General features: G+C 59.6%; 44 protein-coding genes and 2 tRNA genes (2 of these 46 only partly in view). 23 read left to right on the top strand and 23 right to left on the bottom strand.

Going from position 1 to position 57,671, the window contains the following annotated elements:
* Positions 1-1,030 carry the 3' portion of a thiamine pyrophosphate-binding protein gene (locus QM647_RS12730; RefSeq protein WP_414995899.1) on the top strand. Its footprint begins 626 nt before the window's first position, so only the last 1,030 of its 1,656 coding nucleotides appear in the window; the start codon falls outside the window, past its left edge; it ends in the stop codon at positions 1,028-1,030.
* Positions 1,031-1,125: 95 nt separating this feature from the next.
* On the opposite strand, the gene QM647_RS12725 is transcribed toward QM647_RS12730, so the two are convergent.
* Both QM647_RS12725 and QM647_RS12720 read right to left on the bottom strand, forming a co-directional pair.
* A complete protein-coding gene (locus tag QM647_RS12725) occupies positions 1,126-2,061 on the bottom strand; it encodes a UDP-glucuronic acid decarboxylase family protein (RefSeq protein WP_414995898.1) in 936 nt (311 codons plus the stop codon).
* 131 nt (positions 2,062-2,192) lie between these two features.
* Positions 2,193-5,135 (bottom strand): TonB-dependent receptor domain-containing protein, encoded by a 2,943-nt coding sequence (locus tag QM647_RS12720; protein ID WP_414995897.1) that lies wholly within the window; start codon positions 5,133-5,135, stop codon positions 2,193-2,195.
* A 333-nt stretch (positions 5,136-5,468) separates the two neighbouring features.
* Here QM647_RS12720 and QM647_RS12715 point away from each other — a divergent pair, with 333 nt between their 5' ends.
* Positions 5,469-7,487, top strand: coding sequence for a glycosyl transferase (locus QM647_RS12715; RefSeq protein ID WP_414995896.1), 2,019 nt, complete (start codon positions 5,469-5,471; stop codon positions 7,485-7,487).
* Positions 7,488-7,511: 24 nt separating this feature from the next.
* Here QM647_RS12715 and QM647_RS12710 read toward each other — a convergent pair whose 3' ends face one another.
* The 15 genes from QM647_RS12710 to QM647_RS12640 all read right to left on the bottom strand — a co-directional run bounded on the left by QM647_RS12710 (position 7,512) and on the right by QM647_RS12640 (position 29,065).
* A complete protein-coding gene (locus QM647_RS12710) occupies positions 7,512-9,056 on the bottom strand; it encodes a family 43 glycosylhydrolase (protein ID WP_414995895.1) in 1,545 nt (514 codons plus the stop codon).
* A 91-nt stretch (positions 9,057-9,147) separates the two neighbouring features.
* Positions 9,148-9,924, bottom strand: a complete 777-nt coding sequence (locus tag QM647_RS12705; RefSeq protein ID WP_414995894.1) for a FadR/GntR family transcriptional regulator — start codon at positions 9,922-9,924, stop codon at positions 9,148-9,150.
* A 2-nt stretch (positions 9,925-9,926) separates the two neighbouring features.
* Complete coding sequence (locus QM647_RS12700; protein ID WP_414995893.1) at positions 9,927-10,916, bottom strand: arabinan endo-1,5-alpha-L-arabinosidase; 990 nt, start codon at positions 10,914-10,916, stop codon at positions 9,927-9,929.
* Between the two features lie 86 nt (positions 10,917-11,002).
* A complete protein-coding gene (locus QM647_RS12695; RefSeq protein WP_414995892.1) occupies positions 11,003-13,846 on the bottom strand; it encodes a TonB-dependent receptor in 2,844 nt (947 codons plus the stop codon).
* Positions 13,847-14,198: 352 nt separating this feature from the next.
* Positions 14,199-15,713, bottom strand: a complete 1,515-nt coding sequence (locus tag QM647_RS12690; RefSeq protein WP_414995891.1) for an alpha-N-arabinofuranosidase — start codon at positions 15,711-15,713, stop codon at positions 14,199-14,201.
* An 8-nt stretch (positions 15,714-15,721) separates the two neighbouring features.
* On the bottom strand, positions 15,722-17,005 hold the full coding sequence (locus QM647_RS12685) for an extracellular solute-binding protein (protein ID WP_414995890.1): 1,284 nt from the start codon (positions 17,003-17,005) through the stop codon (positions 15,722-15,724).
* Positions 17,006-17,028: 23 nt separating this feature from the next.
* A complete protein-coding gene (locus QM647_RS12680; RefSeq protein ID WP_414995889.1) occupies positions 17,029-17,865 on the bottom strand; it encodes a carbohydrate ABC transporter permease in 837 nt (278 codons plus the stop codon).
* Positions 17,862-18,737, bottom strand: a complete 876-nt coding sequence (locus QM647_RS12675; RefSeq protein WP_414995888.1) for a carbohydrate ABC transporter permease — start codon at positions 18,735-18,737, stop codon at positions 17,862-17,864. The genes QM647_RS12680 and QM647_RS12675 overlap by 4 nt, the downstream gene beginning before the upstream one ends.
* A complete protein-coding gene (locus tag QM647_RS12670; protein ID WP_414995887.1) occupies positions 18,734-19,828 on the bottom strand; it encodes an ABC transporter ATP-binding protein in 1,095 nt (364 codons plus the stop codon). The genes QM647_RS12675 and QM647_RS12670 overlap by 4 nt, the downstream gene beginning before the upstream one ends.
* A 122-nt stretch (positions 19,829-19,950) precedes the next feature.
* The gene (locus QM647_RS12665; RefSeq protein WP_414995886.1) at positions 19,951-20,940 is read right to left on the bottom strand and encodes a family 43 glycosylhydrolase; all 990 of its coding nucleotides are present in this window, start codon (positions 20,938-20,940) and stop codon (positions 19,951-19,953) included.
* Between the two features lie 199 nt (positions 20,941-21,139).
* Complete coding sequence (locus QM647_RS12660) at positions 21,140-22,645, bottom strand: tryptophan halogenase family protein (RefSeq protein ID WP_414995885.1); 1,506 nt, start codon at positions 22,643-22,645, stop codon at positions 21,140-21,142.
* Positions 22,642-23,673 (bottom strand): cupin-like domain-containing protein, encoded by a 1,032-nt coding sequence (locus tag QM647_RS12655; RefSeq protein ID WP_414995884.1) that lies wholly within the window; start codon positions 23,671-23,673, stop codon positions 22,642-22,644. Before QM647_RS12655 ends, QM647_RS12660 begins: the two co-directional genes overlap by 4 nt.
* Positions 23,666-24,382, bottom strand: coding sequence for a SapC family protein (locus tag QM647_RS12650; RefSeq protein ID WP_414995883.1), 717 nt, complete (start codon positions 24,380-24,382; stop codon positions 23,666-23,668). The genes QM647_RS12655 and QM647_RS12650 overlap by 8 nt, the downstream gene beginning before the upstream one ends.
* 21 nt (positions 24,383-24,403) lie before the next feature.
* Positions 24,404-25,963, bottom strand: coding sequence for a tryptophan halogenase family protein (locus QM647_RS12645; protein ID WP_414995882.1), 1,560 nt, complete (start codon positions 25,961-25,963; stop codon positions 24,404-24,406).
* A 105-nt stretch (positions 25,964-26,068) separates the two neighbouring features.
* Entirely contained in the window at positions 26,069-29,065 is a 2,997-nt protein-coding gene (locus tag QM647_RS12640; RefSeq protein ID WP_414995881.1) for a TonB-dependent receptor, read from the bottom strand.
* A gap of 942 nt (positions 29,066-30,007) precedes the next feature.
* Between QM647_RS12640 and QM647_RS12635 the strand changes: the two genes are divergently transcribed.
* From QM647_RS12635 to QM647_RS12625, 3 genes are all read left to right on the top strand, one after another.
* Complete coding sequence (locus QM647_RS12635) at positions 30,008-32,905, top strand: TonB-dependent receptor domain-containing protein (RefSeq protein ID WP_414995880.1); 2,898 nt, start codon at positions 30,008-30,010, stop codon at positions 32,903-32,905.
* 149 nt (positions 32,906-33,054) lie between these two features.
* Positions 33,055-34,254 (top strand): aspartyl/asparaginyl beta-hydroxylase domain-containing protein, encoded by a 1,200-nt coding sequence (locus tag QM647_RS12630; protein ID WP_414995879.1) that lies wholly within the window; start codon positions 33,055-33,057, stop codon positions 34,252-34,254.
* Complete coding sequence (locus tag QM647_RS12625) at positions 34,251-35,726, top strand: hypothetical protein (RefSeq protein WP_414995878.1); 1,476 nt, start codon at positions 34,251-34,253, stop codon at positions 35,724-35,726. The genes QM647_RS12630 and QM647_RS12625 overlap by 4 nt, the downstream gene beginning before the upstream one ends.
* A 474-nt stretch (positions 35,727-36,200) precedes the next feature.
* Here the strand turns inward: QM647_RS12625 and QM647_RS12620 are convergent.
* Positions 36,201-36,277: transfer RNA gene (locus QM647_RS12620), tRNA-Arg, on the bottom strand.
* A gap of 186 nt (positions 36,278-36,463) precedes the next feature.
* Here QM647_RS12620 and QM647_RS12615 point away from each other — a divergent pair.
* Positions 36,464-38,206: a gamma-glutamyltransferase family protein gene (locus QM647_RS12615; RefSeq protein WP_414995877.1), complete on the top strand. Its 1,743-nt coding sequence runs from the start codon at positions 36,464-36,466 to the stop codon at positions 38,204-38,206.
* Positions 38,203-38,877, top strand: a complete 675-nt coding sequence (locus QM647_RS12610) for an NAD-dependent deacylase (protein ID WP_414995876.1) — start codon at positions 38,203-38,205, stop codon at positions 38,875-38,877. The genes QM647_RS12615 and QM647_RS12610 overlap by 4 nt, the downstream gene beginning before the upstream one ends.
* On the opposite strand, the gene QM647_RS12605 is transcribed toward QM647_RS12610, so the two are convergent.
* Both QM647_RS12605 and QM647_RS12600 read right to left on the bottom strand, forming a co-directional pair.
* Positions 38,870-39,400, bottom strand: a complete 531-nt coding sequence (locus QM647_RS12605) for a hypothetical protein (protein ID WP_414995875.1) — start codon at positions 39,398-39,400, stop codon at positions 38,870-38,872. The two genes, QM647_RS12610 and QM647_RS12605, sit on opposite strands and share 8 nt — an antisense overlap.
* 28 nt (positions 39,401-39,428) lie before the next feature.
* The gene (locus QM647_RS12600; RefSeq protein ID WP_414995874.1) at positions 39,429-40,973 is read right to left on the bottom strand and encodes a sensor histidine kinase; all 1,545 of its coding nucleotides are present in this window, start codon (positions 40,971-40,973) and stop codon (positions 39,429-39,431) included.
* Positions 40,974-41,185: 212 nt separating this feature from the next.
* On the opposite strand from QM647_RS12600, the gene rpmH reads away from it, so the two are divergent.
* The 9 genes from rpmH to QM647_RS12555 all read left to right on the top strand — a co-directional run bounded on the left by rpmH (position 41,186) and on the right by QM647_RS12555 (position 47,877).
* The gene (rpmH, locus tag QM647_RS12595) at positions 41,186-41,326 is read left to right on the top strand and encodes a 50S ribosomal protein L34 (RefSeq protein WP_018080783.1); all 141 of its coding nucleotides are present in this window, start codon (positions 41,186-41,188) and stop codon (positions 41,324-41,326) included.
* A 131-nt stretch (positions 41,327-41,457) separates the two neighbouring features.
* The gene (gene rnpA / locus QM647_RS12590) at positions 41,458-41,832 is read left to right on the top strand and encodes a ribonuclease P protein component (RefSeq protein WP_414995873.1); all 375 of its coding nucleotides are present in this window, start codon (positions 41,458-41,460) and stop codon (positions 41,830-41,832) included.
* The gene (gene yidC, locus QM647_RS12585) at positions 41,829-43,691 is read left to right on the top strand and encodes a membrane protein insertase YidC (RefSeq protein ID WP_414995872.1); all 1,863 of its coding nucleotides are present in this window, start codon (positions 41,829-41,831) and stop codon (positions 43,689-43,691) included. The genes rnpA and yidC overlap by 4 nt, the downstream gene beginning before the upstream one ends.
* Positions 43,688-44,341, top strand: a complete 654-nt coding sequence (gene yihA / locus QM647_RS12580) for a ribosome biogenesis GTP-binding protein YihA/YsxC (protein ID WP_414995871.1) — start codon at positions 43,688-43,690, stop codon at positions 44,339-44,341. The genes yidC and yihA overlap by 4 nt, the downstream gene beginning before the upstream one ends.
* Before the next feature lie 61 nt (positions 44,342-44,402).
* Positions 44,403-45,005: a hypothetical protein gene (locus QM647_RS12575; protein ID WP_414995870.1), complete on the top strand. Its 603-nt coding sequence runs from the start codon at positions 44,403-44,405 to the stop codon at positions 45,003-45,005.
* Positions 45,006-45,053: 48 nt separating this feature from the next.
* Positions 45,054-45,989: an acetylglutamate kinase gene (argB, locus tag QM647_RS12570; RefSeq protein WP_414995869.1), complete on the top strand. Its 936-nt coding sequence runs from the start codon at positions 45,054-45,056 to the stop codon at positions 45,987-45,989.
* Between the two features lie 121 nt (positions 45,990-46,110).
* Positions 46,111-46,764, top strand: coding sequence for a pyrimidine 5'-nucleotidase (locus QM647_RS12565; RefSeq protein ID WP_414995868.1), 654 nt, complete (start codon positions 46,111-46,113; stop codon positions 46,762-46,764).
* 70 nt (positions 46,765-46,834) lie between these two features.
* Entirely contained in the window at positions 46,835-47,689 is an 855-nt protein-coding gene (gene dapD, locus QM647_RS12560; RefSeq protein ID WP_414995867.1) for a 2,3,4,5-tetrahydropyridine-2,6-dicarboxylate N-succinyltransferase, read from the top strand.
* Between the two features lie 113 nt (positions 47,690-47,802).
* A tRNA-Glu gene (locus tag QM647_RS12555) sits at positions 47,803-47,877 on the top strand.
* Between the two features lie 138 nt (positions 47,878-48,015).
* Here QM647_RS12555 and clpB read toward each other — a convergent pair.
* Complete coding sequence (gene clpB, locus QM647_RS12550) at positions 48,016-50,598, bottom strand: ATP-dependent chaperone ClpB (protein ID WP_414995866.1); 2,583 nt, start codon at positions 50,596-50,598, stop codon at positions 48,016-48,018.
* Between the two features lie 172 nt (positions 50,599-50,770).
* Between clpB and QM647_RS12545 the strand changes: the two genes are divergently transcribed.
* The 4 genes from QM647_RS12545 (at position 50,771) to QM647_RS12530 (ending at position 54,359) form a co-directional block, all read left to right on the top strand.
* Entirely contained in the window at positions 50,771-51,049 is a 279-nt protein-coding gene (locus QM647_RS12545) for a hypothetical protein (protein ID WP_414995865.1), read from the top strand.
* Positions 51,046-51,888, top strand: coding sequence for an SDR family oxidoreductase (locus tag QM647_RS12540; RefSeq protein ID WP_414995864.1), 843 nt, complete (start codon positions 51,046-51,048; stop codon positions 51,886-51,888). The genes QM647_RS12545 and QM647_RS12540 overlap by 4 nt, the downstream gene beginning before the upstream one ends.
* A 78-nt stretch (positions 51,889-51,966) precedes the next feature.
* Positions 51,967-52,764 (top strand): SDR family NAD(P)-dependent oxidoreductase, encoded by a 798-nt coding sequence (locus tag QM647_RS12535; RefSeq protein ID WP_414995863.1) that lies wholly within the window; start codon positions 51,967-51,969, stop codon positions 52,762-52,764.
* A gap of 14 nt (positions 52,765-52,778) precedes the next feature.
* A complete protein-coding gene (locus tag QM647_RS12530; protein WP_414995862.1) occupies positions 52,779-54,359 on the top strand; it encodes a GMC oxidoreductase in 1,581 nt (526 codons plus the stop codon).
* On the opposite strand, the gene QM647_RS12525 is transcribed toward QM647_RS12530, so the two are convergent.
* Entirely contained in the window at positions 54,356-55,120 is a 765-nt protein-coding gene (locus QM647_RS12525) for an alpha/beta hydrolase (protein WP_414995861.1), read from the bottom strand. The two genes, QM647_RS12530 and QM647_RS12525, sit on opposite strands and share 4 nt — an antisense overlap.
* Positions 55,121-55,162: 42 nt before the next feature.
* On the opposite strand from QM647_RS12525, the gene QM647_RS12520 reads away from it, so the two are divergent.
* The 3 genes from QM647_RS12520 to QM647_RS12510 all read left to right on the top strand — a co-directional run bounded on the left by QM647_RS12520 (position 55,163) and on the right by QM647_RS12510 (position 57,512).
* Positions 55,163-56,323 (top strand): glycosyltransferase family 4 protein, encoded by a 1,161-nt coding sequence (locus QM647_RS12520; RefSeq protein ID WP_414995860.1) that lies wholly within the window; start codon positions 55,163-55,165, stop codon positions 56,321-56,323.
* Between the two features lie 158 nt (positions 56,324-56,481).
* On the top strand, positions 56,482-57,003 hold the full coding sequence (gene infC, locus QM647_RS12515) for a translation initiation factor IF-3 (RefSeq protein WP_414995972.1): 522 nt from the start codon (positions 56,482-56,484) through the stop codon (positions 57,001-57,003).
* A gap of 158 nt (positions 57,004-57,161) precedes the next feature.
* On the top strand, positions 57,162-57,512 hold the full coding sequence (locus QM647_RS12510; protein ID WP_414995859.1) for a cupin domain-containing protein: 351 nt from the start codon (positions 57,162-57,164) through the stop codon (positions 57,510-57,512).
* Here QM647_RS12510 and QM647_RS12505 read toward each other — a convergent pair whose 3' ends face one another.
* Positions 57,513-57,671: the end of a Y-family DNA polymerase gene (locus QM647_RS12505; RefSeq protein WP_414995858.1), read on the bottom strand. It continues 1,116 nt past the right edge of the window; 159 of the gene's 1,275 nt are visible here — the last part of the coding sequence; the start codon falls outside the window, past its right edge — the gene reads right to left on this strand; the stop codon is at positions 57,513-57,515.

The following is a 57,671-nucleotide window of genomic DNA, read 5'->3' as shown; positions in this document are numbered from 1 at the left end:
CAACTGGAGTTATGAAGGCTGCACGGCCATTGCCGATTTCGCCATGCGTTTCCAGATTCCGGTGGCTACCGAATTCCGCCGCTCAGCGCTTTTTCCGGCCGATCATCTCTCCTATGCCGGCGATCTCGGCTTCGGCCAGAACCCCAAGCTCAGCGCCCGTGTCAAAGAGGCTGACCTGCTGATCCTGCTGGGCGCGCGCATGGCCGAGGTGCCGTCCTCCAGCTATACCCTGATCGATATTCCAACGCCAAAACAGAGCCTGATCCATATCTTCCCGGATGCCGGCGAGATCGGCAAGGTCTACCAGCCGAGCCTGGGCATCGTCTGCGCACCCGATGAGTTCGCCCGTTCGCTGTCGCATCTGAAAACGCCGGTCAGCAAGCCGTGGGCCGAAGAAACCCAGAACGCCCATATGGACTTCCTGATGTGGACCACCACACCAGCGCAGATCCCCGGCGACTTCCAGTATGGCGAGGTCATGGTCTGGTTGCGCGAAAACCTGCCGGCCGACACCATCACCTGCAATGGCGCCGGCAACTATGCCATCTGGCTGCACCGCTATTGGCGCCACACGCAACCGCGCACCCAGATCGCCCCGACCTCCGGCAGCGTCGGCTACAGCGTACCGGCCGGCGTTATGGCCAAGCGCCAGTGCCCGGACAGGACGGTGGTCGTCTTCGCCGGCGACGGCTGCTTCCTGATGCACGGCAACGAGTTCGCCACGGCTGTCCAGTACGATATCCCGGTCATAATTCTGGTTATCGACAACGGCATGTACGGCACCATCCGTATGCACCAGGAAAAGAACTATCCGCACCGCGTCGTCGGCACCGATCTGAAGAACCCTGACTTCGCCGCCTATGCGGCCGCCTTCGGTGGCCATGGCGAAACCGTGCGCACCACGGCCGAATTCGCCCCGGCCTTCCAGCGCGCGCAAGCCTCAGGCAAGCCGGCAATCATCCACTGTTTCATCGATCCGCAGGCTATTACACCGGCCAAGACGCTCGATCAGGTGGCCCGCGGCGAATAAGCGCAATCCAATAAAGTGTGCAGCACTTTTTGGATAAATTGCGCGCAAAACAAAAATTAGAGAGGTGTTTTGTTTCTATCAAAACGTCTCTCTAATCAACCGAGAAGCTCGCGAAAATAGTCTATGGTTTTGCTTAGGCCCTCTTCCAGAGCGATGGAGGGCTGCCAGCCCAGCGTGGTCTTCGCCAGAGAGATATCCGGCTGGCGCTGACGCGGATCGTCGGCCGGCAGGGGCAGGTTGATCAGTTCGCTGTTGGCACCGGTCAGTCTGATCACCTGTTCCGCCAGTTCGCGCATGGTGAACTCGACCGGATTGCCGATATTGATGGGCCCGGTCACCGTGTCCGGGCTATCCATCAGACGGATCATGCCGTCGATCAGGTCATCGACATAGCAGAAGCTGCGCGTCTGCTCACCGGAACCGTAAAGTGTTATCGGCTCGCCCTTCAGCGCCTGGACGATGAAATTCGACACGACCCGGCCGTCATTGGGGTGCATGCGCGGTCCATAGGTGTTGAAGATGCGCATGACCTTTATCTTCACTCGGTTCTGGCGATGATAGTCGAAGAACAGGGTCTCGGCGCAACGCTTGCCCTCATCATAACAGGCGCGCGGTCCCTGCACATTGACACGGCCCCAATACTCCTCGGTCTGCGGATGGACTTCCGGATCACCATAGATTTCACTGGTCGAGGCCTGCAGTATCTTGGCCTTGGTGCGCTTGGCCAGGCCCAGCATATTGATGGCGCCGATCACGCTGGTCTTGGTCGTCTGAACCGGATCGAACTGGTAATGCACCGGTGAGGCCGGGCAGGCGAGATTATAGATCTCATCGACCTCGACATAGAGCGGAAAGGTCACGTCGTGACGCAGCATCTCGAAATAGGGGTTGCTCATCAGATGCGCGATATTGCGGCGCTGGCCGGTGAAGAAATTATCGACGCATACCACGTCATTGCCGCGTTCCAGCAGGCGCTCGCACAGGTGCGAGCCCAGAAATCCCGCCCCGCCGGTGACCAGTATCTTCTTCACGCCATTCCTTTTAGGTCTGCGCCCGAATCGCAATCGAGCCTTAAACTTATGTCATGTGCTGCCCCTGCGCACAAAAAAACAGCAACCGCGCGGAACGCGGTTGCTGCCAGTTGCACACAAATTTACGAAATTTAGAAGTCGGCGGTGATGCCGAACATGATGGTGCGGCCCATCGGATCATAGGTGCCCGGATAGGTGTTGCCGTTGCCATAGCCGGTGAGGATTTCCTCGGAGATGGTGGGCGGATCCTTGTCGAACACGTTATTGGCCGAGGCGCGGAAGGTGTAACGGCCGCCAAAGCGATAGGTGGCCGACAGATCGAGATAGTCATAGGCCTTGATCTGGCGGTCGATTTCGCTGGTCGTGCCGGCCAGGTAGCTGTTGTCCGTGTTGCTGGACAGCTTGACCGGGTCGAGGTGGCGCCAGTTGGCCGACAGGGTAGCCGCAATCCACGGCATCGACCAGGTCGTGCGCAGGGTATGACGCCAGGTCGGGTTCGGATTACCGCATACCGGACCGAACAGGCCCTTGCAATCGTAGGTGCCAAGGCCTGGCAGGGGCTCGGTGACCTGTTCAGCCAGCAGGGTGCCGTTGAAATCGAACGCTACCTTGCCGAAGTGCTTGCCGGTGACCGCTTCCAGATCCATCGTGTAGCTGGCCAGGAAGTCATAACCGCTGGTCTGCAGATAGCCGGTGTTGACATTGGTCGAGATCACATAACCCAGATTGCTGCCATAGATGCTGCCCGTGGTCGGATCGCGGTGGATCAGATTGCAGAAGAAGCTGTTACCGGTGGTCAGGCATTGGTTGAGGATCAGGGTCGGGTCAACCGATGAAATGTAGTCGTCGACGTGGATGTGATAATAATCGACGCTCATGCGCAGGCTCGGCACAGCGGTCGGCGTATAGACGAAGCCAAGGGTATAGGTCTTGGCTTTTTCCGGATCGAGGTCCGGGTTGCCGCCGTATTTCTGCGTGCACTGGTCGGACGGACATTCCAGAATGCTGCCGTATTGGGCAGCCGAAACGCCTGACAGCTCGCACTGTTCGAGGGTCGCCGAAGGGTCCGAACCCGCGCAGGGGTCGCTCATAGAGACGTTGCCATAGTTCTGGGCGGTGAACAGTTCGGAGATGCTGGGCGCCCGTACGGCGAAGTTATAACTGGCACGGAAACGGATATCGCTGTTGGGCGCATATTCGCCGTCCACCTTCCAGGTCGAGGTATGCTTGAGCGGCGCTTCAGTCGTGGACGACGAGGCCTTGTAGGCCGAACCACGCAGACCGAAATCGAGGGTCAGGTCCTTGACCCACGGCTTGTCCTGGATAACCGGCACATTGAATTCGGCATAGACTTCGTTAGTCGACACCCGACCATCGGAATTGACTCCGCCATTGCTGAGCGCAACTTCGTTGACGACATAGTTCAGGCTGTCAACGCGGCTTTCCGCACCGAAGACTGAAGCCACGCCATCGCTGGCCCAAGGTGACTTCACGCCATAGGCGCCCATGTCGATATTGATGCTGCCGGCAAGCGAATGCTGGCGCAGGGTGTTGCGCGTTTCGCTGACATCCGACAGATAGGCCAGGGCTTCCGCCGAAGGACCGGCAGTCGAGAAGATATCCACCGGCACGCAGTCCGGATCGGTGCCGTCAATCACCGACTTACAGGTAGCAACGCCATCGACATCGACAACCTGGAGCGCATTGGCGACCTTGTTCTGGTTGATGTCGTTATAATAGGCTTCCCTGTAGAAGACGACCGACTGCAGGTAGCTGATGTCGTAGCTGATATTGTCATTGATCTGGCCGCGGGCGCCGATGGTGCCGCGATAATCCTCGTGACGCAGATCGTCACGACGCGGAAGGCCGGCAAAACGGTAACCGATCTGCGCTGTGGTATCGGCGGTCGAAGTCGTCGAACCGCACAGCGATTCCTTCTGCGAGTCGCTCAGCAGAGGATTGTCGCAGTTGATGGTGAAGTTTGTGCCCTGCCAGATAGCGGATGGCGCGACCTGCGAGAAGCTGCGGTCCTTCATGGCGATAAAGGTGCCATAGAGTTCAAAGGCTTCATTGAACTTGTAATGGGCGAACAAGCCGGCGCTCAGGCGCTTGTCGTCGCGCTGGATATAGTTGGTCGGCGAATAGTTGTAGGCCATGGTCGACGAATCGTACGGCACGAAGGTCTTCGAACCATCCGGGTTATTGGCCAGGCTGGTGAGATAGCTCGGGCTGGACGAATCCGTGGAGGTGATCTTGCCGTAGGCGCTGTTGGATGAACCGCCACAGGTATAGCTGCTTTCAGAGGCCATATCGAAAGCGCAAGCCGAATAGTCGCGCGAGGCCTGGGTTACCGGCTCTGACTTGCGATAGCCGACAAAACCGGAAATATTGCCACGGCCATCGCCGAAATTGGTACCGCCCGACAGGTTGATTGTATAGGTGCTGCCATCGGTGATGTTGGTCTTCGGCACATCATAGCCCTTGGACTCGATAACGCTGCGCGAATACTCATCGTCGTTGGTATGCTCGGCATAGCCATACTGGGCATCGAGATGGATACCCGTGAGGTTCTTCTTCAGAACGAAGTTGACCACGCCCGAAATAGCATCGGAGCCATAAACGGCGGACGCACCACCGGTCACCACATCGACACGATCAACCATAGCCGTCGGTATGAAATTCAGATCGCTGCCTTCGGCCGGCAGAGCACGCTGGCCGTCGATCAGAACGAGGTTACGGTTGGTGCCGAGATTGCGCAGGTTAACCTGCGACGTGCCGTCGGACCCATTCGAGGAATACTGGGTTGCGCTGGAAGTCACCTGCGGCAGGTTGTTCAGCACGCTTTCAACCGTAGTGGCTCCCTGAGACTTGATCTCGGCGGAGTCGACCGTGGTAATGGGGCTGTTGCTCTTGAGATTAGGGCGCTTGATGCGCGTACCGGTGACCACCACGGTGGTGGTTTCGGCGGGTGCAGCGGTATCGGAGGTGGCAGCGTCCTGGGCGAAAGCCGCAGGTGATGTCAGTAGCGCGGCGCAGGCGGCGCCGATCAATAGAGAGTTGCGTGTCTTACTCATACGATACCTTAACTGAAATAAAGGATTGGGGAGGAGCTGGGAGGCGGCAATCCTTGGACAACCGTGTCATCGATCGATACGTATGAGGTAAAAAACGTCAAATATAAATTATACGATTGTCACGAATATGATATACAATCTGGCGCACTGTCTCTTATTTGTCAGAAATTATTACAAAAACAGTCACAAACATTTCTGTTTGGAAACATCATTTCACCGTCGCTGCACCCGTTTTATCATTGAGCTTCCTGCCTGCCTTAACTGTGGTTGGGCTTTGACAAAAGGTTAACGCCCTCTACTCTCTGGCATAGTATCGAATCAGGAAATCTCGCCATGCCGGACACCGCCCAGACCCCACCACCGCCCAAGGGCATGAGCGTCATGGAACTGATCCAGTCGGCCGAGGCCCTGAAAGCGGCCGGGCATACAGCGGCGGCGGCGGCACTCTACGAAACCTTCGTGGCACAGAATCCGGACCACCCCCTGCTTTACGCACTGCTGTTCAATTTCGGCGTCATTCTGACCGACAATCGCGATCTGAACCGAGCGCGCGAAGTCATGGAGCGCTCCATCGCGGTCAATCCCGATTTCCATAGCGCCTACATCAATCTCGGTCGCATTTACGAAGGCCTGGGCGATAATGCCAAGGCCGTCCTGACCTGGAATGAGCTGGCCGGCCGGCTCGATCAGGTCACCGGCTCGGCGCTGAAGCACAAGACCATGGCGCTCAACCAAGCCGCCCGCGTGCTGGAAGGCGCGCATCAGGACGAACCCGCCGAAACCGCCCTGCGCATCAGCCTGGAACTCGATCCGCAGCAGCGTGAGGCCATGCAGCATTTCATTGCCCTGCGCCAGCGCCAGTGCGCCTGGCCGGTGATCATTTCATTCGAGAACATGACTCGCGAACAGCTGCTGACTGGCATTTCGCCCCTGTCGATCGACGCCTATACCGACGATCCCATTTTCCAGCTGGCCCTTAGCCATCACTATAATCTGAGGGATGTCGGTACGCCGGTCGGCGACATCATCACCAACCACTGGGCCGCCTACAGCGCGAAGACCAATGCCCAGGGCCACAAGCCCATCCGCATCGGCTATCTGTCGTCCGACCTGCGCGAACACGCCATCGGCCACCTGATGTATGAGGTGCTGGGCCTGCACGACCGCGAAAAGGTCGAGGTCTTTGCCTATTACTGCGGCATTCCGTCGAACGATACGATCCACAATCATTATAAGGAAACCTCGGATCATTTTATCGACATCAGCCGTATGGACGATGTCAGTGCCGCCCGGCGCATCGCCGACGACGGCATCCAGATCCTGATCGACGTCAACGGCTACACCCGCGACGGGCGCACCAAGCTGCTGCCATTGCGACCCGCGCCGGTGATCGTCAACTGGCTGGGCTTTCCCGGCTCACTCGGCAGCCCCTATCATCATTATATCATCGCCGACGACTGGATCATTCCGAAAGGTGACGAAATCTATTATTCCGAAGCCGTCACCCGCCTGCCCTGCTACCAGCCTAACAATCGCCTGCGCATCGTCGCCGAAGAGGTGCCGACCCGCGCCGACGCTGGCCTGCCGGAAAACGCCTTCGTCTATTGCTGCTTCAACGGCACGCACAAGATCACCAAGTTCACCTTCGACCGCTGGCTGGATATCCTGACGCGTGTGCCGGACAGCGTGCTTTGGCTGCTCTCCGGCGCCGAGGCCTCACACGGCCGCCTGAAGGCCTATGCCGAAGGCCGGGGCATCGATCCCGAACGCATCATTTTCGCCGACAAGAAGGCCAATCCGCATCACCTAGCGCGCTACCAGTTGGCCGACCTGTTCCTCGACACCACGCCCTATGGCGCCCACACCACCTGTTCCGACGCCCTGTGGATGGGCGTGCCGGTGCTCACCCTTTCCGGTCGCACCTTTGCCTCACGGGTCTGCGGCTCGCTGGTCAAGGCTTCCGGTCTGCCCGACGAACTGGTCTGCACGAAAGCAGAAGACTATGTCGACCGCGCCGTCGCCATCGGCCGCGGACACAGCGACCTGAAAGCCTGGCGCGAGCATCTGCTGGCCAATCGCCTCAGCAGCACCCTGTTCGACACCACCAAGCTGGTCCGGCATCTGGAAGACCTTTATGCCGGCATGTGGCAGACCTGTCTGGACGACAAGTTGCCCCAGCCTGACCTGGCCAATCTGGGCACCTATTTTGACCTCGCCCTGCAGCACGATCATGAGGCCATCGAGGTCCAGACCCTGGCCGACTACAAAGGCTTCTGGCGCGAAAAGCTGGCCAAGCGCCATGCCTATCGCCCCATTCCGCACGACCAGCGCCTGTGGCCCAGGCCGGAATAGGTCCGGCCTGCACCCAGGCCTCAGCTATTCGATATAGGGCCAGCCGCCGGCATCGAACTTCAGGTTATTGAGCCCAAGCTTGGGCGCGCCGTTCGCATTGCCATCATAGTAGTGATAGACCAGCACTGGCTGTGTGCCGACCTCCACCACGCTCTGCCCGCCCGGTCCATAGATGGCGCCATGTGAACTGAGCAGAAGAGTGCCGCCGCCATCCATCAGATCCAGGCCGCCTCGATCGAGGAACGGGCCGGTCGGGCTGGTCGAGCGGCCGACAATGATGCGGTAGGTGCTGGAAATGCCGCTGCAGCAGGGATTGATCGGCGCGAAGTAGTAGTAATAGTGCGTGCCATTGACCGTATAGGGGAAGATAAATGGCCCCTCTTCGCCCGCGCTGCGCTTGGCGATATTGTAGAGCGTCGAATTGGATGACAGGCGCAGGCCGGTCGATGGATCCAGTTGCAGGACGTGGATACCGTCCTCCCACGACCCGAAGGTCAGCCACCAGTTGCCGGCCGTATCGATATAGGGCGCCGGATCGATGGCATTGAAAGTGGTGGTGCAGCCGGCCGTGGTGCCGCACGAGGCGATGATCTGGCCGGCATCGGTCCACGGCCCATTGGGCGAGGTGCTGGTGGCCAGGGCAATGACCGCTTCCGCCCCCGAATTGGTGCTGGAATTGGACGGCGTGTCATAGATCGGGATCGAATAGTACTGATAGTATTTGCCATTGGCGAACATCACGCTCGGCGCCCAGATATCGGTGCGGCCGCCAGTACCCGTGGTGTTCTTGCTCGCCCACCAGGAAAAGTCCGGATTAATATCGCCAGCCGCCACGGTCGTGAAATTGACCATGTCGGTCGAGCTGGCCAGGGTATTGTGCGTGCCGTAAAGCCAGAAGGTGCCGCTGGCATCCTGCAGCATGTTTGGGTCATGCACCGACGTGCCAGCTCCGGAGACGGTCAGCGGCATCGGATAGGCCACGGTGGTTGTAACGGTAATCGTCCATTCCTGCGCTGAAGATTCGCTCGAGCGGGCGACCTGGGTCAACGCTCCCGCCGCATCGCTCTGCAGATACAGGGCGCTATTGACGTTCTTCAGGACATAATTGCCGTTAGACAGCTTATAGAACGACCACAGATGGTCACTGGTGCCGTTGTCGGCCCATTGTACAGCAAGGGCCCCGCTGGTGGTCGAGGCGCTCGCAATTCCCATGACCTGGTGGGTCAAAAGATTCTCGATATTGTACTGATTGGAGCCCATCGGCATGACATGCCAGCGCTGACTGGTTGAGCCGTCATCTGCCGCCGTGGTGATGGCAGTGCCGGCCACCTGGCTCTGACCGGCTATGGTCAGAGTCTGTCCGGTCGAGGCGTTGACGATCTTGAGCTGATAGCTGTCGTCCAGGCTGGCCAGGGTGGAACTGGAGGTCGATGAACTGGTGGTTCCGCCTCCGCTAGAGGAACTTCCGCCGCCCCCGCCGCCGCCACCACCACAAGCGGCCAGGCCAGAGGCCAGAAGGACAAGCGTAGCGGACAGCAGGATAAGCCCGCGGCTGCGAGACATCGACATGATTATTCTCCCTGGCCGACCTGGATTTGATTTATTTTTGTCGGACAATTACATGTATTAGCGATGCAATTGTCTGTCAATATACCGATGCTTATTTTACCTTCATGCTGCGCTGCGTATCGTGGAGCGCCAATCGCACCAGCGACTCCATGCACCAGCGTGCATCCGCCGCGTCGGCGCGAGCGATGGCTTCATAAACAGCCCGATGATCGGGCACCGGATCGCGCTCAAGGGCCTGCAAGCGTTGCTTGTAGCGCGTCGACCAGGCCACAGCGGCACTGATTGAGGAACTGAGCGATGCCAGGGCTTCGTTTTCAGTGGCCTGCATCAGCGCATCATGAAAATCGAGATCGGCCTGTCGCCCGGCTTCCGTCGCCAGGGTTTCCGCGGCCATGACTTTCAGCGCCTCATCCATGGCGCGCAGGTGGGTATCGCTGCGCCTTTGCGCGGCCAGGGCAGCGGCGGCCGGCTCGGTGATCAGGCGCAGTTCGAACAGGCCCAGGATGAAGGCTTCGGTCGGCTCGGTCTCGAACATCCAGCGCAGAACATCCGGGTCGAGAATATTCCAGCGCTCGCGTTCGGTAACTCGCGTACCAATCTTCGGGCGGCTTTCAACCATGCCCTTGGCTGCGAGGATACGTATGGCCTCGCGGTAGGCCGAGCGCGAAATCTCAAGGCTGGCGCTCGATTCGATCTCGTTCGGCAGGATATCGCCCGGTGGATAAAGGCCGCTCAGAATCTCAACACCCAACCGGTGTGCGAGGGCGCCATGCAAGCGGCCCTGCGGCACACGATGACGGAATTCAGCATCCAAAGGGCCCGTTTCCAGCTCGCGTCCGGCTTCCGGGAAATCGTCGAAATCGTCCATATCTATGCCGCTACCGGCCAGCCATCGGCCGTCCAGTCCAGTTTCTGAATCCGCAGGATCGCCTTGCCTTGCGCTTCGGCGTCATAGGCGTGATAGACAATGAAAAAGTCGCCGTTTTCCGCGAAAACAGACGCCCCGCCCGGCCCCTTGAAGCGATCAGTTTCACTGGCCCTGAGCAGCACTTTACCGCCGCCATCGGTCAGTTTTTTGCCGGTATCGTCAACATAGGGCCCCGTCGCCGATGCCGCACGGCCGACGCAGGTATAGTAGCTGCTGTTCACGCCGCGACAGCAAAAATCATAGGCCGCCAGGAGATAGTACCAGTCGCCTCGCCGGAAAATGAACGGTGCTTCGATGGCACCAGGCGCACTACGGCCGGCAATCCGCCTGACCGATGCCCCTTTCTTCGGCTTGCCGGTGGCAGGATCGAGCCGAACCAGTTGCAGGCCTGACCAGAAACTGCCGAAGGTTAACCAATGAGCGCCATCCGCATCGACAAAATGATTGGGATCGATAGCATTATAACGGTCACCTTCGCGCGATCGGATGACCAGCCCCTCATCTTTCCAGCCGAAATCCGGATGGGTGGTGTCAAGCGTGTCGGTCGTCAACAGGCCGATGACCGAGTGATTCTTACCGAACAGCGAGGCGGAGTAGTAGAGCAGATACCGTCCATCGACATAGCTGATATCCGGCGCCCAGGCGCCGCGTGTATCGGGTATTTCATCGATGACCCACTCGGGGAACCGTTGCATGACCGCCCCCTTGAAGGTCCAGTTGAGTCGGTCCGGCGACGTGCGCCAGTGGATCAGGCCATCACGCAACTGGCTGGTGCAGAAGACATGATAAAGACCGTCACCCTTGATCAGGCACGGATCGTGGACGGGTGAAATATCGCCGCTCAAACCGTCCGCCGGTTCGCTTCGGACTGTCCAGGTCGCGGCGATGCCGGATAGTGCCAAAGCGCCCAATATGCCGCGCCGATTCCACATGATCGCTCCTTACGGGATAAAGAAAGGGCGCTGACGCTTTGCAGCGCAGCGCCCAGGTCAAGTCGAGAGAGGATACACAGGAGTGATCAGTACTTCCAGCGGAAGCCGATGGCGAACTGACGCCCGTTGATCAAAGTACCGAAATCGTCGGTCTCAGGACCACCGGCGCTACCAAAAGCGTAATAAGGCTGCATCTTCTCATCAGTCAGGTTAACCGCATCGATGCTGACCGACATCTTGTCATTGATGTCATAGTTCAGCTGGAAGTCCAGACTGCTTTCCGGATTGCGCCAGACGCCAAGCGGGTTGGCGAACAGGCTTGCCTCATTATTGTTGAGGAATTCCTTGCGCCAGACATAGGACAGACGCGCGCCGACCGGACCACGCTGATAGGCTAGAGTGACATTGTACGAAAAGTCCGAGACTGCGAAGAACGAATTCTTCAATTCGCCTATAATATTACCCGCTGCATCAGTATAGGGCACATTCTGCGACGACCGCAGCCCCGTGATACTGGCCTGGAGCCCGAAGCCATCAAGCAACCCCGGCAGATTTTTCGGGAAATAGGTCAGACCCAGTTCATAGCCATCCAACGTTCCATCGGACGCATTGACCGGCGTATTGATCAGGAACTTATCGGTATTGGCAGTTGTGTTCGCAATGGTTTCAATGTGCAGCAGTGGCACGACCAGTCCGTCAATTTCACGATGGAACAGAGTGCCATAGACAGCACTATCACGCGTGAAGTACCATTCAGCGGTCAAGTCAATGTTCTTGGCATGGGTCGGCTCCAGATCCGGATTGCCGCCCGTCGCCGTGCCATACCCCACGCCGGTCAGGTCATCGGTCAGCATATGGTTCGGGTTCAAATCACCGAAATTGGGGCGACGCAAGGTTTCACCATAGTTGAAACGCATATCGAACTGGTCGGTGAAATCGTAGCGCAGAGTGACGCTTGGCATCAAGCGATCTGCATGTTTTGATGCTGACGCCTGGGTCGCCGTCGCCTGATCATAGAAGGTCATGTCGGTATCAACGGTGACATAGCGTAACCCGAACTGACCACGCAGACGATTCCCGAAAAGCTGGTTATCGGTATCGGCCATCACATAAAGCGACTGGGTGCTTTCATTGACTTCGAAGTTCTTGAACAATGACAGTTGATCTGTCGTTTTAAAATTTGGATCGACGGAATGATACAGTTCCCGCACTTCGTCGATATGATCGCGCATATAGTAGCCATTGGCTTCCATCCACGAACGCGGCACGTCGGAATAGCCATCGAAAAAGTCGCTGTTCACAAACTGCCAACCTTCAGGCATCGTCGCCAGATTCCGGCCCAGGTAAGAATTCTGGCCACGATTGGCTTCGGACGCCCTACGTACATCGGCGCGACCACCGAAGGAAAGCTTGACAACCGGCCCCCAGTGATCCGGCGAATAAACACCGTCAAGCTGGGCGGTTGTGGCCGAGCCCTCATTACGGTTCGCGTTGTCGTAGAATTGCGCGACGTTCCATTGTGTCGGATCGGTCAACAGGCTGTTGTCATCGAAACTGAAGGCTGCAATGCCATCGTGATCATTGAAATCAACAGTAATCTGGTTTGCCACACGATCAATGCGCTGTGCGGTGAATTCCGAATGGAAGACGCTGCTCTGATAAGCCAGGTCGCCAGTCAGGGTCAGCTTGTCGCCAATATTCCACTTGCCATTCAGAGCGTAGACATATGAATCAGTCGCATTAGTGGTCAGGTCACCAGAGTTGAATCCATAGACGTTATTAACAACGCGGGTCTTGAGAATATTGGTGCCGGGGAAGGTGGTCACAGCGCCCGGATTGCCCCACCAGTCAACGAATGAGAACAACAGGCTGTTATAGGTCGTGTTGCGATACCCGGCATACATGGCCTCAAAAGTGTAGATCGCGTCTGCGTTCGGTTGCCATTGCAGTGCGATATTCGCCGCCGGACGTTCACGTTCCCCTAACAGATCGCTCTGGAAAATGGCATCGCGCGACAGGTAATACTTATATGGCGTGCCGTTGATATTAAGTGTGGAACCTGGCTCGGAAGACAGGCCCATGAGTTGCCCGGGCTGCCAGATCAACGCTTCGGAGGCACGTGCATCTGTATTGAAGATACGTTCCAGCGGTACCCAGCCCGCGGGTACGTCATCTTCCGTAAGGAAGGGGACAAGGGCACCCGGCGTCACGCTTTCATCACGGTATTTCGTTTTGGCATAACTAAGATCGATCAAAGCGCCGAAATCGCCATGGCTGGTGCTCCAGCGATTGGATGCTAGCAAGCTGATATTCGGATTAAAGGTGTCAGCCGGTTCCAGATAAATGCCCCGTGCCGCGATCGAAATCTCTGCTCCCTTGAAATCAAACGGCCGCAGGGTCTTGACGTCGATCTGCCCCGCCAGACCGGTTTCAAGCTGGTCGGATGAGCGGGTTTTATAGACATCGATCTGGCGAACCAGGTTGGAGGGGATGTCGGCCAGAGCGAATGACTGACCGGAAGCCGTAAAGACATTACGACCGTTCCAGGTCGTCGCCACATCCGGCAAGCCGCGAATAGTGACAGTGCCCACTTCTCCTGCTGAGCGGTTGGTCACCTGCACACCGGTGACGCGCTGCAGGGCTTCTACGACGTTATTGTCAGGTAGCTTGCCGATATCTTCAGCGACTACTGATTCTACCACCTGAGTGGCACGGCGTTTATTTGAAAGGCTCTTGGTGATTGAAGCGCGCACGCCTTTAACGATGACGACGGTATTGTCATCCGCAGGGGCGCTCGCGGCAGTAGTCGCTTCCTGCGCACCAGCGTGGAACGCCACGCCTAAAGCCAGCGCGGAAACCGCTGCGGTAAGGCCGAATTTAACAAGCGTGGACGATGAGGCACGACGGCTCACTGACGAACGGTCAGTCATTTTGATCTCCCTGTATATGGTTCCGGTTCTTCTTTGAACTCTACGGGTCGATATTGTCCGACAATAAATTTCTGTCAATACAGCCTGACACAAATCGCCATGTTTTTGTCTGATTTATTGAATCATTGTCGCCATTACGCAACACTGTTACAAACAGGCTTGCATACAAGGCAAAACTGAAACAATAGGTATTTTATGAGTAAAATTTAAGGTTAAATTTTTTCACAAATACCCGTTTCATTCCCAAAAACAGTGACTTTTGACAGGCAATTCTAGTCTGACAAATATTTCGGCATAAAAAAACGGCCAGGTGAACCTGGCCGTATTAAAATCATTGATGGAAATTGACCGCCTACATCGCCGCTTTCAACACAAAAACGTTCCAGGATTGCGGCTTCAAGGTGGCCTTCAGCCCAGTGCCTTCGGCCAGGGCCGACTTGTTTTGTGTCGGACGAATAGCTTCGTCATCCTTTGTATTGATCTGCTTCAGATCGGCATGATGCAGCTCAGTCGCCGAGACAATGGACAGCCCTTCGCCCAGTCCACGCAGGTCGACCGATAGTTCCATTGCGTCTTCCGTCGAACGGTTCAGCGCAAAGACCGACACATCACCCGTCTCCGGATTATAGATGGCTGTCGCCAGCAGGTGCGGGATATCGCCGTGCGCCTTACTCTCAAATATTGTGGTATTGACCTTCAGGCGCAGCACCTCGCCGTGGCCCAGCCGCGTGCAGTCAGCGATGGGGTGGAAAATGGTCTGGCGCCAGGCCGCGCCGCCAGTTTCGGTGAAAATCGGGCCGATGACATTGACGAGCTGCGCCAGGCATCCGGCTTTTACGCGGTCGGCATTGTTCATCATCACGATCAGGGCGCCGCCGACCACCAGAGCATCCTCGAAATTGTAGATCTCTTCCAGCAAGGGCGGCGCTTCCGGCCAGCCGGGCTTTTTCACATCCGTCGGGGTATGCGCCTTGTACCAGACGTTCCATTCGTCGAGCGACAGCATGATGCGCTTCTTCGACCGACGCTTGGCGGCCACGGCATCGGCCACCGCCGCCACTTCCTTGATGAAGTAGTCCAGGCTCTCGATCTCGGCGAAGAACTCTTTGATGTCATTGGAATCGTTGCGCATATAGTGGTGCAGCGAGATATAATCGACCTGGTCGAAACAGGTATCGAGCACCTCGTACTCCCATGCCGCATAGGTCGGCATGGCGCGCTGCGACGAGCCACAGGCGGCCAGTTCGATGGTCGGGTCGACCCACTTCATCACCTTGCCGGTTTCCTGGGCGATGCGGCCATACTCGGTCGCGGTTTTGGCGCAGGTCTGCCACGGCCCGTCCATCTCGTTGCCCAGGCACCAGAACTTGATGTCATGCGGCTGCTCGAAACCGTGCGCCTTGCGCAGGTCCGAATAGTAGGTGCCGCCGGGGTGGTTGCAGTATTCGAGGAAATGGCGCGCCTCGTCCGGACCACGGGTGCCGAGATTGACGGCGAACATCGGCTCGACCTCCGCCTTGCGGCACCAGGTGATGAACTCGTTTGTGCCGAACTGGTTGGTCTCGGTCGTGAACCAGGCGAGATCAAGCTTCACTGGGCGCTGATCCTTCGGCCCAACGCCGTCTTCCCAGTCATAGCCGCTGAGGAAATTGCCGCCGGGGTAGCGGACGATGGTGACGCCCAGTTCCTTGGTCAGGGCCAGCACGTCACCGCGAAAGCCGTGCTCATCGGCGGTCGGGTGGCCGGGCTCATAGATACCGCCATAGACGCAGCGGCCCATGTGCTCAACGAACGTGCCGAAGACGCGGCGATCGAGCGGGGCGATGACGAAATCTCGGTCGGCGATAATGGAAGCTTTTAAAGTCATGGTCTTGCTCAAAGAAGATGGAATAGCAGGTCGTTGACGCGGTGCTCGGCGGCTTGCAGCGCCTGCTCCGTCGTCTTGTGGCCGGTGATAGCGGAGGCCATCTCGTCGCCGATAATATCCTGGATGGCGAACTGACGCTCGACGCCGACCGGCAGGGTTTCGCCGACGCTGGCCAATTCGATAATGTCCTTGCGGTACGGCAGGGCGAGATACTGCGCGCTCGTCGCTACCGGCATCTGGCTCGGTAGGTGACCAGTGCGCGACCAGTCGTAATCGTGCGCTTGCAGGAACTTCATCAGGCGGAACACGGCCTCGGTCTGCGCCGGTGTGCGCTGGCGCTTCGGCATCACCCAGGCATGGCCATCGACATAGGCCACCTGTTGCGAGCCATAGAGCATCGGATAGGGCTTGACCGTATAGGCATGATAGAGCGGCCGGCCTTCGGTATTGGCCTCGGCATTGAAGGCGCCGATCATCCAGGTGCCGACCTGATAGACGCCCCCCTGCCCGTTCAGAAAGGCCGAGGTCGCCGCCGGATAGTCCTGATCGTGCGTCATCAGGTTTTCAGAATACATCTGGCGGAACAGGTCGACGATGCGGCGCGCTTCCGGCGTATCCAGCTTGATGTGTTTGTGGTCGGGGAAGAAGACCGCCTTCTGGTCGAGCAGGTAGGTATAGAGGTTGCGCGTATACGAGGCGCGCTCGTTGTCAGTGGCCTGGATCAGGTATGGTAAGCCGGTCTTCGCCTTGAACTGGCGCGCCTGCTGGATCAGTTCGTCCGGCGAGTGTGGCAGGACGGGCTGGCCATCCTTCATCAGCCCGGCTTTCGCGAACAGGCCGGTATTGATGTGCCACAGCTGCGTCCAGTTATCGAACGGCATGCCATAGACATGGTCCTTGATAATCACACCCGCCTTGGCGGAGGGGGTGAAGGCTGCCGGATTGATGCCGTGCGCGGCAAAGCCCTGGTCCAGCGGCAGGATCATCCCGCGCGACTGGTAATCCGGCATGGCCGACATGTGCATGGTGACGATATCGGGCGGATCGCCGGCGGCGTATTCGGCCGACAGCTGGTCATAGCCCGGCCAGGCCGCGACATTGACCGACAGCTTGATATCCGGATTTTCCTTTTCGAACTGATCGAGCAGGCCGGTGATGATTTCGCATTCGCCGTCCGGGTTGCGCAGCGGCGCCTGCCCTTTCGGCACATTGGCGCGGCATTCGCCGAAGATGCGCTGGACGGTGATATGGGTCGTCGTATCGCGCGGATGACAGCCAACGAGCGCGAGCAAACATAAAATCAAGGCGCGCCTTCTCATCGTACCGCCGCTCCCGATACCGCCTTCACGATATACTTCTGGAAGATGATATAGACGATCAGGATCGGCACCGAGGCAAAGACGGCCTGGGTCATCAGGTAGCCGAGGCCGCTGGTCTGGGCGAAATTGATCTGCGAAGAGGCCAGGCCTACGGTGAGCGTAAACATATCCGCGCGCGTGGCGGAGATCAGCGGCCACCAGTAGTCGTTCCATGACGACAGGAAGGTGAAGATGCCGAGCGTTGCCTGGGCCGGGATGGTCAGCGGCAAGAGTACTTGCCAGAACACCCGGAACTTCGAGGCATTATCGAGCAGGGCCGCCTCGTCCAGTTCCTTGGGGATAGCGCGGAAATACTGGGTCATCAGGAAGACGCCGAACGGTGCCGCCAGGCCGGGCAGGATCAGACCGGGAAAGCTGTTGTGCAGGTGCAGGGCGCTAAACATCTGGTGGCGGGTGATGATCACGGCCTGTTCCGGAATGGCCAGGCCGAACAGGACGAACAGGAACAGCTTGTCGCGGCCGGGGAAGTCCAGCCGGGCGAAGCCATAGCCGGCCAGGGATGACAGGATGAGCACGCCGAGCGTGGTCAGGCCCGACACGATGACTGAATTCATCAGCCAGTGCAGGACCTGGCTATTCTGCATGATGGCGACGTAGTTCTCGCCGGTATAGGGGGCATGGAAGGCATTGGCGGTGGAGCGTAACAGGTCGCCATTCGATTTCAGCGACAGCATGACCGTCCAGATCAGCGGGATCAGCATGATCAGGCCGAGTACGATCAGGGCGACAAGAACCGCCGTGTTACGTAAAATTTTCGATTGCGAAGGGCTCATTTCGCTCCCTTTCGCGTGACGAAATACTGAACGACCGTGGCGATCAGGATGATGGCGAACAGGATCTGCGAAGCCGCGGCGGCGTAGCCGATATCCCAGCGGCGGAAACCAACCTCGAAGATGAACAGCACGATCGGTCGCGAGGCGCCATTGGGGCCGCCCTGGGTGATCAGTTGCGGCTGGCCGAAAAGCTGGAATTGCAGCACGACCTGAAAGATGGCGACCAGTACAATCGTGCGGTAAAGCGACGGCAGGGTGATGAAGAGCAGCGTGCGCCACCACGAGCTGTTGTCCAGTTCGGCGGCTTCATAGATATCGCGCGGCACCTGCTGGAGTGCCGACAGGTAAAGCATCATGGGCAGGCCTAAGCACCACCAGACGGTGATCATGGCCATCGAGATCATGACCAGGTTCGGATCACTGAGAAACGGTATCGCGGACAAGCCGAAGAACGCACGGATATTGGTGATGAAGCCGCCATCCGCCATCAGGATCATGCGCCAGATCAGGGTGACGATGGTGACCGACAGCACCGATGACGAGAAAAAGACGCCGCGAAAGAAGGCGGCCACGCGCGTGGTGCGATTGAGCAGCAGCGCCAGGACCAACGGGATGACGGTCAGCGGGGGTACGGTCAGGAGGACGAAATAGAAGGTATTCCTGACGGCTTGCAGGAAGATGTCATCGCGCAGCAGACGGCTGAAATTCTCCAGCCCGACAAACTCACGCCCACCGAACAGGTCGGCCTTGAACAGGCTGAGGAACATACCCGACAGCAGCGGATAGATCAGCAGGCTGAGATAGACGAACAGAAACGGCGCCACAAACAGGGCGTTCGACCAGTCGGCTTTTTTGCGCGTAACTGCAGTCATTCCCAGCCGTCCGCGTGATAGCCCACGCCTTGGGCATTGAAGAGATGCGCCGCACCGGCGTCCAGTTTCAGGCCGACGGCATCGCCCATACGGACGCGCGACAGGCCAGAATCTTCGGCTGTTACGGCCGTACCGTCTTCCAATTTCGTATAAACCAGCGTGCGCTCGCCCAGACGTTCGACAAACTCCACCGTCGCATTGAGATCGCTCTGGTCCGGCACGCCGATACGGATGTTTTCCGGCCGCAAACCCACGCGCCAATGCTCGGATGCCGGCAGGCTGTCCGCGCGAATACCCGTGCGAATGCCTTTCTGTCCCCCTAAGGTGACAGCGGCAAAACCCGCCTCATCGGCAAGCTCGGTCTTGAGGATATTCATCGGCGGCGAACCGACAAAGCCGGCCACGAAGACATTGGCAGGCCTGGTATAGATCTCCATCGGCGTACCGACCTGCTGGATAATCTTGTCTTTCATCACCACGATACGGTCGGCCAGGGTCATGGCCTCGACCTGATCGTGAGTCACCAGGATCATGGTCGCTTTCAAACGACGGCGCAGCTGTGCCAGCTCCAGACGCGTGCGCATCCGAAGCGCCGCATCGAGATTCGACAGCGGTTCGTCGAACAGGAACAATTCGGGATTTTTCACAATCGCGCGCCCGATAGCCACGCGCTGTTTCTGCCCGCCGGAAAGCTCGCCCGGCTTGCGATTTAGATAATCCTCCAGCTCCAGAATGCGCGCCGCCTCGGCGATCCGATTGGCGATCTCGGCCTTGTCGACGCCGACATTCCGAAGACCGAACGCCATGTTGTCGGCAATGGTCATGTGCGGATAGAGGGCGTAATTCTGGAACACCATGGCCACGCCACGCGCGCCCGGCGGCAAGGTGTCGACCCGACGCTCGCCGATATGGATTTCCCCGCCATCAACCTCTTCGAGACCGGCGATCATGCGCAGCAGGGTCGATTTTCCGCAGCCCGATGGCCCCAGAAAGGCGATGAATTCATTCGTCGCTATCGATAAGGAAATGTCTTCGAGAACGGATACCTGGCCATAGGCCTTGCTCACGCCCCTGATCTCTATGCCGCTCACGCGCCTGCTCCCTGTTGCTTGCCCGGCGACGCTTTTGTGCAGCGCTTTTACTCAGACAAAAAACATGTATCACCGGTGAAAACAGGCGGCAAGTGCAAATTGTCAGAGTAATTGAAACGAGATCAGGCCTGATCGAGCGGACCGATCACGACCGGCAGGCCGAAATCGGGCACGCCATCGGCCGTATAGTGGATCGGCTGAACGCGCGTGTGGCGGTTGGGATCGAACAGCGGATCGCCCTGGATATCACGGTAATCGCGCGCATGGTAGACCAGCATGTCGCGGCCTTTTTCATCCACCACGAAGCCATTATGCCCCGGCCCCCAGACATTATGCTCCGGCGAGCTTTTGAACACGGGTTCCGCCGACTTCGACCATGAGGCCGGGTCCATGATGTCCGCGTCCTCGCTGGCCGTCAACATGCCCATGCAGTAGTTGTAATCCGTGGCCGAGGCCGAATAGGTCAGGAACAAACGGCCGTTACGCGCCAGAACCGCTGCCCCCTCATTGACCTTGAAGCCGATGATTTCCCAGGGAAGGGTCGGCACGGTCAGACGCACCGGCGTGGCGGCGAAGGTCGTCGGCGTGGCCAGAGGTGCGAGATAGAGGTTGCTGTTGGTCGCGATGCCCGGCTCATGCTGCGCCCAGCAGAGATAACGAACGCCCTTATGGACAAAGCTGGTGGCGTCGAGATTGAAGCTGTCCCACGGTGTTTCGACCGCGCCGAGCAGGGTCCATTCGCCCTTCAGCGGGTTTTTCGATTTTGTCGAAAGCACATAGGTGCGGATATGGAACTTGTCGTCACCATCGCCAGCGGCGAAATAGATGTGCCAGGCGCCATCGAACCAGTGCAGTTCCGGCGCCCAGATATAGCCGGCCATCTTCCCGCTTTCAGGCCTGTGCCAGACCACGGTTTCCTCGGCCGTGCTCAAACCCGCTAAAGTCTTCGCGCGGCGGATCGCCAGACGGTCATATTCCGGCACCGAGGCCATCATGTAGAACCAGCCGTCATTATGGCGGAAGATCTGCGCATCGGCGCGCTGGCGCACCAGGGGATTGATGATTTTCAGTTCGGCCGCATCAGCAGCATCGGAGACGATAACGGATGCCATAAGACCAGTTCCGGCGGAGGAGAGAAGAAAGCGGCGACGGGAAAGAGGGTTCATTTTTAATGTCACTGATGGCACGAATCCCCGGCTCGCCTCTCTTGGCCTTACCCGTTTCCCCGCACCTGATTATGGTTCAGCCGCGCCGGATAGCGGTGCAGCGCGCGGATATTATGTCGGACAAATATAAAAGGCCAGAGCGAATTTAGGCGTAAGCCGGATTTACATCCTTAGCGTGGCAGAAATCCGCGACATAATCGGCGTGTCTCGGCAAGGAGGCCACGGTCTTGCTGACATTTTCGCGGATCATGCCCAGCAGGCGATCCAGTTCGTCCGGACTGAGCTTGCCGGCGATGGGGTGATAGGTGCGCGGCATAATGCCCTGCCCCATCATGACCTGCACCCAGCTGTTTTCGGCGAACAGTTCCTCATTCTTGCGGAAGACGCGGCCGGTTTCGCGGAACAGCTCGATCTTCTGCGTCAGGCTGTCGGGGATCGGCATGGACGCGCAGTGCCGCCAGAACGGGCTGTCGCGGCGCTCGGTGACATTATAGTGCAGGATCAGGAAGTCGCGGATCTGTTCCATGTCCTGATCCTGCTGGTTATTGAACTCGGCGACGTCGCGTTCGCTGATCTCGCCTGCCGGCAACATGCGGATCAGGCGCAGGATCGAACGCTGGATCAGGTGGATGCTGGTGGCTTCCAGCGGTTCCATGAAGCCGCTGGACAGCCCGATCGACACGCAGTTGCGGTGCCACTGACGTCGGCGGGCACCTGTGGTGAAGCGCAGATTGTTGGGCTCGGTGATGACCTGGCCCTCCAGATTGCCAAGCAGTCGCTCCAGCGCCGCCTCGCGCGTCAGATAACGGCTGCAATAGACAATACCATTGCCGGTGCGGTGCTGGAGCGGGATACGCCACTGCCAGCCGGCGTCATGGGCCATGGCCCGCGTATAGGGTAGCGCCGGCCCGACATTTTCGGTCTGCACAGCGATGGCGGCATCGCAAGGCAGCCAGTGGGTCCAGTCGTCATAACCGACATGCAGGGCCTCGCCGATCAGCAGGGCGCGGAAGCCGGTGCAATCGATAAACAGGTCGCCCTCGATGCGCTGGCCCGCCTCCAGGTGCAGCGCGGCGATATGGCCGCTTTCCGGATTCAGCTCGACGCGAGCGATCTTGCCTTCGATGCGTTTGGTCCCATCGCCTTCGGCCATCTGGCGCAGGAATTTGGCGAAGCGCGTGGCATCTAACTGATAGGCATAGTTCAGGCGGTTGTCCGGCAGATGCGCGAACTTGCCCTGCAGCGCCGCCACCAGTTCCAGGCAATAGTCGTCATAGGGCGCGGTATGGCCGTTCTGCAGGCCATGCAGCCAGAAATGCTGGAAGCCGGCCGACCAGTGATCCTTGCCCGTCAGACCGAAGGAGTGGAAGTAGCGGCTGTCGGGCGTCTTCCAGTTGTCGAACAGGATGCCGAGCTTGAACGTCGCCTCGGTGGCGCGCATGAACTCGGCTTCATTTATATTGAGCAGGCGATTGAAGGTGGCCAGTGGCGGGATGGTCGATTCCCCCACCCCCACCGTGCCGATGGCGTCGGATTCCACGAGCGTCAGGTCAATGGTCCGGCCAAGCGTGCGGCCCATCGCCGCCGCCGTCATCCAGCCGGCCGTGCCGCCGCCGGCAATCACAACGCGTAAAGGTTTCATCTCGTTCATTGGCTCAGTTGCCTCAACAGAAAGCCGCGGATACGCGCGGCGCTTTCCGGCGTCAGGGGCGCCAGCACGCTGCGGCCTTCCGGCGGGATATGGTCCACGACCTCCGGGCCGTTGGTGAAGACGTAATAGTCGAACATGTCGCGCCAGTGCTGCCGCTCATCCTCGGGCAGTTCCCGAATGGCCATCATGGCGAGGTTGAGCGCGTCCTGCGGCTGGCCAAGCCAGCGCGGCGTGTCGCGCCACCAGTAGTTGACCAGCACATTGAAGGCTTCCAGTCCTTCGACATGGTGCCACCACATGGCCGGAATGAAGATGGCGTCACCCGCGCCCAATTCCGCCGTCTGGGCAAAGTCCAGCGCCTCGCGGAAACGCGGGAAGCGTTCGAAATCGGGCGCGTGGAAATCGACCATGCTGACGGCGCGGCCGGCCGGCGTATTATCGACCGGGCCGAGATAGAGATTGCGGAACTGCTCGCGCGGAAACAGGGTGAACCGCCGGCGCCCCACCGCCACGCAGGCCAGGTTATCAGGGAAATCGTTATGGGCGGCGATGCGCGTCTGCGTCCCCATCCAGATACTGGCCATGCAGTGCCGGTCACCCAGATCGACGTGGTTTTCCTCGTGCAGGCCGTTGAAGAACTCATGGACGTCGATCGAGGCCAGATAGACCGGTGGCGCATCCGGGCGGCCTTCGATGGTGTCGAGCTGCGCGAAGATCTCAGGCAGCTTGGCCTTCTGCGTACGGAAGTTCATGCCCATCTGGTCATTATAGAACAGCCGGCCCTTTGAGGCCGGATCGCCGACCGAGACGACAAAGCTGGTATCGCGGCGCTTGCGCAGCAGATAGTCACGGGCCTCCCGGAAGGACCGGCGCCCGGCCTGGACCAGCGGCCAGTCCGCCACCAGCCCGCGCACGACAAACGGCTGTTCGGCGGCTTTCAGGCGCGCGTCCAGATCGGCGGCATCGGTCACCGTGACGTCCGGTATCCGCTTCAGGCGCGTGAACAGGCTGGGATCGGCATCAGGCATTTGGTGTGCGGGCATTCTTGCGGTCAACCAGCTTCGTAATATTGGAAAGCGAGGCCAGCGCCATATAGATCGGCATCAGGTAGTCCTTGTCATGCAGTTCCTTCAGGCGGTCGGCATCGAGGGCGCGCAGGCGATCCTCATTGATGACGTGGAAGCCGACGAAACGGTAGGTAGAGCCGGTATTGAGTGTGATATCGAGCGCCAGCGGCTCCAGCAGATTGAACCGCATCAGGGTGGCGTGAAAGGCCTCCGCCGCCTCATAACCGGCATCGAGTTCGCCCAGCTTCTCGGCGATGGTTTCGAGATAGGGCGTCGGGCGGCCAAGGTCGTCGAAGACGCGCATACCTTCGCTTCTGGCGACGCGGGCGCTGCCCAGATCGATATGGACCTGTTTGTCGCCGCGGTCATCGGCATGACGGCCGATCAGGAAGGGCTGGATATCCATGGCCAGCGGACGATAGCGGGCCGCCCAGCGGTCGCCTTCCAGGAACAGGTTCTCGCCATTCTCAAAACCGAAAAGGGCGAAGGCCGAATAGGCCGTGCGTTCCGGGTTCAGGCGGAACAGGATCGGATATTCGTTCTGCACCTGGCGAAACTCGACCGGTACGGTCAGACAGCACATCACGTCGTCGCCGAACGCGGCGCTGGCGGTCGTGGCGATGCGAAGGTCGCGATGCGCTTCGGCGGTCAGGATGGCGTGGTTGGACATATCAGCCTTTCGGGTCTTGTTTTATTGGGTCATCAGGGCGGGGGCATGGGCCTCGCGCAGGGCATCGAGATAGCCGCGATGGTCCGGCAGGCCGGCGGCCAGAGCCCTTGTCCGGGCGTGCGCCTGTTTCAGCGCCTGCATCACCTCATCGCGTTCGGGCGAGCGCATGGGGCCATCGCTGGCCGGTGGAAAGCGCATGCCATAGAGGATGTACTGATAGCTGGCGGCGGAAAAGATCTCATTGACCTCCGGCAGGTCGAACTCCGATGGCGCACGTTCCTTCCACACCTCCATCAGGCCGGCGAGCCTCGGCGGCACGGTCGCGGCCTGACGGTGATCCTGCCAGTAGGGCTCGGTGCGGCGGCTGAGCAGGTAATGCAGCTTCACGAACTCAACGATGCGCTCCCAACGATAGCGGGTAAGCGCATTGAAGCGCCGGGCCTGAATATCCATGCCGACGCGGCTCTTCGGGAAATTGCGCACCAGGCTTTCCAGTCCCAGCTCGATCATCACGATGGCCGAAGCTTCCAGCGGCTCGATAAAACCGCCCGCCTGGCCGATGGCGACGACATTGCGGTCCCAGGCCCGTTCGCGATAGCCCGAGCGGAAGCGGATCAGCCGGGGCGACAGGGCCTTCTGGCCCGCCCAGGGCGCGGTCCGGGCGATATAGTCGCGCAGGGTGTTTTCCGCCGCCTCGTCCGTCTTGTGGTCCGATGAATAGATGCACCCCAAACCGCGCCGCGTCGGCAGACCGATATCGAAGATCCAGCCGGCGGCATGGGCCGTGGCATTGGTCGTGGTGGCAATCGCGCTGTCGGACGGCACCGGCACCTGAAGCACCAGCGCCCGGTCATTGAACAGCTCGGCATTGCGATCGATAGAGCCGACGCCGCGGGCGCCGCCGATCAAGAGGGCTGCAGCGCCCGTGCAATCGATGAACAGGTCGCCGCCGATGGCGCCGTGCGACCGGGTCATCACCGCTGCCACATCGCCGTTTTCGTGTTTCTCGATCTCGGTGACGTGGTCGGTGATATGGCGCACACCCAGCCGCTCCGTGGCATGACGCGACAACAGCAGAGCTAGTTTGGCGGCATCGAGGTGGTAGGCGTAGTTCAGGGCGCCGGCATAGTCGGGCATGTTCCGCTGCCGGGGCGCCAGGCCGAGCGTGCAGATTTCCGGCTGCGGGCTGACAAAATCAGCAAAGCGGCGCGTTTGCCCCTCCTTTCGCCACAGAGCGACGCAATCGCCCAGTTCGCTCATCGGCGGCGGTACGAAGGGGTGCAGATAGATGTCGTCAGGCGCGCCATCGAACCAGCCATCGAAGCGCGAGCCCTGCTTGAAGGCGGCATCGCAGCTTAGCAGGAAGTCCGGTTCGGCAATGCCGATGCGTTGAAGGGTACGGCGGATGGTCGGCCAGGTCCCCTCCCCCACGCCGATGGTCGGCACGTCGGGCGATTCCACCAGGGTCACGGACAGACGGGGCGTTGCGGCCGGATCGGCAGACGCCGCCAGCATACAGGCGGACAGCCACCCCGCGGTGCCGCCCCCCACAATCACAATCTCCCTGACAAGGTTATCCATGCTCTTTTTGAATCCTCGCGGTGAAACCATATCACCGTACGCAGGAAAGAGAAGCCACCCCGTTACCGGAGTGGCTTCCTGATGTTCGGGCCTTAAGTCCCGGTATTAGAACGCATACCGGAAGCCGACCGAGTAGCGGGCATAGCCCGGCGCCACGAACTTGACGTTGTTGTACGAGCGGCCGAACACGCGACGGCTCTCGTTCGTCAGGTTGATGCCTTCGATGAAGGCGGTCAGGCCCGGCTTGAACTCCCAGCTGGCGCTGGCATCGAACTGACCATAGTCATCGACATAGGTCGGGTTCGGGCCGGTGCCGGAGAGGAACTTGGCACGCCAGTTATAGGCGATACGTGCCTGGATGCCGTTCTTGTCGTAGAAACCGACCAGATTGGCGCTGTCGCTCAGGCCCGTCAGCGCGAATTGCGTCACGCTGGCCGGCTGGGTCGGGTCGTATTTCGCATCGCCATCCACCTTGGTGTAGTTGGCAATAATGCCGAAGCCGGTGCCACCGAAGGTATGCTGGATATTGAATTCCCAGCCATAAAGCGCCGAGGTCTGGTCGCTGTTGGTCGGCGTGGTGATCTGGAAGTTCAGATCCGGATCTGCCGCCGTGGCGATGATCTGACCGGAGATATTGCCGGAGCTGTCAAGCGTATTGGCCAGGTGCACCTCATCGGCATAGTTCGCGTTCACATAGTCCACGACCTGCTGGTAGGTGGCGCCGGAACCCAGGGCGGCATAGGCCGCATTGGTATACTGCTCGAAGATATACTGGCGGATATTGCCATCGGCGCCCACTGCGGCCACGGCCGCATTATAACGCGGACCGCCGTAGGGCGTCTTCATGTCGAAGGCCGTCGTATCGATCCGGGTGGTCGAAATGAAGTTGGACACGTCCTTGTGGAAATAGCCCACCGAGAGATAGCTGTCCGGTCCGTAGTACCATTCCGCCGACAGATCGATATTATTCGATTTGTAAGGCTTCAGACCCGGATTGCCCTGGCTGCCCGTGCCGCCACCGATGCGGTACAGCTGGTCCAGGGTACGGCCGCCCTGCATGCTGGCATAGTCCGGACGGGTGATCGTGGTGCTGGCCGAGGCGCGTACCACGAGATCCGAACGCGGACGGAAATCGAAGTCGATATTCGGCAGCAGTTCCTGATAGTTGCCGGTGAAGGTGGTGAAGTCGCTCTCACCACCGAAGGTCAGATCGAATTCGTTGGCGGCAACCCAGGCCGAAGAGGTCGGGATCGGCACCAGGGCGGACGAGGTGACATCCGTCTTTTCATAGCGCAGACCAGCATCCAGGTGCGCCGGGTTGCTGAACAGCTCGAAGCTGCTGTTGGCCTGGGCATACAGGGCTGTGGTCTTTTCACGGATGCGACGATCAGTCGTATAATCGGCAAGACAATCCATGGTGCCGCCGCAGACCTGATACAACTGATCCAGCTTCGCCACGTAACTCTCGATATTAGCGGCCAGGAATTGTTGCGGAATAGCGGAGCTGTTGGCGCCATCCAAGCCATCGAACTTGTCAGGAATGCTGACCAGCTGGAAGATGTCATCCGGAATATCCGAGGCCGGACCGACGCCGCCCCAGGTATCGTGCTGGATGTAGCCGTAGGCCGACCGCACCTTGTTCTCGATCGACGAAGCGCCGAAATCGATGCTGTTCAGGAAGCCGCTGTCGAAGGTGTAACGGCCGCGAAGCTGGACCTGATCGATCTGGTCCTTGAAGTAGGCATTGCGGAAGGCATTACCGGTCGGTGTGACGAGCGAGGCGTCAAGATAATCGATACCGGGATACATGCTGTAGCTCATAACCGGCAGGTAGCTTGAATAGTCGATCTTCTGATCCATGACGCCAAAGATCGAGGCACCGATGGACATGTTCGAGCCATAAGGGCTGTCGGGACGCGATTCCGCCGTCGAGTGGTGGGCGTCGAGTTCCAGGGTCAGGGCATCGAGCGGTTTCCACTTCAGGTTCAGACCGGTCGACTTGTTTTCCGACTGGTTGGCCGTCAGGCTGGCGGAATAGGCCAGATCCTTGTGCTCATCGGCGCGGAAATGTTCGGAATACCAGATAGGGCCGGCAACGGGACCATCGGTCCAGGCGCTGGAAACGTCATTGAAGTTGAACCACACGCCAGTCGAAGAGGTCCGGTCAGTGACCTTGTTCTTCGAATAGGTGTAATCCAGGGTGGCCGTCAGGTTTTCGACCGGACGCCATTGCAGGACGAGCTGGCCATTGAGGCGCTCACGCTCGATGTCATGGATGTCATAGGCGCCGTTCTGCTGGACTTCGTAGACATCGTTGCCTTCAGGGCGATTGGTGATCTTGTCGCCACCGGCCGTGCCGGTCTGGGCGAGCGACCCCCAGTTGTTTTCGCTGCCGAGATAACCGTCACGCCAGCCGGCCGAGAAATCGTTATTGCTGGCCTTGCGCTTTTGATAGGAGCCCGTCAGCAGGATACCGAACTTGTTGTCGGCGAAGGTATCGCTGAGGATACCGGAGACTTCCGGTGTGAAATCGCTGCCGTCATTCTCAGACGTGTCATAAACCGCCTTGACCCCCAGGCTGCCGCGGAAGCCGGGCTTGTCGAGCGGGCGCGGCGTGCGGATATTGATGGTGGAGCCGATGCCGCCGGAATCGACCGAAGCGCGGCCGGACTTGTAGACATCGACGCCCGCCACGCCTTCCGAGGCGAGGTTGGCGAAGTCGAACGAACGTGAGGACGGGGCACTGGCGCCGTCGCCCAGCGTAGAGGTCGGCATCTGACGGCCGTTCAGGGTCACCAGGTTGAATTCCGGACCGAAACCGCGAACCGTGACGAAGGAGCCCTCGCCATTGGAGCGGTCGATCGATACGCCGGTGATGCGCTGCAGAGATTCGGCCAGATTGGTGTCCGGGAACTTGCCCATATCTTCCGATGAGATCGAATCGACGACGCCCTGCGCGGTCCTTTTAACCTGCATGGAGCTGCGCAGACTGCCCCGGATGCCGGTGACAACAACAACCGTGCTCTCCGCATCCGGTGTTGCCGCCGGTGCGGCATCCTGTGCCCGCGCCGCTGACAGCGCTGTCAACGATACGCCAGACATAAGGATAGCCCCCAGGGCCCCTTTTAGAAGCGCTTTCCTGACTAAGTGTGATGACATGTCTCGTCCCTTGTTTTTTATAATGAAAGATGTCCCCCGGCACGATTGCGCCCCCGCTGACAACGAAGACGCAAATAATGTCCTGAAGGACAAAATAGCCATATCGACGCTAACGATATTAGCCATTTGTATTTTTAGATATTTTTACGTACCCCCCAGGCCTTTTAGATTGAAACGCGCCTGATTATGCTTTGTCACAGCCCTTTTCTTGCAACAAAGTTACATTGTGTCAATTGCAAATGTCATCGATGTCATAAATTAGAGAGGCATTAGACAAAAGTGTCACGGGCAAAACACGCTTGCTGAAAGCCGTGCCCCGACGATCGTCAACGCCGGAATCTACCCCCGGAACGAGCCCCCAAATCCGCCCCATTATCAAAACAGGCTCAGGTCGCCGTCTGGACACAGATTTGAACCTGCAGTGAGCGCGGCACGCCGCATATTACCGCAAAAGCACCAAATATAATTAAAAGCCCGACAAACCCCCGGTTGCAATCAGGCCGTTAAAATGGTAAACATTGAAGATAATAAATTGAATATTTTATACTTTTTCGCTTTTACTTTGTATTTCAAAGTAAAATAGAGTAGATAGTCCTTTTAGCGCACGTATAAAAATAGACGACGAAATTATTTCAAGTAAGACACAAATTTTACGCCGATAAATATTTCAATCCTGATGCAAATTGCACCCCTTGATGGTTTTTGTGACTTAATTATAACAGTCCAAAACCGGTATACATCGCAACTATGAACGATTGTTGACGCATTTGAACTTAACGCGTTTGCTTCATTAACAGCTTGTAATGCTGCGAACATGAGCGAGCCGTAAAAGCCCGCTCCAATCCGGGGATATCAATGAAAAGCCTACCTTTGCGAGTGAGCCTCATGGCCACAAGTACCCTCTGCACGTCTCTATTTTCGCTGGCACTTGTCCTGCCTTCCCACGCATTTGCCCAGGAAACAACGACAGAGTCTGCGCCTGCCGCTGACACGGCGCCTGTCACTGAAGTTGTGGTGACCGGCACGCGGATCAAGAGCAAGAACCTGACCTCGGCCAGTCCGGTGACCACCATCACCGCCGCCGATGTCAAGGCGACCGGCGTGACCCGCACCGAGGATATGGTCAACAACATGCCGCAGGTTTTCGCGGCTGACACGGCCTTCGATTCAAACGGCGCCTCCGGCACGGCCACCGTCAACCTGCGCGGCCTGGGCACCTCCCGTACCCTAGTCCTGCTGAATGGCAGCCGCATGGCCCCCGGGTCTCCGGTCGCACCGTCTGCCGACCTGAACCAGATCCCCGCAGCCCTGATCGACCATGTGGACCTTCTGACCGGTGGCGCCTCCGCCGTTTACGGTTCGGACGCCATGGCCGGCGTTGTCAACTTCGTGCTCAAGAAGCACTTTACCGGTGTGCAGCTGGATTTCGATCACAGCTTCTACCAGCACAAGAACGACAGCCCTTACGCTTCTGTCGTTTCGGCCAAGGGTTTCGCACTGCCCAAGGAGAATGTCAGCGACGGCGAGCAGAACAATCTGACCCTGACCATGGGCGCGGATTTTGCCGAAGACAAAGGCAATGCCGTTGTCTATTTCGATTACCGCAAGATCGAAGCCGTTACCCAGGCCAAGCGCGACTATTCCGCCTGTACACTTAGCAGCTTCTCCTCCTGCGGCGGCTCCTCCACCACCTATCCCGGCCGCTTCTACAGCTCAGATAGCGCCAGCACATATCCTTCCGGCTTTAGCCTGGATTCCTCGGGCAATGTCGTGCCGTACACCTCGGCCATGGCCTATAACTACGGCCCGATCAACTATTACCAACGCCCGGATGAAAAGTACGGCCTGGGCGCTTTTGTGACCTATAACATCAATGATACGACCACGCTCAGCACCGAACTGATGTTCAACGACGACCATACGGTCGGACAGATCGCTGCTTCCGGCGCCTTCTACGGCTACTGGACGATCAATTGTGACAACCCACTGATGAGCTCTGACGTATCTTCGGCTTTTGGCTGTACCTCGGCCGATGTGTCTGACGGTACGACAAAGGACGTTCTGCTCGGTCGTCGTTTCGTGGAATCCGGTGGCCGCCAATATGATATCCGCCACACCTCCTATCGCCTGCGTGAAAGCCTAGCGGGAGATATCAACGATGCCTGGAGCTATGATGCCAGCGCCCAGTACAGCATGGTCAACTACCGCCAGACCACGTACAATGAATACAGCAATGACCGTATTCAGAAGGCACTGGATGTTGTCGATGTCGACGGCACACCGACCTGTCAATCCGTTGTCGATGGTACGGACCCGAACTGCGTCCCGCTGGATATCTATTCGGGCAAGGCCCTCAGCCAGGAAGCCCTGGACTATGTGTCGGCCATCGGCACCCAGTGGGGCGGCGTTGGTGAAACCATCCTGCAAGCCAACCTGGCCGGCAATCTGGAAGGTTACGGCATCAAGTCGCCCTGGGCCAATAACGGCGTGAACGTTTCGCTGGGTCTCGAATATCGCCGGGAAAGCCTGGAGTTCGATGCCGACGACAATCTGCGCCAAGGCCTCCTGGCTGGTGCGGGCGGCACGACGGACCCTGTTTCGGGCAGTTTTGAAGCCAAGGAAATCTACGGCGAGGCTATTGTGCCAATCGTGGACGATGCACCCTGGGCCAAGGCCCTCTCGGTTGAACTGGGTTACAGAAGCGCTGATTACTCGACGGCAGGCACCGTCGGCAGCTGGAAGGCCATGGCGGTCTATAAGCCGATTGCCGACCTGACCGTCCGCCTAGGCAAGCAACGCGCCGTTCGTGCGCCTTCCATTCTCGAGCTTTATTCTACTGTCTCGGTCCAACTGGGCGATTATGACGATCCCTGCGCTGTCGAAATCGTAGGCAGCGACACGCCTTCCGCGACACTCGAACAGTGCCAGAGAACAGGCGTGACCTCCGCTCAATACGGCAATATCGCCAGCAACTCCGCTCAACAATATAACGTCCAGGCCGGCGGCAACACCAGCCTGACACCGGAAACCGGCGATACAACCACCATCGGTATGGTCTATACGCCATCCTATCTGCCAGGCTTCAACGCTTCGATCGACTATTTCGACATCGACATCACCAATGTCATCGGCACCATCGACGCGACGACCATACTCGACAACTGTATGAATACCGGGGACAGTTTCTACTGCTCCAAGATTCATCGCGACTCGACCGGCTCGCTGTGGCTCAGCACCGATGGCTATATCGAAACCACCAACACCAACACAGGCGAACTGCATACCCGCGGCTTCGACCTGCAAGGTACTTACGGTTTCGCTCTGCCGTTTGGCCGTGCTCGCGTGAACTATGTAGCGACCGTGCTCACCAACCTCGACAGCAAGGCGACCGAAACCGCTGATTCAGTGGAATGCGCCGGCCTGTTCGACGGTCAGTGCGGCACGCCCAACCCCAAGTATCGCCACAAGCTCATGGGCACCTGGTATACGCCTTGGGATCTGGACCTGGGGCTGACCTGGCGTCACTACGGCGAGGTCGAGAGCACATATGGCGACGCATATGCCGGCGTCTATGCCTCTGAGATCAAGGCCTATGACTACTATGACGTAAACGTCGCCTACACCATCAAATCGAAATATACGCTCCGCGTCGGCATCAACAACCTGCTCGACAAGGACCCGCCTGTGCTGCCGAATTCGACCGGCACAAACGGCAATACCTATGCCGGCGTTTATGATGCGTTGGGCCGGTATGTATTCTCAAGTCTGTCGGTCAAGTTCTAGACCACAGTCCGGGCGGCGGATCACCGGGGATTCCGCCGCCCACCCTATTTATTCCTGACTGCGGCGGCGGTCAAAAACCGTCACATCGGTCGGCAAGACGGCATCTCTTTTCCACGGAATCGAGGTGCTGTCCTATTTAGCGAATTGCCGTGTCCAGTATCCTGAACAACCTTCCTTCCGACCGGCTCGAACCGGCCAGGCGCGCCATAGCGACACGTGATTTCGTGCGGGCGCAACACTTATTGTCCGAACTCATCGGAAATCCTGCCGAACCGATTGATACCTGGCTGATGCTGGCCTCGGTATATCGTGCCGGCGGCAGGCTCAATGACGCGCTGACGACGCTCGATCGCGCCCTGAGCAGGGAGCCCCGGCACTTCCTGGCCCTGCTCATGCGGGCTTCGGTGCTTGAGCGCCTGGGAAATCCCGAAGCACCGGAAGCCTATGGCATAGCCCTCGAACTCATGCCCGCTGAAGTCGCATTCGATCCCGCAACACAAAAGGCCATCGAAAAAGCCCGTCAAGTCCATGACACCTATATCGCCGAACGGCGAAGCATCGTGATGGCGGCCGGCGCAGACGCGTTAACAGACGCCTCTCTGACGGAAAAATGGGCGGCCGAACGCTTCATCGATGATGCGCTGCGGGTGAAGCGGCGGTTTCATCAGGAACCCGCCCAGTTCTACTATCCGGGATTGCCTGCGATCGAATTCTATGACCGTGGCTATTTCCCCTGGCTGCAAGCGCTTGAAAGCCAATGGGAAGCCATTCGCGACGAACTCCTCAGCGTTATTGATGAAGACCTGTCGGGCTTTGCGCCCTACATTCAATATGCCGACCGCCTGCCACTCGACCAGTGGCGCCAATTGAACCGCAATCCGGACTGGAGCGCCTTTCATCTGATAGACGGAGGCGGCCTTAACGCTAAAAATGCTTCCCGATGCCCGAAAACCCTGAGGGCCCTGGCCCCTCTGCCGCAACCGAGGATTCCTGGACGAGGGCCTTCAGCCATGTTTTCAGCGCTGAAACCCCATACCCGCATCCCGCCGCATACCGGTATTTCAAACACGCGCCTTGTCGTTCACTTGCCGCTTATCGTTCCCAAGAATTGCGGCTTCCGGGTCGGCAACGAAGTGCGGAACTGGGTGCCCGGCCAGGCGTGGGTGTTTGACGATACGATCGAACATGAAGCCTGGAACGACAGCGATGAGGTTCGTTCCATCCTGATATTCGATATCTGGAGTCCCTTCCTGAGCCTATCGCAACAGGTGACGGTTACCCAGATCATGACGGCGATGGATGATCGCGCCCCAAACCGCCCTGCCAGCGGACCAGGCCACGGACTATGAATCTCGGAACCGCCTTCCCCCCCCTGTCCGTAGCACCGCAAAACCTTTCGTGTGCGACAAATGCCCTCGATGAGCTGGCGAGCGAGATGAGCCGTTTTTATTCCACCAGCCCGGAGCGGTTGCAGGTGGTACGCGGTGTAGCTCACGGTCTCGAATTGATATTGCGTTCGGCGCTGGGCAAGGATCTGGCCTTCGTCACCGCCGAAGACAACCAGTTCGAAGGCCTGTTTCGCGTTTACAGGACACGTTTCCTGAAGGTCCAGCCAGATGAGCCCTTGCCTACGGGCGGTATTCTTCACTTGGTCAACAATCCGCGACTCGAAAACGGCAGGGCCTGGGAGGCTGAAGAGATAAAGCGCCTGGCCATCGACATTTTCCCCACGATGCTCGTTGTCGATGAGAGCTATTTCGACGTTTGCGAAGCCCCTAGTACGGCGGAAGTGGCCGCCCATTTGAGCAATGTGGTCGTGCTCAGAAACCTGGCCTACCTCTCCGGAGAACCGGAATGCCAGATTGGCGCATTGATCTCCAACCGCCACACAATTCAAAATCTTTCCCGCTTTTGTGAACTGAACCCGCTCTCCTGCGGAAGTCTGAAGCAGGCCCTGTGCTGGATGACCCCCGAAGGCTGCGCGGAATTGTTGGCGCGCGTGGATACCCTACAATCCGAAATGCAACGGATGCACCATGTGTTACAGACTTCGTCACACCCCATCGACCATGATCTGCATGATGCGCCTTTCCTTGTGCTTCGACCCAATGGTCTTCTGGCCGTGCAATTGGCGCTCAAGGATTACGGGCTGAAGTCGTATCTGGTTTCACAAGGGCTGCTTGTGCCCCTGGGGGATCGCCCGACCAATGACCTGATCCTGAAAGCTCTTGGTATCTCCCTTTCGAACTGGACGGGGCGCCGTAAAAAAGCCGCCACGCACCGACGCCGCACCCGGCAGCAGCATGTCGTGATGATCGGGCACGGCTTCAGGATAAGGCTTGGCCTGCCAGGCCCTGGACCAATAGAGGTCAGAACCGGTAACGGCATCTTCGATCATTTGATCGAGATGATGGCGCAGCACGGAGACTTTTCCCTCCAGATGGTGCCGGATGGTTCATCGTCGCAAGAAGAACCGGCTGATATCCGCAAGGCGTTTTCGGCTGTGGTGCAGGCCATTCACCAGGCCAGGCATATCCGGGACGTGAGCGTCTCTTCGGCCTATACCACGGCCCTGACCGGCAATACCGTACATATGTCCATGCAGCTGGGCGCAATTCCCCGGTGTCGTTTCGACATCGATTTTGAACGCGCGTCAATCGGAACCGTTCCGACATCGGTCATGCCAACCCTGATGGACGATCTGTCGCAGACGTTGGGTGCCGAGGTTGCTGTATGGGGGGACGGTGCGGATGATTATGAAAAAATGGTCGCCTGCTTCAAGGTTCTTGGCGTGGCACTGAAACAGCTCGGGGCGCCCTGACGCACCTCACGCTTTCCCTCCCGGTGGGAGCCACGAAAACGATCAACATATTTCCGGCCGCCATTGCCATATCAACCTGTATTTGATATTGCGAATGATTATTATTAAATATAAAGATAGCTAAGCAGTTTTGCAGCCATTGCCATCTGATTTGGCCGGTTCTTATCCCTTCCGGCCATAATGGACCGGAGCACCAGTACCCTTCGATGTGCTCCGGTCCATTTCCAGATGAGTTCAGGCGGGCGTCTGATTAAGGCCCGATTGCAGACTGACAAGGTGGCTTCCGACAGGGCTGGGGCCGGATATCTCACGACCATCTGGCCCATCGACGCGCCGGAGGAGGCGCGTTTGTGGACGTCATTGACCTGATCGTACAACAACTGGTTGATTGAGCGGGCAAGAGCACCGTCTGTCGAATCACTCCGGCACCAGGCAACAAAAAAGCCTCCCTTGCGGGAGGCTGCTTTATTTGAATGGCGCACTCGAAGAGATTCGAACTCCTGACCCTCAGATTCGTAGTCTGATGCTCTATCCAGCTGAGCTACGAGTGCCTGCGCATTCAAGACCTTCGGGCAGAAGCCCTCCGGCGAGGGGCGGACATTTAGTTGAGCTTCGCGGCAAAGGCAAGGCCGGATTGGCACTTTTTCCACCGAATTGACGATTTTTTGTTGATCGCCCTGCCCGCAGCCCTTCATACCCCTATATAGAACCGGTATCCGCTGCCCCTGGAGTCTCCCATGCGCCCTGTCTCCCTGAAACTATTCATTATATCAGGCATCGGGTTGATCCTTTCCGGCTGCGCCACCCTGCCCGTTCATGACAAGGCACGCGTCGAGCCCATCGTGGTCGCCGCTGAACCGGAAGCAGCGCGAGCCGGCATGGACGTGCTCAGGCGCGGCGGAACGGCCGCCGATGCCGCTGTGGCGGTCCAGACCGTGCTGGGTCTGATAGAGCCGCAAAGCTCCGGCCTCGGCGGTGGCGCCTTCATGCTGTGGTACGACGCCAAGACCGGCAAGATCAGCGATTATAATGGCCGCGAGACCGCCCCGGCTGCCGCCACGCCGGACCTTTTCATGGGTGCGGATGGCCAACCGCTCGCTTTCAAGGATGCCGTGGTTTCCGGCCGCGCCACCGGCGTCCCCGGCGCCATGTTCCTGCTTGACCAGGCGCAGAAGGACCACGGCAATCAGGCGTGGGCCAGCCTGTTCGCGCCGGCTGAGGCTCTGGCAGACAATGGTTTTACGGTCACCAAGCGCCTGGGCAACTATCTGCAAAATGTCGATTTTGCCGAGAAGCACACGCCGGACTTCATCGCCTATTTCGGTGACGGTCAGGGCGGTTTTCGCAAGACCGGCGACCTCATGAAGAACCCGGCCTATGCCGAAACCCTGCGCGCCTTCGCCAGCCAGCGCGGCGATGTCTTCCGCAAGGGGGCGATCGCCGAAGCCATTATCGCCAAGACGCACGAAGCCCCCCTGCCGGGCGGCATGAGCCTGGACGATCTGGCGAGCTATCAAGTCAAGGTTACCACCACCAGCCCTTACTCCACCGTCGGCAACTATGCCGGACGACCGGTCTGCATCACCTATCACATCTATATTGTCTGCTCGAACAACGCCCCTTCCGGCGGCATCGCCCTGCTGCAGGGCCTGAAAATCGCCGAATCGCAGCCTCTGGCCGAATGGGGCGTGCACGATCCGCGGTCGTGGCAGGTGGTTATCGAGGCCGAGCGCCTGATGTATGCCGACCGCGACCAGTATGAGGCCGATACCGATCTCTTCGCCTCGCAGCAGGACGCCTATCTGAACCCGGACTATCTTAAGGCCCGCTCGTCCCTGATTCAGGTGGGGACGGCCAACACCGCGCCCAAGGCCGGCGACCTGGCAATGAAGGTGGCGATGGACAAGACGCTGGAACCCGGCGGCACCACGCACTTTGTTATACGTGACACCTACGGCAATGTATTGAGCATGACCACGACGGTCGAAAGCTATTTCGGCACCGGCCGGATGGTCGGAGGCTTCTTCCTCAATAACCAGCTGACCGACTTCTCGTTCAGTCCGCAGACCGTGGATGGCCTGCCCATAGCCAATAGCGTTGCGCCCGGCAAGCACCCGCGCTCCTCCATGTCGCCGGTGATCGTCTTCGATTCTACCGGCAAAAAGGTGATCGCGGCGGTCGGCTCGCCGGGCGGCTCGGCGATTCTGGCCTATAACCTGAAAACCCTGATCGGCATTCTCGACTGGAAGCTTGCCATGCAGGACGCCATCAACCTGCCCATCGTCATGGCGCGCGGCGATACCATCCGCATCGAGCAACCGCGCATGGAACCGGCGGTCTGGGATGGTCTGACAAGCATGGGTTACAGGCTGTCGCCCCTGGCCGGCGAGGAATCGGGCCTGAACGGCATCCTTCTCCAGCCGGATGGCTCGTTCGACGGCGGCAGCGATCCGCGCCGCGAAGGTGTTGTTGTAAAATGAAGATTGTCGTCCTGACCGGTGCGGGCATATCGGCGGAATCGGGCGTACCGACCTTTCGCGCCTCCGATGGCCTGTGGTGCGGCCACAGCGTCGAGAGCGTGGCGACACCGGAAGGTTTCGCGGCCAATCCAGCGCTGGTGCAGGACTTTTACAACATGCGCCGCCGGCAGCTGGCGGAGGTTTCGCCCAATGCCGCCCATCACGCCCTGGCCCGGCTGGCGTCCGATCCCGCCCATGAGGTGCTGGTGGTGACACAGAATGTCGATGATCTGCATGACCGCGCCCATGCCGCTGCAGGCGCCCTCCCGCCTTTGCACATGCATGGCGAACTGCTGAAGGCGCGCCACCTGATTACCGGCGCGGTGCAAGACTGGCAGACCGATATTCCCGTGGCTTCAGACCTGCGGCCGCATATCGTCTGGTTTGGCGAGATGCCGCTGGAAATGGACCGTATCGAACAGGCACTTGAGGCTTGCGAGTTGTTCATATCCATCGGCACATCGGGCAATGTCTATCCGGCGGCAGGCTTTGTCTCGGCGGCCAGGTCAGCTGGCGCCCATACGGTGGAGCTTAACCTGGAGCCTTCGCTGGGTCACAGCCAGTTTGCAGAGAAGATTCTCGGCCCGGCCACACAGGTGGTGCCGCAGTATGTGGCGCGATTGATCAACTGACCGTCAGCGAACGGCAGCCCAGGCTCTCGAACCGCATCAGCAGGTCTGCCAGGGCCGTCACCGGCGCGGTGCCAAGATCGACCGTCAGTTGCTCCGGCGTCACCCGCAGCGAGTGTATGCAGGCGGAAAAGCGCGTATCGGGATCGAAGCTCGTCTCTTCCGGATCGAACCAGGTCTCGAACCACTCCTCGAAATCGCCGCCCTGCAGGGGCCGGTCATTGGAGGCGATGGTCACGTCATTCCACACCAGCCGGCTGACCGTCATATCCATTTCACCCAGCGACACCTCCACCGGGTCGAAGGTCACTTCCTCGTCCGGCGCCAGCTCGATGATCTGGCCTTCGCCGTCATTCGAGGCAAAATCGGTGCAGTAATAGTTGCGGTAGAATTCGCTGTCGCCGTCGATCACGAACTTGACCTCCGCCGCCCCCTGATCATGCAACGACGCCTGCTTATCGACGAAATCAACGAACTGATCGACATAGCTGTCACGCGCCAGTTCCAACAGTTCCTCGAATTCCACGCATTTACTCCATTAAACTTTTAAAGGCCTAAACCTTAAGAGGCAGGCGCACTTCAAACGTCGTGCCGTCGGTGCCCGTGCTGACCAGCCGGACATCCCCGCCATGCAGTTGCGCCAGTTCGCGGCCGATGGCAAGGCCAAGCCCCGATCCGCCCGGCGTCGAGCTGGAAGTAAAGGGCTGGAACAGCTTTTCGCGCAGCTTTTCCGGAATGCCGGGGCCATTGTCCGCAACGATCAGCAGGACTTCCTCGCTGGTTTTGATCGCCGTCAGCGTTACCCGGCCGCGCGCCTTGCGGTTAGGCTGCAACTCGATGGCCTGACGGGCATTGCGCATCAGATTGACCAGAATCCGGTGCAGCTGTTCCGGATCGACCTCCAGATTGAAGCCCTTGGCCACCTTGGAAATGAAGCGCACGCCTTCCGGTGCCAGATTCGCCAGGATGAGCCCGGCGTCTTCCGCGGCGGCCTCGGCCAGTTCCTTCAGGCGCACGATCTGGATCTGCGGCGTCTGTTCGTCGGACTTGCCATAGGTCAGGACGTTCTGCGCCAGGGAGACCGCGCGGTCGAGTGCGCGTTCCAGGCGCGGCAGGGCCTTGGCCACGGTCGGATCGGCGGAATTGGCCAGACGGTCGGAAGCCATCTGGGCTGCCGTCAGCATATTGCGCAGGTCGTGATTGATCTTGGAAACGGCCTGGCCCAGCGCGGCCAGACGCGCGCGTGACCGCAGGGCCTGGCGTACCTCTTCCTGCATGGAGGCCATTTCGCGTTCGATCTGGCCGATCTCGTCCATCCGGTCGGAGGGACGTGGCGCCGCCGTGGCGTCTTCCGGATTGGACTTGAAGCGGACAATACCCTTGGTCAGCTGGCGGATCGGCCGCACGATAAAGACCGACAGGCCAAGGAAGACCAGGAAACCGGCCAGGAACGAGATACTGAGAGACACCCGCAACATGCTGCCGAGGCTCGATTTCAGATAGGTCTTGAGCGGCTCGGCCTTGACGACGATCTCGATTTCCTGGCCGCCGCGCACCTTGGGCTGGGCCACGATATGAATCAGCCGGTCCGGCTGGCCCATGAAGGTTTTCCACGGCGCCCACAGATAGAGAATGTCATGCCACAGGTTCTTGTGCGACTGGCGCAGATCCAACACCTCTTCCGGCACGCCAACGCGGGAATCATAAAGCCGGTAGCTCTCGCCATTGATCTCGACCGCCAGATAGAGCACGCCGGCGCTGCGGCGCAGCTGGTTGGAGACTTCCTTGGAGACGGCGTTATTTTGCGCCACATCGATCGATTGCGACACCAGCTCAGCCTGGCGCACGCGGTCGAGCAGCCAGCGCTCATGATCGGAGGCCAGCGACGGAATAACGATCACCGCCTCGACGATGGCAATGAAGATGGCCGTCAGGATCAGCAATTGCCCGGACAGGCTGAAGACGAACTTGCGCGCCAGCTGGAAGCCCAGCACGCCGTATTTGACGGAAAAGGCAGCAATCACCTGCGCAGCATGGCTCAGGCGCTCGGCATAGAATCCCGCGCGCCGTTCCGGTCTGCGGGGCTTCTCCGGCCTCATGAAGTTTTCGCCTGACTTGCCCGGATCGAACACGTAAACCTTTGATCTGTGGTGGTCTCGTTGTATATATAGCAGAAATCTGGCGGATCAGTCGCATTTTAGCGGATTCAGGCCAAATATTATTGACAAGGCCGTGTGGCTGGACTATCCACGCGCCTCTTTACGCAATTCCGGCCCTGAACGGGGCCCGCCTAAACCAATCGGAGCCCCCTATGGGAACGAAACGTACCTATCAGCCGAGCCGCCTCGTGCGCAAGCGCCGCCACGGCTACCGCACCCGCATGGCCACCAAGAACGGCCAGAAGATCGTCGCCCGCCGCCGCGCCAAGGGCCGCAAGCGCCTGACGGCCTAATAGCGCCTTCGCATTGCTGTGAATTTGAGAAGAGTCCTTAAGTCGCTTAAGGACTCTTCTTGTATTTCCGATCTGTGCTTTCCATTTAGAGCGCTTAGGCCGCGAAGCGGTAGCGCAGACAAAAAGCCCCGATGATCCCCCGTCTCAAAGTCCGCGCAGAGTTTCTGGCCGCCAGCAAGGCCGCCTGGCAGGCACGCCCAGGCGTGGTCGTGCAGGCAAAAAAGCGCGACGATGACGCCATAAAGGTCGGCTTTACCGCTACGCGGAAGATCGGCAATGCCGTAGTGCGCAACCGCGCCAAGCGCCGCCTGCGTGAAGCCGCGGAAGCGATGATTCCGCAATTTGGCCTGCCCGGGCACGACTATGTGCTGATCGCCCGCGCCGATACGGTTTCGCGTGACTGGAAGGCTTTACTTGACGATGTCAAAGCCGCCCTGATAAGGCTTGCCCGCCCGAAGGCCCCCAAACCCGAAGACACTACTCAGGAAACAAAGACCGTTCGATGAATAACAATACCGACAACCGGAATATGATCTATTTCCTGATTATCAGCATGGCCGTGCTGGCAATCTATCAGTTCTTCATCTTCGGACCGCAACAGAAGAAGCGCGAAGCCGCCGCACAGGCCGCCGCCGTTGCCTCTTCCAGCGCCGCGGCCGCGGGCCTGCCGATGAGTGGCGTCTCCACGACCCTGACCCGCGAACAGGCCATCGCCGCCACACCGCGCGTAACTATCAATACGCCTTCGCTGAAAGGCTCGATCGCGCTGAAGGGCGCCCTGATCGACGACCTTTTCCTGACCAAGTACGACAAGACCGTCGACAAGAAGAACGATCCGGTCGAGCTGCTGACGCCTGCCGGCGCCAAGGATGCCTACTATATCCAGTCCGGCTATATCGCCCAGAACGTGCCCGGCATGCCGGACGCCAACACCGTCTGGACCCAGACCGGTGGCAGTGTCCTCAGCCCCGGCCATCCGGTCGTTCTCAGCTACAATAACGGCGCCGGTCTGACCTTTACCCGCACCCTGAGCATCGACGCCAACTACATGATCACCGAGGACAATGCGGTGAGCAATGCCAGCGCCGCCGCCGTCAGCTTCCAACCTCTGTCGGTCGTCATGCGCAGCGGTATGCCCGCCGATGCCGGCAAGAATGCCGTTGTCCACGAAGGCGCCGTCGCCACCTACGCCAAGGCCGCCGACAAGCACGGCATGAGCGATTACCGCACCGACTCCTTGAAATACAAGGACATGGCCAAGGACAAGAATCCCAAGGCCATGCAGGATCAGGCCACCATTGGCGGCTGGTATGGCATCACCGACAAGTACTGGATGGCGGCCGTCATCCCCAATCAGGCGCAATCCGTCCTGTTTACCGCCAAGGCCAACCTGATCAATAATGTGCCGGTCTTCCGCGCCGGTTATGTCGATGCGCCCGTCAGCCTGGCCGCCGGTCAGACCTGGACCTCGCAATCGCATATCTTCGCCGGCGCCAAGCTGACTGCCCAACTCCAGGCCTACGAAAAAGACCTGAAGATCGCCCGCTTCGGCTATGCCACCGACTGGGGCAGCCTGCAGTTCATCACCTATCCGATGTACTGGCTGCTCGATAAGCTTTATGGATTTATCGGCAATTTCGGCGTCGCCATCCTGGCCCTGACCGTCATCGTCAAGGTCGTCTTCTATCCGCTGGCCCACCGCTCCTATGAGTCGATGACCAAGATGAAGCAGGTGCAGGAGCGCCTGAAGCCGAAGCTGGACGCTATCAAGAAGCGCTATCCGGAAGACGCACAAAAGCAGCAGGAAGCGACCATGGCCCTCTATCAGGAGGAAAAGGTCAATCCGATGGCCGGCCTCGGCGGCTGCCTGCCGATGCTGCTGCAGATCCCGGTTTTCTGGGGCCTGTACAAGGTGCTGCAACTGGCCATCGAAATGCGCCACGCCCCCTTCTTCGGCTGGATCAAGGACCTTTCGGCGCCCGATACCACCTCGATCGTCAACCTGTTCGGCCTGCTGCCCTTCACGCCGGCTGACGTGCCGCTGATCGGCACCATCCTCGCCGGCCCGCTGCATATCGGCGTCGTCGCCATCCTCTATGGCTGCTCGATGTGGCTCAGCCAGCAGATGAGCGCCACCACCGGCATCGACCCGATGCAGAAGAAGATGCTGGCCTTCATGCCGCTGATGCTGACCTTCTTCATGGCACACGTCGCCGTCGGCCTGATCGTCTACTGGGTATGGTCCAATATCCTGACCGTCCTGCAGCAATATTCAATCATGCACCGCCTCAAGGTCGAGAACCCCATAGATACCGGCTTCAAGAAGCTGGGCGAGATGATGAACAAGGACAAGAAAGCGGCGTGACCGAGTCGGAAGCCGAACAGTATGAGGCCGAACTGGAAACCGCGCGGGTGCTTTTCGCCCGCCCGGTCTCCTTCGTCATGGGCGCCGTGTCGGTGGCGCAATTGCCTTCCGATGAACTGCCGGAAGTGGCCTTTGCCGGCCGCTCCAATGTCGGCAAGTCGTCGCTGATCAACGCCCTGGTCGGCCAGAAGCATCTGGCCCGCGCCTCCAACGAACCCGGACGCACGCGCGAGCTGAACTTCTTCCTGCTCAACAGCGCCCTGCATATGGTCGATCTGCCGGGCTACGGCTGGGCGCGCGCTTCCAAGACCACGGTCAAGAAGTTCCAGAACCTGGGGAGCGACTACCTGCGCGGCCGCCCCAACCTCAAGCGCGCCTACCTGCTGATCGACGCCCGTCACGGTCTGAAAACGGTCGATAACGAGCCGATGGATGCGCTGGACAAGGCCGCCGTCAGCTATCAGATCATCCTGACCAAGGCCGACAAGATCAAGCCGGCCGAACTGGCGAATGTGATCGAGGCGACGCAGAACGCTATCAAAAAACGGCCGGCGGCTCACCCGATTGTGCTGGCCACCTCATCGGAATCCGGCTTCGGTATCCCCGAACTGCGCCGCGAGATCATGCAGACCTGCGAGGTCAGCCTGTAAGGCGGAGATAATTGCGCGCAATCGCGGACGTGATATTCTCATGTCTGGGAGGATGCGTATCATGGGTCTGGAAGCCGAAAGCGAACTGCGGGTTGGGCACGAACATCACCATGTCCATGCCGTGCTGGAAAGCCGCGAGTTGATCCTGCGTGGCGCCTTCAGACAGACCCTGCCCATCGCGGAACTAAAAGACCCACGCGCGGTCAATCACGAACTGCTGTTCGAACATGGTAGTCAGGCTTATGCGCTGGCCCTACCGGAAGGCCAGGCGGCAAAATGGCTCGTTAAACTGACGACCGAGCCACCTTCTCTGGCGCAGAAGCTGGGTATCGATACCGGCCATCGCGCACTGGTCTGGGGCCATGTCGATGATGGTCCGCTCAATGACGCCCTGATCAATGCCGTCACCACCGATCCCATGCACGCGGTCCTTTCCATCGCCGTGGCCCTGACCCCGGCCGAGCTGAATGCCGGGCTGGCCGAGGTTACCCAGCGCCTGCCGCACGCCCCGGTCTGGATCGTCTATCCCAAGGGCGCCACATCCAGTTTGCCGGAATCGGCGGTACGCACCCATATGCGGGCGCTGAATTTCGTCGATTCCAAAAGCTGCGCCGTCTCCGACACCCTGACCGCCACGCGCTTTTCCTTACGCAAACCAGCGTAACCTGAAAAAATTCATGACAGCGACACACGTATCCTGTATGGCGCGCGCATGATTATTCAGACCGAAATCGACTCCATCGAAGAGAAGGGCTGGGCCAACGCCAAGACCCTTGCCGAAGCCCTGCCCTATATCCAGATCTACGACCGCGAGATCGTGACGATCAAGTACGGCGGCCATGCCATGGGCGAGGCCGAAACGGCCAAGATCTTCGCCTCGGATATCGTGCTCCTGAAGCTGCTCGGCATCCATCCGGTGGTCGTGCATGGTGGCGGCCCGCAGATTTCTTCGATGCTCGGCCGCGCCGGGGTCAAGTCAACCTTTGTCGACGGCCTGCGCGTCACCGACGAGGCGACCATGGAAATCGCCGAGATGGTGCTGTCGGGCGCGGTCAACAAGGAGATCGCCAACTGGATCACCCAGGCCGGCCGCGAGGCCGATGTCCGCGGTGTCGGTCTTTCCGGCAAAGATGCCGGCCTGATCACGGTCGAGAAGGCCACGCGCATCAAGAAGGACCCGGATTCGATGATCGAACAGGTCGTCGATCTCGGCTTTGTCGGTGAACCGAAAAACGTCGACGACAAGCTGATCCGCACCCTGATCGATGATCCGAACCACGACTATGTGCCAGTCATCGCCCCGATCGGCGTATCGGAAGACGGCCATACCTTCAACATCAACGCCGATACGGTGGCGGGCGCCGTGGCCGGCAAGCTCAGTGCCAAGCGCATGCTGCTGCTGACCGATATCGCCGGCGTGCTCGACGAGAACAAGAACCTGATCCGCCAGATGACCATTTCCGAGGCGAAGGGCCTGATCGAAACCGGCGTCGCCGTCGGCGGCATGATCCCGAAGCTGGAAACCGCCATCATGGCGGTGGAAGCCGGCGTCGAGGCCGTGGTCATTCTCGATGGCCGCCGCCCGCACGCCATGCTGGTCGAACTGTTCACCGAACATGGCGCCGGTACTTTGATAACGGCGGACTAAACGTCCCTTCTCCCTGTTTACGGGGAGAAGGTGGCTCAACGGGCCGGATGAGGGGCTATGCCTCGGTCCAAGGCTCCTCACCCTGCCCTCTTCCCGCACGCGGGGAGAGGGGGAGAGACCGATGCACGCTGCCCTCGCCCACGTCGATACCTGGATCTTCGATCTCGACCAGACCCTCTATCCGCATGAGGCCAATATCATGTCGCAGGTCGAGGCGAAGATGGCCGCCTTCATGGTGCGCGAAACCGGCCTGGCCCCTACGGAAGCGGCCGTCTTGCGCGACAAATACCTCCAGGAACACGGCACCACCCTGGCCGGTCTGGTCGCCTACCACAATATCGACCCGTACGTGTTCCTGAACGAGGTCCATGACGTCTCGCTCGATACTCTGGCGCCCGATCCCGACCTGAACGGCATGATCCACGCCCTGCCCGGCCGCAAGCTGGTCTTCACCAATGGCGACGAGCGCCACGCCATCCGCCTGCTCGATCATATGGGCATGGCCGACCTGTTCCACGGTGTCTTCCATCTCGAACACGCCGAATGGATTCCCAAGCCCGCCCTGGTGACCTTCGAGAAGATGATGGCCGTGCATGCGGTCCATCCCCATACGGCCGCCTTTTTCGAAGACAGCCCGAAGAACCTCAAGCCGGCGCATCAGCTCGGCATGAAGACCATCCTCGTGGGCCCCAAAGCGCTTGATAATGGCGACAGCCACGTCGATTTCCGCGGCCCGTCGCTGAAAGCCTTTCTGAATGCGCTTGAGGCGAATTAAGGCTTGATCGCGCGGCTTCCCCGCCGTAAGGCCTAGCCATCTTTTTCAGCCCTATCAGATGAGCACAACCATGTCCGACCTCGCCGCCTTCAAGGATGATATCGAAGCCGCCTGGGATGCGCGCGACACCCTGTCGCCCGCCTATCGCGGTCCTTACCGCGAAGCCGTCGAAAAGGTGCTGGGCCTGCTCGATAATGGCCGTTTCCGTGTCTCGGAAAAGAAGGACGGCCAGTGGATCACACACGACTGGCTCAAGAAAGCCGTGCTGCTCTCCTTCCGCCTGAACGGCAACGAGCTGATGCACGCCGGCCATAACGCCTTCGACAGCGCCGCAATCGGTCCCTTCTGGGACAAGGTGCCGAACAAGTTCGCCAAGTGGAAGGACAAGGATTATCAGGACGCCGGCTTCCGCTCGGTGCCGGGCGCCATTGTCCGCGCCGGCGCCTTTGTCGGCAAGAACGTCGTGCTGATGCCGTCCTTCGTCAATATCGGCGCCTATGTCGATGAGGGCACCATGGTCGACACCTGGGCCACGGTCGGCTCCTGTGCCCAGATCGGCAAGAACGTGCACCTTTCCGGCGGCGTTGGCATCGGTGGCGTGCTGGAGCCGCTGCAGGCCACACCGACCATCATCGAGGACAACTGCTTCATCGGCGCGCGTTCGGAAGTGGTCGAGGGCTGCATCATCCGCGAAGGCTCCGTGCTCGGCATGGGCGTTTTCATCGGCAAGTCGACCCGTATCGTCGATCGCGCCACCGGTGAGGTCTTCTACGGTGAAGTGCCGCCCTATTCGGTGGTCGTGGCCGGCGCCATGCCTTCGGCCAATAACCTGAACGGCCCGGCGCTTTACTGCGCCGTCATCGTCAAGCGCGTCGATGCCCAGACGCGCTCCAAGACCGGCATCAACGAACTGCTGCGCGACTAAAAACAAAAAGCCCGCTCCTCCGAGTGGGCTTTTTTGATAATGCTTGTGGAAATCGCACGCGCAGGGCTTGACCGTTTCATCCGGATCGGCCAAAGAACCGCCTCTGCCGATGCGGTCCCTTCGTCTATCGGTTAGGACGTCAGGTTTTCAACCTGAAAAGAGGGGTTCGACTCCCCTAGGGACTGCCAATCGGAACACCCCGTGACTTACGGGGTTTGGGGGCCGCGCCCCCAAGATTTCTCTACTCACTAAAAAAGCCCCGTCCCTGGACGAGGCTTTTTTAGTGAGTAAGGCAAGGTTTGTGGGGTCACAGACCCCACACCCCATTAGTTTACGGTGGGCTTGCCGATCGTCAGGTCCTCCCCGTCGAAGCCGACATGGATGACATCGCCATCCGTCACCTCGCCGCCAAGAATCTTGCGGGCGATCTCATCCACCAGCAGCTTCTGGATCACCCGCTTCAGCGGACGCGCGCCATAGGCGGGGTCATAGCCCTTGTCGGCCAGGTAGTTCAGCGCCGCATCGTCAATGCTCAGCGTCATTTCCCGATCGGCCATCAGCTTTTCCAGACCCTTGAGCTGGATCCGCACGATGTCGTGCATATGCACCCGGTCAAGGCGATGGAACAGGATCATCTCGTCGATCCGGTTGAGGAACTCCGGCCGGAAGTGCTTGCGCACCGCGTTCAGCACCAGCGGACGCACGGCTTCGATATCCCCGTCCGGCTCCATATTGACCAGCACATCCGAACCGAGATTGGAGGTCATGACGATCAGGGTATTGCGGAAATCGACCACACGCCCCTGCCCGTCCGTCAGACGGCCATCGTCCAGCACCTGCAACAGGATGTTGAATACGTCCGGATGCGCCTTCTCGACCTCGTCGAACAGCACCACCTGATAGGGCCGGCGCCGCACGGCTTCGGTCAGCGCGCCGCCCTCGTCATAACCGACATAGCCCGGAGGCGCGCCGATCATGCGCGAAACGGAGTGCTTCTCCATATATTCCGACATGTCGAGGCGGGTGATGGCCGTCTCGTCATCGAAGAGAAACTCTGCCAGGGCCTTGTTCAGCTCGGTCTTGCCAACACCCGTAGGCCCCAGGAAGAGGAACGAACCGATCGGACGGTTCGGATCTTTCAACCCGGCCCGCGCCCGGCGCACGGCATCCGCCACGGCGGTCAGGGCTTCGTCCTGGCCAACCACGCGGCCGCGCAACACATCTTCCATGCGCAGCAGCTTGTCGCGCTCGCCTTCCAGCATCTTGTCGACCGGAATACCGGTCCAACGCGAGACGACCTGAGCGATCTGGGTGCTGTCGACCACTTCCGGCGTCAGCGGCGAGTCTTCGCCTTGCGGCGCATTTTCCGCCCGTTCCAGTGCCTTTTCCAGCGCCGGAATGATGCCGTACATGATCTCCGAGGCCTTTTGCAGGTCGCCGGCGCGCTGGGCATTGGCCAGGTCGATCCGCGCCCGATCCAGCGCCTCGCGTGACCGCGCGGCCGAGCCGACCTTGTCTTTTTCCGCTTTCCAGCGCGTGGTCAGGGCCAGTGACTTTTCTTCCAGCTCTTCCAGTTCCTCGGACAGCTTTTCGAGACGCGTCTTCGAGCCGGCATCGGTTTCCTTTTGCAGGGCCTCGCGCTCGATCTTGAGCTGCACGATCCGGCGATCCAGTTCGTCCAGTTCTTCCGGCTTGGAATCGACGGCCATGCGCACGCGCGAGGCCGCTTCGTCGATCAGGTCGATGGCCTTGTCCGGCAGGAAACGGTCGGCGATATAGCGATTGGAAAGCGTGGCCGCTGAAACGATGGCCGAGTCCGAAATGCGTACACCGTGGTGGACTTCATACTTTTCCTTCAGCCCGCGCAGGATCGAGATCGTGTCCTCCACGGTCGGCTCGGTGACGAAGACCGGCTGGAAACGCCGGGCCAGGGCCGGATCTTTTTCCACATGCTTGCGGTACTCATCGAGCGTGGTGGCGCCAACACAGTGCAGTTCGCCGCGCGCCAGCGCCGGCTTGAGCAGGTTGGAGGCATCCATGGCGCCATCGGATTTGCCGGCACCAACCAGGGTGTGCATTTCATCGATGAAGAGCACAATCTGACCTTCGGCCTGCGTCACCTCATTGAGCACGGCCTTCAGGCGTTCCTCGAACTCGCCGCGGTATTTCGCCCCGGCGATCAGGGCGCCCATATCGAGCGACAGCAGCTTCTTGTCCTTCAGTGATTCCGGCACGTCGCCATTGACGATGCGCTGGGCTAGGCCTTCGACGATGGCGGTCTTGCCAACGCCGGGCTCACCGATCAGGACCGGATTGTTCTTGGTACGGCGCGCCAGAACCTGGATGGTGCGGCGGATTTCCTCGTCACGGCCGATAACCGGATCGATCTTGCCGTCGAGCGCCGCCTGGGTCAGGTCGCGGGCATATTTCTTCAGGGCATCGAAGCCGTTTTCGGCCGAGGCGCTGTCAGCCGGCTTGCCCTTGCGAAAGGCGGTCTGCGCGTCCTTCAGCTTGCCGAGCGAAATGCCGGCGGCCTTCAGGGCCTCCGCGCCGTCCTTGTTGTCGGCGGCGGCAATCAGCAAGCGGTCGGCGGTGACGAAGCTGTCGCCAGCCTTGTTGGCTTCGGCCTCGGCGTCATTGAACAGCTTGGCGGTTTCGTTGGCCATATAAAGCTGCGCGCCACCGGTAACGGCAGGCAGCTTGCCAAGCGCCAGGTCAACGGAAGCGGAAAAGGCGTCGGCGCGACCGCCGGCCAGATTGATCAGCTGACTGGCCAGCGAGTCCTTGTCTTCGGTCAGCGCCTTCAGCACATGGACCGGCGTGAAATACTGGTGATTGCGTGCCTGCGCGATCCCTTGGGCGCTCTGGATAAGCTTTTGTGTTTTCTCGGAATATTTTTCGATATTCATAGTCTGTGGGTCCCCATTCCGGCGGATTGAATTTCCGGCCGCCCCTCAAAAGGCAGCGGCCCGATGGCTCCGATATGGTGTGACATTCGCATCACACAAGAGGCCCACGCCTCAGAATATGCCGAATAAAAGAGGCTGGTGTCACTGCGGCAAATTGCCTATAAAGCCAGGCATGAACCCCAAGATTTTCTACCCCGCCGCCGCCCTGATCGCGCTCCTGATGATCGCGCTGAGTTTTGTCTGGCCGCAGGGCCTGGGGCAAAGATCACCGGCGCCTTTCGGCCACGCCATCGAGAAGCCGGACTATTACCGCATGGTCCGCGAACGCGACGCCCGCCGCCAGAAGCAGGAAGAGGACCGCGCCCGCAACGACAAGATGACGGCAGACCGTCAGGCGGCCGAAGCCTCGGAAAACGCCTCGGCCGGTGTCTTCGCGTCTGACGCCCCTTGAAACCGAGGGCCCTGGTCTTCGGATATGGCTTTATCGGTGCCGTCTTCGCCGATGCCGCCCGCGCCGCCGGTTACGATATCGCCGCCACGGCCCGCACACCGGAAAAACGCGGTGAACTAAGCGCACAGGGCATTGCGCCCATCGATCCGGCTGATCCGGACGGCCTGGCGGAAGCCGTCAGTAAATCTGTCGCCCTGCTGATTACCCCGGCACCCGATGAGAATGGCTGCCCGGCCTTCGCCGCATTGGGCGTGTCCGACCTGGCCGGAAAATGGGTCGGCTATCTGTCCACCACCGGCGTCTATGGCAATCGAGGCGGCGGCTGGGTTTTTGAAGACTCGGCGCTTGCGCCGACCTCCACCGAAGGCCGCCGCCGTGTTGTGGCCGAGACACAATGGCTCGGCGTCGGGGCACACATTTTCCGCCTGCCAGGCCTGTATGGCTCCGGCCGCAATGTCATCGAACGGCTGCAAGACGGCACAGCACGGCGCATCCATAAACCCAATCACGTCTTTTCCCGCCTGCATCATGACGATTGCGCCACCGCGCTGATGGCCAGCCTGGATCGCCCCAGAGCGAGCGGCATCTATAATCTCTGCGACGATGAACCCGCCCCCGCCGACACGGTGCTGGAATATGCCGCCACCCTGACGGGCCTGCCCCTGCCGCCGGTCATCGCCTGGGATGATCCGTCCTTAAACGGCAAGATGCGACGCTTCTATAATGACAACAAGCGCGTCTCCAATGCCCGCGCCAAGGCCGAACTCGGTTGGCGGCCGCGCTACCTCACCTATCGCGAGGGACTGGCTGACATATGGAGTCACTTGAAGGCGGATTAGCAAGCTATCGCCTCTCGCGAAGAGGGCTTGCAGCCGACCGACAAACTTCTAAGTTATAAGTACGCCCTGGAGGCCATCATGAGTCGTACCTACCTGATCACCGGAGCCTCGTCCGGTATCGGCGCGCAGTTTGCCCGATCCTATGCCCGACGCGGCAATAACCTGATCCTGGTGGCGCGCCGCCTCGACCGGCTGGAAGCCCTGGCGGCCGAGCTTCGTGCGGCGCATGGCGTCGAAATCACCTGCCTGGACGCCGATCTCGGCGATCGTGCGCAGGTAAACAGTCTGCTGGCGCGTATCAAGGAGATGAACCTCCGCCCCGACGGCCTGATCAACAATGCCGGCTATTCCCTGGCCCATACCTTCACCACTACCACGGCGAAGCAGCAGCTAGATTTTATCGAGGTCTGCGTGGCGGCGCCGACCCTGCTGGCCCATGGCCTGCTCAATGACATGCTGGGACAGGGTTTTGGGCGGATCATCAATGTCTCGTCCATGGTCGCCTTTTCGCCGGGCGCCTCCGGTCATACGCTTTATCCGGCAGCCAAGGCCTACATGCTGAAATTTTCGCGCTCCCTGGCGGCCGAGGTCGGGGCCAAGGGGATACATGTCACCGCGCTGTGTCCTGGCTCGACCGAGTCCGAATTCCAGCACGCCAATGGCATGGACGCCGTGCTGAAAACGCATCCGGCGCGCTTTGTCCAGACCGCCGAGGCCGTGGTCGAGGCCGCCATCCGCGCCAACGAGGCCGGCCGCGAGGTCATCGTCACCGGCCTGTTCAACCAGATCGCCGTCGCCGCCATGACCCTGTTGCCCGATGGCCTGATTACCCCGCTGATCCGCTGGGGCGCCAAAAAGTATCAACTCAAAGAATAGGCCCAGAGAGTCAAATGCCGCAAGCCGCCACCGCGACCGAATCCACGCATTACGACATCATCATTATCGGCTCCGGTGCCGGGGGCGGCACACTTGCCTATGCTTTAGCCAATACCAGCAAACAAATTCTGATCCTGGAGCGCGGCCAGGAGCTGCCGGTCGAGCCGCAGAACTGGGACTCGAAGGCCGTTTTCGTCGATCACCGCTACCGCACAAAGGAACAATGGCTGGACAAGGCCAACAAGCCCTTCACGCCCAATACCAACTACTGGGTCGGCGGCAATACCACCTTCTATGGCGCGGCCCTGATGCGCATGAAGAAGCGCGATTTCGAGGCGGTGGAGCACTCTGACGGTCTCTCCCCGGCGTGGCCGCTTTCCTATGCCGATTATGCGCCGTGGTACGAACAGGCGGAAAAGCTGTGGCGGGTCCATGGCGAGCGCGGCATCGACCCCAACGACCAGCCAGACGATCCGCCCTTTCCCTATCCGCCGGTCATGGATGATCCCGGCGTCGCCCGGCTGAAACAGCATTTCCAGGACCTGGGCTGGCATCCGTCACCCCTGCCGCTCGGGGTCAATCGCGATGACGCCAATCCCCTGACCTCGCACTGCGTCCGCTGCACCACCTGCGGCGGTTATCCCTGCCTGCTCAAGGCCAAGAGCGACGCCCGCAGTATCGTGATCGATCCCATCCGCGACCTGCCGAACGTCACCATCCTGACCGGACATAAGGTCAAACGCATCGAGTCGCACGACAAGGCCGTCACCGGCGTGGTCACCGAAACCGCGGATGGCGGCCTCCAGACCTTTACCGGCGATCTCTACGCCCTGGCCGCCGGCGCCGCCAACAGCGCCGCTATCCTGCTGCAATCGGCCACGGCCGCGCATCCGAACGGTCTGGCCAATAGTTCCGGTCTAGTCGGGCGCAACTACATGTTCCACACCACCTCGGCGGTCATCTCGATCATGGCCGACCGCTTCGATTCGACCTTCCCCAAGACCTTTGCCGTCAATGACTTCTATTTCGGCGACAAGGACTATCCCTATCCGATGGGACAGATCCAGTTGCTGGAATATATGTCCGGCCAGACCCTGGAAGGCCAGATTTCCGACATCCTGCCGCCCGCCCTGATCCCGGATTTTCTCAGCAATGACATCGCCCGCCACATGGTCGCCTTCCTGACTATGACCGAGGACCTGCCACGCGAAGAGAACCGCGTCACTGTCACCGAAACCGGCCAGATCAAACTGACCTATACGCCGAACAATCTACCGGCCCACCTCAAGCTGACGCAAAAGCTGGAACAGGCCCTGAAAAGCTTTTCCCTGCGCCAGCACACCCTGTTCGAGCCGCACTTCCAGATCGATTCCCTGCTGCCGCTCTACGGCACAGCGCACCAGTGCGGCACCCTGCGCTTCGGCCGCGATCAGGCCACCAGCGTGCTGGATGTCAACTGCAAGGCGCACGATCTCGACAATCTTTATGTCGTCGATACGTCCTTCTTCGTCTCCAGTTCGTCGGTCAACCCTACGCTGACGACCGTGGCCAATGCCCTGCGCGTGGGCGAGCACCTGAAGGAGCGGATGGCCTAGCTGCGCAGCTCCGCCGCCATATCGACCAGCAGGTCGAGGTCCTGCGGGCGTGACAGGCGATGATCGCCGTCCTTGATCAGGTGAATATGCGCGTCCGGCGTGGTGACGGTCTCCAGCAGGCGCAGGCCATGACGCCACGGCACGACATCGTCCTTCATGCCGTGTAGAATACGCACAGGTCCATCGAAAGGCAGGGGCGCGTTTAGCACCTCATATTGCCGGGCTTCCTCGAAAAAGGCCTGTGACAACGGCACCGGCCGATCATAGCCCGGCATCATCCAGACGCCGGAAATCTCAAGCTGGCGCCGATCCTCCGGTGACAGGGAGGGCTGGATCAGGGCCGTAACGAAATCGGCCGCCGGCGCCAGGAAGCCCGCCGCCTGGATGCGCTCGGGCCGCGCCTGCATCAGCAGGGAGAGCATATGGCCGCCCATGGAGGAACCAATGGCCACCACCGGGCCATCGGTCAGTTGATCCAGCACCGCCAAAGCGTTGTCCCGCCAGCGCCCGACGCGTGCCTCAGCGATGTTCCCGCCGGTCTCGCCATGGGCGAAATAGTCGAAACAGAGAAAATCCCAGCCGCGGGCCTCAGCTTCGGCGGTCAGACGCGTGACCTTGCTGCCGGTCATGTCGGAGAGAAAGCCGCCCAGCCACAGGAGGGTTGGTCCGCTGCCGGACACGCGACGCCAGGCGAGGCGGTCACCGTTTGGGGTATCCAGCCACTGGACCGGCGCTTGTAATGGGGGTATTTCCGTGCTCATTGCCTGTTTTAGTCAATACCGCCCTCGTCCTGCAAGAGCCTTATGCCCAAGCCCACCTTCACCGCATGCGTTCTGCAGGTCGTCCCCGAAGTGGATACGGGCGGCGTCGAGCAGACCGTGGTCGATGTCAGCGAGGCTGTGATCGCCGCGGGCGGGCGCTCGATTGTGGCCACCAAGGGCGGCCGGCTGGAAGACCGCCTGCTGAAAAAAGGCGCCACCGTCATCCATATGCCGGTGCACAGCAAGAACCCCTTCGTCCAGTGGCAGAACGCAAACGCCATTCGCCGCCTGATACGGCAGGAAAAGATCGATATCGTCCATGTCCGTTCGCGCGCCCCGGCCATGGCCGCCATCGGCGCGGCAAAAGCCGAGGGCATCCGCAGCGTGGCCACCTATGCCGGCATCTATAACGCCAGATCAGGCCTGAAGCGCTGGTACAACAGCCAGATGACGCGGGCTGATATCACCATTGCAAATTCGGACTTCACCCGTGCCCATATCCTGAAAACCTATCCCGGTGTGTCGCCGGAAAAGGTGATCAGTATCCCGCGCGGCATCGATATGAAGCGCTTCGATCCGGAAGCCTTTGATGTGCGCAAGATCCTGAAAATGGAGGAAAGCTGGGGCGTGCTTTCGGGGGACGGCCGCATCCGCTTTCTGCTGGCCGGGCGCCTGACCAAATGGAAGGGCCAGGCCTTGATCGTTGAGGCAGCCAATATGCTGCGCCATGAGGATATCGACAACTTCCTGATCATTATGGTGGGGGATGACCAGGGCCGCAGCGACTACACGAAGGCGCTGAAGGACAGCATCCACAAGTACGGTCTTGAGGAACGCATCAAGCTGGTCGGTCACTGCGATGATATGCCGTCGGCCTATTCTGCCTGCCATTATGCCCTGGCGCCCTCGCTGGAACCGGAAGCCTTTGGTCGCACGGCGGTCGAGCCCCAGGCCATGCAGCGCCCGCCGCTCGCCGCTGATCATGGCGCCACGGCCGAAACCGTCATCCCCGGCGAGACCGGCTGGCTGGTCAGGCCTGGCGATGCCCACGCCTGGGCCGATGCCATGAAGGCCGCCATTACCCTGCCGGAAACCGAGCGCTTCGAGATGGGCCATCAGGGCCGCGAACACGTTCTGGAGCAGTACAGCCTGCCGCTGATGTGCCAGCGCACCCTTGATATTTACCGCTCGCTGCTTACATAAGCATCGCGCCTAAAGCGCCACAGACGGTAACAATTCCCAAAATATAAGCGGCTATTTAACCTTTCCGGCGCATAGGGGATTGAAACAAACCCCTTGATTCGCCATAATCCGCGCAATTCGTTTTAACAGACTCAGGAGAACGACCTATTCGTCGTCCAATTCAAGCCCCGCCTCCCAAAGACGGCCCCCGCATCAACAATGAGATCAAGGTTCCCCGTGTACTGTTGATCGACGCTGCCGGCGAAAAGCAAGGCATTATGCCGACCTCCGCCGCTCTGGAAGCCGCCGAAGAAGCCGGTCTCGATCTCGTCGAAGTCTCTCCCACCGCCGATCCTCCCGTCTGCAAGATCCTCGATTACGGCAAGTTCCGTTTCCAGGAACAGAAGAAGAAGGCCGAGGCGCGCAAGAAGCAGAAGGTCGTTGAAATCAAGGAAATCAAGCTTCGCCCCAATATCGATATTCACGATTATGAGGTGAAGGCCAAGGCCATGACGCGCTTCTTTGAAGAAGGCGACAAGGTCAAGGTGACGCTGCGCTTCCGCGGCCGTGAAATGGCCCACCCGGAACTCGGTATGAAGCTGCTGCAAAAGGTGAAAGCCGACTTCGAGCCCACCACCAAGGTCGAATACGAACCGAAGATGGAAGGCAAGCAGATGATCATGATTTTGGCGCCGAAATAGGCCGCCGGATCGGAACAGATAAAGCCCTGCGCAAGCGGGGCTTTTTTGTTGTCTGCCTTCTTATACCTCCCCAGTTTACTGGGCAGGGGAACCGACGCGCTCTTGCGCGTTGGTGGTGGGGTATCTTACTTTAAGTTCACACCACTGAAAGCCCCGCCATGTCCCAATTCATTGCCTTCGACCGCTCGACTGTCACGCCGGAACACGACCGCCCGAAGCCAGAACGTGTGATCGCGGGCGATCCGCAGTTCACCTCATGGCTTCTGGAAACCACGCCGGACGAGAAGACCTATGCCGGTTACTGGGCCGCCACGCCGGGCACCTGGCGGGTGAGTTATGACGAATGGGAATACTGCACCATCCTCGAAGGCCATGCCATCGTCACTGAGGACGGCCAGCCGCCCGTGACATTAAAGGCCGGTGATCATATCGTCTTTCGCAATGGCTATCAGGGCCAGTGGCAGGTGATCGAACCGGTGCTGAAGACCTTCGTCATTATCCTCCCCTGATCATTCCCAGAATTCCGGCTGTTCCGGGATGCGGTTGAAGGCGATCTTGGCGCCGACAAAGCCGTGCATCTTGGTGCGCGGCCCGATGGTCACCGTATCCTTACCGTACTTCTGGTTCAGGCCATCGAGCGCCGACAGCAGGTTCATATGGCGGCCATC

The sequence above is a fragment of the Asticcacaulis sp. genome, from assembly GCF_047605585.1.
Classification (GTDB): domain Bacteria; phylum Pseudomonadota; class Alphaproteobacteria; order Caulobacterales; family Caulobacteraceae; genus Asticcacaulis.
This window is presented reverse-complemented; position numbering and strand designations above follow the sequence as displayed.

Coding starts and splice junctions, on each gene's coding strand:
- QM647_RS12720 (WP_414995897.1), bottom strand. CDS start 5,135: ATGAGTAAGACACGCAACTCTCTATTGATCGGCGCCGCCTGCGCCGCG.
- QM647_RS12715 (WP_414995896.1), top strand. CDS start 5,469: ATGCCGGACACCGCCCAGACCCCACCACCGCCCAAGGGCATGAGCGTC.
- QM647_RS12710 (WP_414995895.1), bottom strand. CDS start 9,056: ATGTCGATGTCTCGCAGCCGCGGGCTTATCCTGCTGTCCGCTACGCTT.
- QM647_RS12705 (WP_414995894.1), bottom strand. CDS start 9,924: ATGGACGATTTCGACGATTTCCCGGAAGCCGGACGCGAGCTGGAAACG.
- QM647_RS12700 (WP_414995893.1), bottom strand. CDS start 10,916: ATGTGGAATCGGCGCGGCATATTGGGCGCTTTGGCACTATCCGGCATC.
- QM647_RS12695 (WP_414995892.1), bottom strand. CDS start 13,846: ATGACTGACCGTTCGTCAGTGAGCCGTCGTGCCTCATCGTCCACGCTT.
- QM647_RS12690 (WP_414995891.1), bottom strand. CDS start 15,713: ATGACTTTAAAAGCTTCCATTATCGCCGACCGAGATTTCGTCATCGCC.
- QM647_RS12680 (WP_414995889.1), bottom strand. CDS start 17,865: ATGAGCCCTTCGCAATCGAAAATTTTACGTAACACGGCGGTTCTTGTC.
- QM647_RS12675 (WP_414995888.1), bottom strand. CDS start 18,737: ATGACTGCAGTTACGCGCAAAAAAGCCGACTGGTCGAACGCCCTGTTT.
- QM647_RS12665 (WP_414995886.1), bottom strand. CDS start 20,940: ATGGCATCCGTTATCGTCTCCGATGCTGCTGATGCGGCCGAACTGAAA.
- QM647_RS12660 (WP_414995885.1), bottom strand. CDS start 22,645: ATGAACGAGATGAAACCTTTACGCGTTGTGATTGCCGGCGGCGGCACG.
- QM647_RS12655 (WP_414995884.1), bottom strand. CDS start 23,673: ATGCCTGATGCCGATCCCAGCCTGTTCACGCGCCTGAAGCGGATACCG.
- QM647_RS12650 (WP_414995883.1), bottom strand. CDS start 24,382: ATGTCCAACCACGCCATCCTGACCGCCGAAGCGCATCGCGACCTTCGC.
- QM647_RS12645 (WP_414995882.1), bottom strand. CDS start 25,963: ATGGATAACCTTGTCAGGGAGATTGTGATTGTGGGGGGCGGCACCGCG.
- QM647_RS12640 (WP_414995881.1), bottom strand. CDS start 29,065: ATGTCTGGCGTATCGTTGACAGCGCTGTCAGCGGCGCGGGCACAGGAT.
- QM647_RS12635 (WP_414995880.1), top strand. CDS start 30,008: ATGGCCACAAGTACCCTCTGCACGTCTCTATTTTCGCTGGCACTTGTC.
- QM647_RS12625 (WP_414995878.1), top strand. CDS start 34,251: ATGAATCTCGGAACCGCCTTCCCCCCCCTGTCCGTAGCACCGCAAAAC.
- QM647_RS12615 (WP_414995877.1), top strand. CDS start 36,464: ATGCGCCCTGTCTCCCTGAAACTATTCATTATATCAGGCATCGGGTTG.
- QM647_RS12610 (WP_414995876.1), top strand. CDS start 38,203: ATGAAGATTGTCGTCCTGACCGGTGCGGGCATATCGGCGGAATCGGGC.
- QM647_RS12600 (WP_414995874.1), bottom strand. CDS start 40,973: ATGAGGCCGGAGAAGCCCCGCAGACCGGAACGGCGCGCGGGATTCTAT.
- rpmH (WP_018080783.1), top strand. CDS start 41,186: ATGGGAACGAAACGTACCTATCAGCCGAGCCGCCTCGTGCGCAAGCGC.
- rnpA (WP_414995873.1), top strand. CDS start 41,458: ATGATCCCCCGTCTCAAAGTCCGCGCAGAGTTTCTGGCCGCCAGCAAG.
- yidC (WP_414995872.1), top strand. CDS start 41,829: ATGAATAACAATACCGACAACCGGAATATGATCTATTTCCTGATTATC.
- QM647_RS12575 (WP_414995870.1), top strand. CDS start 44,403: ATGGGTCTGGAAGCCGAAAGCGAACTGCGGGTTGGGCACGAACATCAC.
- argB (WP_414995869.1), top strand. CDS start 45,054: ATGATTATTCAGACCGAAATCGACTCCATCGAAGAGAAGGGCTGGGCC.
- QM647_RS12565 (WP_414995868.1), top strand. CDS start 46,111: ATGCACGCTGCCCTCGCCCACGTCGATACCTGGATCTTCGATCTCGAC.
- dapD (WP_414995867.1), top strand. CDS start 46,835: ATGTCCGACCTCGCCGCCTTCAAGGATGATATCGAAGCCGCCTGGGAT.
- clpB (WP_414995866.1), bottom strand. CDS start 50,598: ATGAATATCGAAAAATATTCCGAGAAAACACAAAAGCTTATCCAGAGC.
- QM647_RS12545 (WP_414995865.1), top strand. CDS start 50,771: ATGAACCCCAAGATTTTCTACCCCGCCGCCGCCCTGATCGCGCTCCTG.
- QM647_RS12535 (WP_414995863.1), top strand. CDS start 51,967: ATGAGTCGTACCTACCTGATCACCGGAGCCTCGTCCGGTATCGGCGCG.
- QM647_RS12530 (WP_414995862.1), top strand. CDS start 52,779: ATGCCGCAAGCCGCCACCGCGACCGAATCCACGCATTACGACATCATC.
- QM647_RS12525 (WP_414995861.1), bottom strand. CDS start 55,120: ATGAGCACGGAAATACCCCCATTACAAGCGCCGGTCCAGTGGCTGGAT.
- QM647_RS12520 (WP_414995860.1), top strand. CDS start 55,163: ATGCCCAAGCCCACCTTCACCGCATGCGTTCTGCAGGTCGTCCCCGAA.
- QM647_RS12510 (WP_414995859.1), top strand. CDS start 57,162: ATGTCCCAATTCATTGCCTTCGACCGCTCGACTGTCACGCCGGAACAC.